This is a genomic window from Mesorhizobium sp. LSJC285A00 (assembly GCF_000503155.1).
Lineage (GTDB): Bacteria > Pseudomonadota > Alphaproteobacteria > Rhizobiales > Rhizobiaceae > Mesorhizobium.
Window position 1 is genome coordinate 1 of the sequence record NZ_AYVK01000030.1, and the last position, 57,671, is coordinate 57,671.

Sequence of the window (57,671 nt, forward strand, 5' to 3'; positions counted from 1 at the left end):
CGCGGGTCAGCGCGTCGATGGCGCGCCCGCGCCACGAGGCATGCGGCGTTACCGTCAGCGGGCCGCGGCGAAACACGGCGTCGCCGATGCCGGCGTCGGCGCTGCGTTCGAAAGGGGCGATGACGACTTCGTCGCGGCCGATCCTGACGATCTCGCCGCGGCGCGTGCCGGCATTGCCGCGCTGTTCGACGAGGTCGCCAAGCCTGGCGACTTCAGACAGGCCGCGCACCTTGTAATGCGTTGGCGAAACCTCCGAAACACGGCCGCCGCGCCGCAGCAACGTCTCGGTGTCATCGAAGCGGCGCCAGATCCGCTCCAGCGCAGCCAGCCGGTTTTCCGATGCTGTCTCCGGTTGCCGTTCAAGCGCGCGTATCGATGATTTGCTGCTCGACATGCTGCTACGACTTGGAGCCGAGCGTCTTGATGGCGTCGTCGGTCGAGGCATCTGTCTGGCGCATCAGCGCCGCCGTGTTCTCGAAGGCGCGCTGGACCATGATCAGGCGCGTCATCTCCAGCACCGGATTGACGTTGGATTCCTCGACATAGCCCTGCGCGACGCCGAGATCGGAACGGTCGGTGACCGGCTCCGGCGCACGCGCGGGCACGATGCCAGAATTGCCGTAGCGGACGAAATTCGGGCCGGGATCGAAATTGAACAGGCCGATGGCGCCGACGAGCTTGTCGCCCTGGCGCAGCGAGCCGTCGGCGCCCGCCTTGGGTGGGCCGTCGCGCGGGTCGAGCTGGATCGGCGCACCGCCGGCGTCGAGCACCGGATGGCCTTCGAGCGACATCAACTCGCCGTTCTCGTTCATCGAAAAACGTCCGTCGCGCGTCATCACGGTGCCGGCCGGGGTGTCGATGCCGAACCAGGCATCGCCCTGGACGGCGAAGTCGAACGGGTTGCCGGTCTGCGTCATCGCGCCATGCGCGCCGGACAAATAGGTCTTGCCGGAGGAGGCGAAGGACACCGATTTGGGGCCGCTGCCGGAAACGACATCCTCGAACTTCACGCCGGTGGCGCGAAAGCCGATGGTCGAGGCGTTGGCGACATTATCGGCGATGGTGTCGAGACGGCGCTCAAGCGCGATCTGCGAGGAAAGGGCGACGTAAAGGCTGTCCTGCATGGTGTTCTCAGAATCTCAGTTTCTGCATGGCCATCATCAGATCGGTCGAGATGCCAACGGTGGTCGGCTGCGCAAACAGCACACCGATCGATGTCTGGGCGGTCGAGGTCGGATGATTGATTTCCCAAAGGCTGGTGAAGCGGGTGAGGAATTTCTCGAGCTTGGCCGGGTCGGTGAAATCCGTGAGGTCGAGCTTTGCCTCGAAGGCCTGCGCCTGCTTGTCGATATCTGCGGCAGCGAAGGAATCGGGCAGGCCGATGGCGGTGCGTACCACGCTGGCCAGGGCCGTGTCGGCCAGCACGTCGTACCAGTTGGTGATGGTCGAGGCCTTGCGCTCGAAATAGAGCGCCAACCGCACGCCCTCATTGGTCTTGCCGGCGTCTTCTTCCAGGGTCTGGCGCATGTATTTGTCGACCACCGGCTGCTGCGACGGGCTGCGGGTCGTTGCCGCTTCGCCGTAGGCCTCGAAATTCAACGAGGTGGCGAGCCTGGCATAGGCCTCGTTGGAGAGCTTGTTGGCGACACTGGCGGGATCGCGGACACCGCCCTCAAGGACATCACTGACGAGATCCTTGTTGGTGGTCGCCGGATCGAGCCCGCTTGCGGACAGAGCATAGTTATAAAGGCGGCTGTCGGCCATCAGGTCGTCGACCGATTTCACCTTGGTGATGTTGGCGAGGTAGTAGCTGGTCTCGGCCTGGACGGCGTCCGCATTCGGCTTGATGAGGCCAAGACTGGACTCGGTCGTGTAGAGCTTCGGCGTGGTCTTCAGCACCGCGTCGCGCGTGGTCGTCTGATCGCCATACTGGGCAAAATCAAAGGCGCTGACGAAGTTGGCGTAGCTCTTGTCGGTCAACAGGTTGGCGGGACTCAACGGATCGGTGACGCCGCCATTGACCATGGTGCGGATCTGCTTCGTCGTCTGGGTCGATGCATCAAGCCCATAGGCAGCCATGGCGAAGGTCAGCAGGCGCTTGTCCTTCAGCAGGTCTTCGATGGACTTCACCTTGGAGATGTTGGCTGCGTAGTAGTCGGCCTCGCCCTTGATGTATTGCGCGGTCGGCTTGACGAGCAACGGTCCGGTTCCGCCGATCACAGCCTTCGGCACCGCCTGCTGGACGGCGTCGCGCGCCGTAGCCTGGTCGCCATATTGGGCAAAGTCGAAAGCCGCGACGAAAGCCGCATAGCCCTTGTTTGTCGACGTGTTTGCGGGGCTGTTCGGGTCGGTGACGCCGCCTTCCAGCATGGCCCGCACGGTCGCAGCCGGCTCGGCGTCGGCGTCCAGGCCGAACGCGGCCATCGCATAGGTGAGCAGGCGATCGTTGCCCATCAGGTCGTCGATCGATTTTACGTTGGAAATGTTGCTCAGGTAGTACGAGGTTTCGCCCTTGTAGTAGGTGAAGCCGTTCTGCGAAGGGCCGACCGAGACCTGGAGACCATAATTGTTGGTCACGCCCTGCTGTGCCGAATTGTAGCTCGTGGCATTAGCGCCAAGTGCGGCGAAATTGAAGGCCGACACGAACTCGGCATAACGCTTGTCGCTCAGTTTGTTGGCGAAGCTGTCGGAATCCGACACCCCTTCCTTCAGGGCTTTGACCATGAAGGCCTTGGCGTAAGCCATGTCGCCGAGACCGAAGGCTTTCATGGCATATTTGAACAGCCGGTCGTTCTTGACGAAATCGTCGATCGATTTCACGCTGCCGATGTTGGCGAGATAGTAGTCGGTGTCGCGCTTGGTGATCGGCTCCGCCTCGATGCGGTCGATCGCCTTGGGGATGTCCCTGGCGATGAGCTGGTAGCTGGTAAAAGTGCTCAACACGACATGCCTCCGGTCGCAGCTTCAAAAGCAAGACTATGCGGACTTGCTTGCGCGAGGCTGAATCGCCTCACCTTGCATGATTCAAGCCTCACACAAGGCACGGGGGCTATCGGTTAGGCCTGACGTGATGCGGAAGGATCTGGCGTGGGCATTCTGATCGGACTTGTGGTGACGCTCGGCTGTGTTCTCGGCGGCTTCATGGCGATGGGCGGCCATCTGCATGTGCTGATGCAGCCTTGGGAAGCGGTGGTCATCTGCGGCGCCGCGCTTGGCACCTTTCTCGTCGCCAACCCGATGAAGACGGTCAAGGACACCGGCAGGGGTATCCTCGAAGCGTTCAAGCAGGCGGTGCCGAAAGAGCGCGACTATCTGGAGACGCTGGGCGTGCTGCACAGCCTGATGCGCGAACTGCGCTCGAAGTCGCGCAGCGAGGTCGAGGCGCATATCGACAATCCGGAGGAGTCGGCAATCTTCCAGGCGTTCCCGACCGTGCTCAAGAACCACGACCTGACGAATTTCATCTGCGACTACTGCCGCATCATCATCATCGGCAATGCCCGCTCGCATGAGATCGAGGCGCTGATGGACGAGGAAATCCAGACCATCAAGTCCGACAAGATGAAGGCCTACCACGCGCTGGTGGCAGTGGGTGACGGTCTGCCTGCGCTCGGCATCGTCGCCGCCGTGCTCGGCGTGGTCAAGGCGATGGGCGCGCTCGACCAGTCGCCTGAAATCCTCGGCGGCCTGATCGGCGCCGCCCTTGTCGGAACCTTCCTCGGCATCTTCCTGTCCTATGCAGTGGTCGGGCCGGTCGCCACCAAGATCAAGACGGTGCGCGAGAAGAAGAACCGCCTATATATCATCGTCAAGCAGACGCTGCTTGCCTACATGAACGGCGCTCTGCCGCAGGTGGCGATCGAGTTCGGCCGCAAGACCATCTCGTCCTATGAGCGGCCGACGATCGATGCCGTCGAGCAAAGCACGATGAACACAGCTTCCGCCGAGAAGAAAGCGGCTTGAGCCATGCATGACGACAGACAGGACCGCACGCCGTCATGACAAGTCCTGGCAGCCCCTCGCAAGCCCGCTCGCTGATCATTGAGCGTCTGGTCGGTGACAGCGGTGAGGCCGCTCATGTCATCGGCACCGGGCGCTCGATGGGCGAGCGCGCCCTGCCGCTGCTGCAGAAGAGCCTGGCCGGCGAACTCGGCGCACCGGTCACCGTCGACCTGCGCGCGGTCGAGATCAGCCGTGTTCCCGATGCCCGCACGAATGCCGGCGATGCCTTTGCCATGGCCATCATAGCATCGCCGACGTCTTCGGATGCGATGACGCTGGTGGCAGATGCGCCGGCCATCGCCGTGATGGTGTGCGCGCTGTTCGGCGGCGATCCGGATCAGCCGGTTTCGCCGATCGAGCGCGCTCTGTCGCAGATCGAGACCGATGTTGCGACCACGGTCTTCCAGGAAGTTGCGCAGGCGTTGAACGGATCAGGCCGGCGCTCGCTCGAGCTGCGGCTGCCGGTGCCGCGGGCGCTTTCGGGCAGCGAAGCCAAGCGCCGCGTGCTGCGCGATGGCGCGGCGGTGCGCATCGTCTTCGGCATCTCGACGCCGACCGACAGCGGAACGGTCACGGTGATGATCCCGCAGCGCATCCTGCTGGCCACACGCGGTATCGCCGATGTCCACGACAGCGAAGGCACGACCTCCGACTGGCGGGCACGTTTTTCCGAAGAGGTCATGCGCTCGACGGTGACGCTCGAAGCGACCATGCCGCTGGCCCGCCTGACGCTCGGCGATCTCGCCGGTTTCGAGCCGGGCCAGGTCATCGAGTTCGAGGAAACCGCGCAGTCGCACGCCAAGCTGAGCGCGCGCGACAAGACGCTGTTTGTCTGCGAGTTCGGCAAACTCGGGCAGAACTACACCGTCCGGATCAGGCATCCTTACGATGCCGGTCAGGATTTTATCGACGGGCTCATGCCGGGCTGACGCCGGGCAAGCTCAAGCATTTGGAGACGACTGATGGCCAAGACCAAGGTGGAAGCCAATATCGACCAGCCGGACGAACAGCTCGACCGCGCCATCGAGGAATTGCGCGGTGTCCTCCAAGAGGAGGAAAAGCGCCCCGACGCCGCCTTGCGGGCTGCCACGTCCGGCGCCAATTCGAACATCATCATGAGCATCCCGGTTGATGTGCAGATCATCCTCGGCAGTACGGAAATGCCGGTGTCGGACCTGATGGCGCTGCAGAAGGGCTCGACGGTGGCGCTCAACCGGCGCATCGGCGAACCGGTCGATGTCGTGGTCAACGGCCGCAAGATCGCGCGCGGCGAAATCACCGTGCTGGAAAGCGATCCGTCGCGCTTTGGCATCAGGTTGACCGAAATCATCGCTGCCGCCAAGAGCGCCTGAGGATTAGACGACATGCGGTCTCAGCAGCGATCGGAGCTTATGCCATGACGACGCCGGTGACGCTCACGCGCCCGCAAAAGGCCGCCGCCATCCTGGTGGCGATGGGCAAGCCTTCGGCCAGCCGGCTGCTGAAATTCTTCAAGCAAGAAGAACTGAAGGCACTGATCGAAGGGGCGCGGCTGCTGCGCACCATTCCGCAAAGCGACCTCGAACGCATCGTTGCCGAATTCGAGGCCGAGTTCACCGAAGGTGCGGGCCTGCTCGATTCCGCCGACCGGATGGACACGATCCTCAATGAATCGCTGTCGCCCGAAGAGATGAGCGCCATCATGGGCGACAAGCGCTTCGAGGTTGCGCCGGAAGGGCCACCGCCGATCTGGCCGGAGCTGGAAAAGCTCGAACCGACGCGTCTGGGCACATTCCTTGCCGCCGAGCATCCCCAGACCGCGGCCATGGTGCTGTCGAAGCTTGCGCCGCAAGCCGCCGCCAACATTTTGCTGACCATGGAAAAGCCGATGCGCAGCGAGATCATCAAGCGCATGGTGACGATGGCGACCATTCCGGACGCGGCCACCAGGATCATCGAGAACCAGCTGCGCGCCAGCGTGCTGGCGCAGACCGCGACCAAGGATATCTCGGCGGGACAGGCGCGCGTCGCCAGTATGCTCAACGAGATGGACAAGCCTCAGTTGGAAGAGGTCATGCAGGATCTGGAAGAGGCCGGCACGCCGGACCTCGGCGGTGTCCGCTCCAGGTTGTTTGCCTTCGACGATCTGCCGCTTTTGACGCAGAAGGCGAGGGTGCTTCTGTTCGACGGGCTGTCGACCGAACTGATTACGCTGGCGCTGCGCGGTGCACCACCCGCATTGACGGAGTCGGTGCTGTCGGCGATCGGCGCACGGTCGCGGCGCATGATCGAGTCCGAGCTCGGACAGGGCTCGGAAGGCATTCAGCTTGCCGACATCATGACGGCGCGCAAGAACATCGCGGTGGCGACAATCCGGCTTTCGCGCGAGGGGGCTTTCGAACTGCCCTCATCGCAGCAGAGCGAAGCGGCTTAACGCCGAGCGCTGAATGGCTGAAGCGGCGGACAAAGACTCCAAAACCGAAGACGCGACCGAAAAGAAGATCCGCGACACCATCGAACAGGGCAAGCTGCCCCATTCCAGGGAGGCCGCACTTCTGGCGTCCTTCATCGCTATACTGGTGTTCACCGTCTTCTATGCCAAGGACGCGGTCGTCAATCTCGGCATGTTCCTGTCGATGTTCCTTGAGAAGCCCGAGGCGTGGCCGATGGACACCGAAACCGACGTCATCGCGCTCTACAAGACCGTGATGATGGAAATAGGCAACGCCGTCGTCAGCCTGCTTGTGCTGCTGGTGGTGGCCGGCGTCGGCGCCTCGGTGCTGCAGAACATGCCGCAAGTCGTCGGCGAGCGGATCCGGCCGCAACTGTCGCGCATCTCGATAGCCAAAGGCTGGACCAGGATGTTCGGCATTCAGGGCTGGGTCGAGTTCCTGAAATCGCTGGGCAAGCTCGGCTTCGCCAGCATCGTGCTCTACTTCACGCTATCGCAGGACTACCGCCAGCTCCTGGCCGGCATGATCACCAACCCCGTCGCTTTCGGCCTCGTCATCAAAAGCATCACCGTCGACATATTGGTGGCGATCGTCTTCGTCATGGGGCTGATCGCGGCGGTCGACGTCGTCTGGTCGCGCTTCCACTGGAAGCAGGATCTGCGGATGACCAAGCAGGAGGTCAAGGACGAGTTCAAGCAGTCCGAGGGCGACCCGATCATCAAGTCGCGGCTGCGCTCGCTGGCGCGCGACCGGGCGCGCAAGCGGATGATGACGGCCGTGCCGCGCGCGACGCTGATCATCGCCAATCCGACGCACTTTTCCATCGCGCTCAGATATGTTCGCGACGAGGATTCAGCGCCCCTGGTGCTGGCCAAGGGCCAGGACCTTGTGGCGCTCAAGATTCGCGAGATTGCCAAGGAGCACAACATCCCGATCTTCGAGGACGTGGCGCTCGCCCGCTCCATGTACAAGCAAGTTTCGGTTGATAGCGTGATCCCGTCGCAATTCTACCAGGCCGTCGCCGAACTGGTGCGGATCGTCTACTCCAAAAAGGCTGAGCGGAGACAAATTTCATGAACCGCCAACCGCACGCAAAATCCCGCGAACTCATCGTCGCCAAGGCCATCGAGCAGGTGGTCGACGAGTTGCGGCTGATCGATGTCGCCGACTACATCGCTTTCATCCGGCTCGAGCATTTCGCTTGCCTGTCGGATCTGGTGGATTCGGCGGTGGAGCTGTTCTTCCTGCCGGGCACGCTTAGGCTCGGCCATGGCGGAGAGGCACATGTCGACTGGAGCGGCAGCCCGCGCATCGTGCTCGATCTCGAGCTTCGGCCGCCGGGCGTCACCGTCTATTTCCAGCTGACGCTGAGCGAGGAGAGGTCTTCGGTCGCGGTCAACTATGTGTCGTTCGAGAAGCCCGGCGAAGACCCCGAGCACAACACCGCCTTGCTGGAGACGGTCATCGAAGAGGCGCGCATTCGCCGGACCGAGCCGCTCGCCTATCGCTGATCTTTTGTCTTATCCCAATCGCCGGACGCGGCTTTGATCACTCGATCAGACCCAGGCGCAGCGCCTTGGCCACCGCCTGGTTGCGGTTGACGGCGTTGAGCTTCTGCGTCGACTGGGTGAGATACTGGTTGGCGGTGTGGACCGACAGCTTCAGCAGCCTGGCGATCTCTTCGCTGGTGTTGCCGTTGGCGGTCAGCTTCAGGCACTCCAGTTCACGCTTGGAGATTGACCGCATCCGGCCGGCATCGTTCGGACGAATGCGGGCGACGGCGGCGAACAGCGAAAAACAGCGGGCGTGGATTTCGTAGAGCGTGTCCTCCGGCAGAGCGATCGTCGAGCCGAGGAACACCACCAGCCCGCAATGGCCGCGATCGGCGTGGACGGGAAAGGCAATGCCGTTGGTGCCCGGCGCCAGCGGCGCCGTCCGCTCCGCCCAGGCGAGGTTCTTGAAGACGGCGTCCGAGCCGGCGATGCCGTCGTCCGCCCACCAGCGCGGCGCTGTCGAGGCGCCGCTGTGGTGCACCATCTCCTCGCCATTGGCGCCGGCGATGAACTTGGTTGTCACCGCGGTGGCGGGATAGTCGGAATCGAAGCTCGGCACCAGGCGCGCCCGTTCCGGCGAGGGGCTGACGAAGTAGAGGCCGAAGGCCGACGCGTTGATGTCGACGGCGATCCAGCGGCAGCGGCGCACCGCGTCCGGGATGGTAACGGCATGGTGCGTCTCGGAACTGATGGAGAAGGCGCCGAACGGATTTCGCTGCTCGTTGAAAAGGGCTTCGGCCGCCGCTTTGATGTCAGCATGTTTCAAATGATGCCGCTCCTGATCGCCGTGGCGATGGCCATCGCGCGGTTCGAGGCCGCGAATTTCTGGATGGCGTGGGTGATGTAGCTGTTGACGGTGTTGGACGAGACCCCGAGGATCACCGCGACCTCATCGGTGGTTTTGCCTTCAGACACCCAGAACAGGCATTCGCGCTCGCGGTCGGACAGCGGGTCCTGCATGGCGGCGGCGGCGATCAATTGCGGGATGGCGGACAGCGCGTAACAGCACTTCAACTGAGCCTTCATCAGCGCCGGCTGGTCGATACTGCCGGCCTCGGCCGCCGAGAAAAGCGCAAACAGCCGCTGGCGGCCGACATTGAGCCGCAATGAATAGACTTCGGCGTGGCCAAGCACGTCGAGCAGGCGCGCCTCTTCGCCGGTGAGCAGTCCGCCGGCGTCGGGCGCCGCGGCGGCGACCAGCGGCCTCGGGCGGATGCCAGGTGCAACGGTCAGCGGTCCCTGGGCAAGGCCGGCGATCAGCCGCTTGCCGATCAGTTCGATGGCGTCGAAGATCCAGTTGGATGAGACGATGCGGGCGTCATTGCGGTCCTGGTCGTGGACGATGGCGACGAGCATGTAGCTGTCGGCGCCGATCTCGGCGGCAAGCTGCATGAAAAAGGAGGTGAGATCGCCGCGCGATTCGAGGCGCGAGCCTAACGTATCGGATTGGAGAAGCGCGGCGGAACTGCTCATTGGATGCTTTGGTTGTATGTCATGGCCGGAGTCTTTTCTTGAGCCCGGACGCTGGGGTTAGCAGCGGCCGAACTTGAAGACGCATCACGTTTACGAAGCACTCACACGGCGCGGCGGTCGCGCTGATCGCCGAATCCATTCAGGGAACGCGAAGCCGTCCGCGTCTGGTGCCGGTCATTGGCCGGAACTTGAGACTTTGGGTGGTCGCCGCGCCCCCCAAGGACCGGCTGATTCGGGTCTAATCTACCCGCAGATGAATCCGACATCAAACGCGATTTGACAAAATCAATATTATTGGACTCAAGCGACTCAGGGGCGGCTTCCGCGGCCTTTTCCGCCGCAAAAGGCCTGAAACGCCGACACGAAAAAGCCAGAGGGTGTTGCGATACTGCCGTATCGAGGGCCGATCGATTCCGATAGGGTCTCGGCAGCCGGCAGGGGTGGGCATCCCTTCGGTCATACGGCGGATGCGGCGGCGCTTGCTCGCGGCCATCAGCATCGGGGGTCATGATGAAGCAGGTTTTCCTGGCGTTCACGGTGGTGCTTGCGGTTCTTGCCGGTATGGAAGCGCCCGCCAAGGCTGAGCCGACCGTTACCTATGCGCTCGACAACGGGCTGCAGGTGGTGCTGGTGCCCGACCATCGCGTGCCGAAGGTGGTGATGAACCTGCGCTACCGCGTCGGGTCGATGAATGAACCCGCGGGACGCTCGGGCTTTGCGCATCTGTTCGAACATCTGATGTTTTCCGGCACGCCGGCCTGGCCGAACGTGTTCGGCGCGCACGCCGCGCTCGGCAACGAGATCAATGCCTGGACCACCGAAGACGGCACCGTTTATTACGTCGACGGGCTGTCGTCGTCACTGCCGATGATCCTGTCGCTGGAGGCCGACCGCATGGCCAATCTCGGCCGTTCGGTGACTCAGACCAAGCTCGATCTGCAGCGCTCGGTGGTCAAGAACGAGATGCGCCAGAACGTGCTCGACAAGGCCGGCGCATCCGGCTGGGAAGCTTTCTGGTCCGGGCTGTTCCCGAAGCCGCATCCCTATAGCCGCATGGTCATCGGCTCGGTCGCCGATCTNAGACGTGTGCTCTTCCGATCTCACCAAGGCGCTGATTGCCGACACGTTCGGCCGCGTGGCGCGCGGCGCCGATGTGGCGCGGCCCGCCGTGCCGGCACCGACTCAGGCCCGGCTCAAGCTGGTGCTCGAGGATCGTGTGCCAAGCCCCATCGTCGTGGTCGGCTTCAGTGGCCCGGTGGCGCAGTCGCCCGACAATGGTGCGCTCAGCATTGCCGCCGAACTGCTCGGCAACGGCGAATATGGATTTTTGCGCAACCGGCTGGTTTCGCAGTTGGGCATTGCCACCTATGCCAGCGCGAGCTGGACCGGCGGTCTGCTCGGTGGCCGCTTTACCTTCGAGGCGGGTGCCGCCGAAGGTGTGGCGCCGGAAGCGCTGGAAAGCGCGATGAAAACGGCGTTCGCGGATTTCCTGAAGACCCCGCTCGATCCGGTCGATGTCGAGCGTGCGCGCACCGGCATCTTGCTGGCAGCGCGGCTCGGCAGCGAAGCACTGAAGGATCGCGCCGGCGTCGTCTCCTACAATGCCGACGTGCTCGGCGATGCGCAGAGCGCGCTGGTCGACGACCCGCGGGTGAAGGACGCCAGCGTGGCGGGCGTCGAGGCAACGATGAAGCGGCTGTTGAAACCGGAAGACGCCAGCATACTGGTGCTGAAGCCCGGCCCGCGCGGTGGCTATCCCGATGCACTGATCGGGTCGTCCGGCACACCGCAGCCGTTCACCGCGCCGGAGCGAGCGGCGATCGACATTCCGAAGCATGCGGCCGGGCAAGCGCCTTCGGCAACACTGCCCGCAATGGAAACGGCGACGCTCTCGAATGGCATCAAACTCGTCCACTACACAATGCTGGAAGCGCCGATGGTCTATGTCGCCGCCAGTGCCGCCGGCGGCTGGAACAGCGTGCCGGAAGGCAAGGAGGGATTGCTGGAGCTTGCAGCAAGCATGGCGACACGCGGGGCCGCCGATCGCGGCTCGGCTGATTTCGCCAAGGCGGCCAGCGACATCGGCGCCGGCGTCGGCCACCAGGCCGGAACGCTGACCACGATGATGACGCTTGGCGTGCCGCCGGAAAAGCTCGACCAGGGTATTGGCCTGCTCGCCGACGCGGTGCTGAAGCCTCGTTTCGACAAGACCGAATGGACTGTGCTGATGGCGCAGACAGTCGACTGGCTAAACGGCCGCGAGGCGGATCTGCCCGGCGTTGCCGGCCGCATGGCAAAGGCGACGCTGATCCCGCAGGTGCCGGGCAAGGCAGCGGTGGACTGGTCGGCATTGGCGCTGGCCTCGATCTCGCTCGACGAGGCGAGGGACGCATTCAAGGCGGAGTTCACGCCGAAGGCGGTGACCTTCTACAGCGTCGGCCCGATGCCGGTCGCGACCGTCGCCGCCAGCCTTGAAAAAGCATTCGGCGCGTGGACAAGCGACACCGCCGGCTATGCCGTCGAGCCGTCGCCGGCGGCGCATTTCAACGGGGGACAGAAAGTGCTGCTGGTGCCCGAACCCGGCGCCAGCCAGTCGGCGCTGTTCGTGGCGCGGCCGGCGCCCGGCACCGACGAGAGCGAGCGCGCTGAATCGACCGCGGTCTCCAACCTGCTTGGCGCCGATTTCTCCAGCCGGCTGAATTCGGTGATCCGCGAGGAGAAGGGCTACTCCTATGGCGTGTCGAGCTATCTGATGAGCCCGATGAAGGCCGGCTCGGGATTGGTCGTGGCAACCACCGTCGAGCGCGCCAACACCGGGCCGGCGATTACCGAAATCCTGAAAGGATTTGCCGGCCTGACCACCTTGCCGGTGGCGCAGGACGAGGTCGACCGCACGGTGACCGTCTATCGCCGGGCGCTGGCTGGATCGGCCGAGACGTCGGCTGGTCTGTTCTCCTCGCTGATTGGCGCGGTCGGCAGCGGATCGACGCTGGAGGACCAGCAAACCCGCATGGCGGCGCGCACAAAGCTGACGCTCGATGCGGTTCAGAAACAGGCGCTGGCCCTGGCATCGCTCGATCCGTCGCTGATCGTGGTGGCGGGCGACCCCGATGTGGTGATGCCGCAGCTTGCCGCGATCGGCCTCAAGGACGTCGAGATCGTCAAGCGTGACGAGGCTGGCGAAGAGACGGCGATGCGGGCGCTCGATCTTCTCGGGGGCAATCGGCAGGCGCCGCTGTCTGCCTCGCCGTGGCGGGTTGGCGATGGCGGCACGACACGGGCGGTGCACGCCTGCGCCGGCGACAGGGATTGCGGCGCGCAGATCCACGCCGATTGACGGGCTAAACGCGCAGCCGCCGGCCGCGTTGTAATTTTGGGATAACTTTGTTTCGGGGGAAACGATGAGCGATTCATTTCGGGAAGTCACATCCGTCTCGTGGTTCGGGCGGATCAAGCGCGCGGTCGGCGGGGTCATCTTCGGCCTTATCCTGATCGTGCTGATGGTGATCGGGCTGTTCTGGAACGAAGGCCGCGCCGTGCAGACGGCGCGCTCGCTGGCCGAAGGTTCTGGAGCGGTGGTTTCGGTCGGCGCCGACAGCGTCGATACCGCCAATGACGGCAAGCTGGTTCATGTCAGCGGACTGGTGACGGCGGACAGCGGCCTGGCGGATCCGGATTTCGGCATTGCGGCGCAAGGGCTGCGGCTGTCGCGCAGCGTCGAGATGTATCAGTGGAAGGAAGAGTCCAAGTCGGAGACGACGAAGAAGCTCGGCGGTGGCGAAGAGACGGTGACCACCTACAGCTATTCCAAGGTGTGGGACGACAGCCAGATCGACTCCTCCGATTTCAAGAAGCCGGACGGCCACCAGAATCCGCCGATGGAAATCCACGGCCGGACCTTCCAGATTCCTGAGGGCAAGCTTGTCGCCTTCGATCTCGATACGGCAGTGCTGGACCGTATCGAGGGTGACAAGGACTATTCGCTCTCAGCCGACCAGTCGGCGGCGATAAAGGCTGCCTATACCGGAACGAAACCGCTCAGCATCGTCGATGGCAAGATTTTTCTCGGCAATGACAACACGACGCCCGCTTTGGGTGACTATCGCATCGGCTACGAGCTGGCGCCGCTGGGCGTGATCAGTATCATCGCGCGCCAGGCCGGCAGCCGCTTCGAGCCCTACCAGACGCAAGCCGGCGATGCGCTGCTGATGGTCGATACCGGCAACGTCCCGGCCGAAAAGATGTTCGCCGACGCGGTCAGCGCCAACACGCTGATCACCTGGCTGCTGCGCGGCGCCGGCTTGCTGTTGCTGACCATAGGCTTTGCGCTGTTCCTCAGCCCGATCGGGGTGATCCTCGACGTCATACCCTTCCTCGGCAGCATGGCGCGGATGGGCACTGGCATCATCGCCTTCGTCCTGGCGATCCTGGTCGGCACGGTGACGATTGCGATTGCCTGGTTCTGGTACCGACCGTTGCTGGCGCTCGCCATCCTGGCGGCAGGCGTGATTGCGGCGGTGATTGTCTACCGCATCGGCCGGTCGCGAAGGCCAGCCGTTCCGGTGGTTGCGCCCAACCCGGCGGCGGCCGCCTAGATAGAGGTCGGGGCGGCCGGAGCCGCCCCATATCTCTTTGGCGCAATTCCGGCCGGAAAACCGCCTCACACTTATCCTGGAATTGCTTTCCTATTTGTCCTCGAAGCCGGTGAGCACGCCGACGGCGTTGATGCCGATCTCCTCGACGGCGTAGCCGCCTTCCATCACGAACAGCGTCGGCAGGCCGAGCTTGGCGATGCGATGGCCGATCTTCGGATAGTCCGGGCTTTTCAGCTTGAACTGGCTGATCGGGTCCTTCTCGAAGGTGTCGACGCCGAGCGACACGATGACGATATCGGGGGCGTAGGCGGCGAGCTTGGCGCAGGCATCCTCCAGCGAGGCGTTCCAGGCGTCCCAATTGGTGCCGAAGGGCATGGGATAATTGACGTTGAAACCTTCGCCGGCGCTGGCGCCGCGTTCATCGGCATGGCCGAGGAAGAACGGATACTCCACCATGGGATCGCCATGCAGGTTGAGAACCTGCACGTCGGCGCGTTCATAGAAGATCTCCTGCGTGCCATTGCCGTGGTGATAGTCGACGTCGAGGATCGAGACGCGTTTTGCGCCCTGATCGAGGAACCACTGCGCGGCGACCGCGGCATTGTTGATGTAGCAGTAGCCGCCCATGAACCCGGCACCGGCGTGATGGCCGGGCGGGCGGCAGAGCGCGAAGGCCGACCGCTCGCCACCCTTGACCAAGGCCGCCGCCGTCAGCGCCACGTCGTAGGACGATTTGATCGCGGTCCATGTGCCTTCGACGAAGGTGGCGCCGGCGTCGAAGGAATAGTAGCCGAGCAAGGCGTCGACGCGCTTGGGTGGCACGTCGCCGCGCAGGCCGCGCGTCGGCCAGGTGAAGGGCATCGCCGTGCCCTCGAAGCCGGCGGCCTTCCACGCCGGCCAGACGGTCGGCAGGAAGTCGATATAGTCGGCCTTGTGGATGCGCTTGGCGGCTGTGAGATCGTGCTCGACCGGTCCGATGATCGGCCCCAGCTTCTCGCTCTCGACCCGCGCCTTGATGAACTCGGCCCGCGACGGCTTTTCGAAACCCGGCACGATTGCCGACGTGACCAGTTCCATCTGGCCGGCATGGCCGGCATGAAGCGGCGAATAGACAGTCTTCATGAATTTCCTCTCGAAATAGCGAAATCAGTCAAGGTTGAGATAGGGGGTGACCAAAGCGAGCCACATTCTTTCCACATCGTCCTCGATGAGGTCGTATGTCTTGCGATCCCGCTTCAACCCCACAAGCCGGCAGGCGTGCCCGACATCCATCATCAGCACGCCGAGCCGGCTGGCGATCTTGTCTTCAAGGGCCGGGTTCACATGCTGCAGCCACGCGGCGTAAAGCGCGATGATCTGCTCGTCATATTCGTCCTGGATCGGCCTGAGGTCGGCATTGCCGGATATCGCCTCGATCACCGGCATCAGGGTGGCGTTTTCGAGATATATTCTGGAGGTATCGATGAAGAGCTTGCGCACCTCCTGCCGAAACTCGTCGCGGTTGGTGGGTGGGGTGACCTCGATGCGCCTGGCGATCACCTCGGGAAACGACGACAGCCAGCGCCGGGCGAGGTCGAGGAGAATGGCTTCCTTGTTGGGAAAGTACTGGTAGACCGAACCGACCGACAGGCCCGCGCGCCGGGCAATGGCGAGCGTCGTCGGCGTCTTGGTTCCTTGCTCCCGCGTCAGGATCAGCGCAGCGTCGAGTATCCTGTCGACCACCTTGCTCGACCGTTCCTGCCGCGGCTGCTTGCGCGGTTCGAGCGCCATCCTGGTTTCGCGGCTGAGACTGCGCTTCACGGATTGATGCCTTCGTTCCCTGCCGGTTTCAACACAGGTCCCGGTCTCAACATTGGCGTGGTGTGTTGTCCACAATACATTCGAAATTCGGCACGTTGACAAACGCGAATAATTAGTCGCATTCTTTTATCCACGCTGTTTTGAGAGATCACAAGGGGAATTTCGAAGCAGCGCACTGGCATCAGTTTTCGTCCGATAACGCCGCTCCAGCGGAGTGGCAGCTTGTCGGACAAGAGGGTTGTCGGTCTCAGCCAGTCGTCAAAAGCGCGGAGTCGCGATGTCTGTCACGGGTGCGGGTCAAAATGCTGATCTGATCGTCATCAATGGTCGCGTGCGGACCATGGACGATGACAATCCCGCCGCCGAGGCGATTGCCGTCAAGGACGGCGCCATCATCGCCATCGGCAACCACGCCGCCATCGAAAAACTCAAGGGAACGACCACAGAGGTGATCGACGCCAAGGGCGGTTCGGTCCTGCCCGGTTTCATCGAAGCCCACATGCATCTGTTCTCGGGAGGGGCTGAGCTCGCGCATCTTCAACTCGGCGGTATCCATGGCTTCGAGGCGCTTCAAAGCGCCATCCGCGACTACGCCACGACGTGGCCCGAGGCGAAGATGCTTGTGGGACAGGGCGTCGACTACACCGTGCTCGGCGACGAGCGGGTGACACGCCATCATCTCGACGCCATCCTGCCCGACCGCCCCTTCTGCATGGCGGCACCCGACCACCATACGATGTGGGCCAACACCAAGGCGCTGGAGATGGCCGGCATCCTGAAGGGACGCACGCTCGGTCCGGGCAACGAGATCGTGATGGGTGACGACGGCCTGGCCGCGGGCGAATTGCGCGAGGGCGAGGCCTTCGGTCCGGTGCTCGACCTTGCCGGCGAAAGCCGGGTGCGGTTGGGGCTGTCGACCGGCGGCGAGCCGGACCCAATGCCGTCGGCCGCCGAGCGGGCCGCTGACCGTGACATCATGCGGCGCGGACTTGCCTGGTGCGCGCGCCACGGCATCACCTCGATCCAGAACATGGACGGCAATCTCTACCAACTCGAACTGCTTTCCGAGATCGAGGCCGAGGAAGGCCTGCCCTGCCGCGTCAAGATCCCGTTCCACTACAAGAATTTCATGACGCTCGACATGCTCGAGAAGGCGTCCGTCATGGCCGAGCGCTACGACAGCGAGTGGCTGTCATCGGGCATGGTCAAGGTGTTCTATGACGGCGTGCTCGATTCCTGGACCGCGGTTATGGTCGAACCCTATGCGGATCGTCCCGACTGGGTCGGCGAGCCGCTGTTCACGCCGCAGCAATTTATCGATCTCGCCGTGGCTATCGACAAACGCGGGCTGCAGATCGCCGTGCACTCGATCGGTGACGGCGCCGTGCGCGCAGTGCTCGACGGTTACGAGGCGGCGCAGAAGGTCAATGGCAAGCGCGACAGCCGGCACAGGGTTGAGCACATCGAGGTCACCACAGCAGCCGACGTGCCGCGTTTTGCCGAACTCGGCGTCATCGCCTCGATGCAGCCGTCGCATCCGCCCGGCGCCATGGATTTTCCGCTGGAGCCGACGGTGTCACGCATCGGGCCGGCCCGCTGGCCGCTGAGCTATGCCTGGCGCACCCTGAAAAGCGCCGGCGCCCATGTCGTGTTCGCCTCGGACTGGCCGGTGGCGGCGATCGACCCGATCCTGAGCATTCAGGCGGCAGTGCAGCGCAAACCATGGGCAGAAGGCGATCCTGACCAGAGTTTCTCGCTGCAAGAAGCGATTGCCGCCTACACGGTCGAGGGCGCCTATGCCGAATTCGCCGAACATCGCAAAGGCGTTCTGAAACCCGGCTATATGGCGGATCTGGTGGTTTTGTCGGCCGATATCGAGAAGACGGCGCCGGCCGATCTGCACAAGCTGCGGCCGGTGACGACGGTCTGCGGTGGCAAGGTCACCTACCAGGCCTGACAATGGCATGCGGCTTGCACAGCTTGCCGCTTGCAAGACGAAATGACCGACTGAACTGTGGTTCAATGCCGGACTTGCCAACCTACCGGCCGTGTGGTCACATCGAACAGGGGAAAAACTCCGCCAGCAAGAGCGGGGTCAACAGTGAGGCGTATCGTGCCGGAAAAACCGGATCGGAATGCAATTGAAGTCGTAAACGTCAGTAAAATTTTCGGATCGGGTGAGGGGCAGGTCGCTGCCCTCGATACGGTCTCGGTATCCATCCGCGAGAATGAGTTTTTTACACTGCTGGGACCATCCGGCTGCGGCAAGACCACGTTGCTGCGGCTGATTGCCGGCTTCGACTTTCCAACCGCCGGCGAAATCCTCCTCTACGGCCAGGACATCGCGCCGTTGCCGCCCTTCAAGCGACCGGTCAACACCGTCTTCCAATCCTACGCGCTGTTCCCGCATATGACGGTCGCCGACAATATCGGCTTTGGCCTGGAAATGCTGGGCAAGCCGAAGGCCGAGACCAAAGCGCGCGTCGCCGAGATGCTGAAACTGGTGAAGATGGAGGCGCTGGCGGGCCGCCGCACCAGCCAGATCTCCGGCGGCCAGCAGCAGCGCGTGGCGCTCGCCCGGGCGCTGGCGCCGCAGCCCAAGGTGCTCCTGCTCGACGAACCGCTCTCGGCCCTGGACTACAAGCTGCGCAAGGAAATGCAGATCGAATTGAAGCGGCTGCAGCACGAGACGGGCATCACCTTCATTTTCGTCACCCACGACCAGGAGGAAGCGCTGACCATGTCGGATCGCATCGCGGTGATGTCGTCGGGCAAAATCCTGCAGGTCGGCTCGCCGCGCGACATCTACGACCGGCCGGCCGAGCGTTTCGTCGCCGACTTCATCGGCGAGTCGAACTTCCTCAAGGCGGATGTGGTTAGCGCGACTGGTGGCCGGGCGACGGTGAAGCTGCCGTCTGGTGTGGAAATCCCAGCCTCGCTGCCGGAAGGCTTCAGCCCCAGCGGCAAGGTCACCATCGTCGTGCGTCCAGAGCATGCGCAGTTGGGCACGGCCAGCCCGAGCGCTTCGCTGTCCGGTACCGTCGAAAACATCGTCTATCTCGGCACCGACACGCACTTCCATCTGCGCCTTGCCGGTGGCGAGCCGTTCATCGTGCGGCGTCAGAACAGCCGCGGCGCCGGTGACGGCTTCGTGCAGGGCGGCCAGATCGGCATCACGATCGGCAACGACGCCGCGCAAGTGCTGAAGGACTGATCATGGCGACCGCGGAACAAGTCGCCAAGGCAGCGGAGCGACGCGATGTGCGCGACCGGTGGCTGCTGTCAGCGCCAGCCTTGCTGGTGATCTTCCTCGCCGCGACCGGCCCCTTGCTGATCGTGCTGATCTACTCGTTCCTGACGCCTGGCCCCTATGGCGATGTGAAGTGGCAGTTTTCGCCCGATGCCTGGCTGTCGGTGTTCATGGAACGCGACATTTTCGACGATACGCTTTCGCTTGCGGCAGCGCATGTCACCATCTTCTGGCGCTCGATCAAGCTGGCGGTGATAACGACGATCGCCACTTTGGCATTGGGGTTTCCAACCGCCTATTTCATGGCGACGCGGAGCGAGAAAACCAGGGATCTCTGGCTGTTCCTGATCACCATTCCGTTCTGGACCAACCTTCTGATCCGCACCTTCGCCGTGCTGCAGATCATCCGCAACGAAGGCATCATCAACACCATCCTTATCAAGCTTGGTATCGTCTCAGCGCCGGTGCAGATCCTCTTCACCGACACGGCGATTCTTATCGGCATGGCCTATGTCTATCTGCCGCTGATGGTGCTGCCGATCTATGCCAGCATGGAGAAGCTTGATTTTCGCCTCGTCGAGGCGGGCTACGACCTCTACGCGACCCGATTCAAGGTATTGCGGAAGATCATTTTCCCGCTGGTCAAACCCGGCGTCATTGCCGGCTCCATCCTGGTCTTCATTCCAGCCCTTGGCGCCTATGTGACGCCGAGCGTGCTTGGCGGCGGCAAGAACATGATGCTGTCCAACCTGATCGAATTGCAGTTCGGCCAAGGCCGCAACTGGCCGCTCGGCTCGGCGCTGTCGATCACGGTGATGATCATCGTCATGGCGGCGCTGCTTGCCTATGTGCGCAATGCCGGCAAGTCGGGGGCGCGGCATGGCTAAGAACTTTTCCATCAAGCACCAGACCGGCTTCACGGTGATCGCTGCGACCTGTTTTATCGTGCTCTATCTGCCGATCATCGTGCTGGTCGCCTATGCCTTCAACGCGGCGAACTCGACGTCGGAATGGGGCGGCTTTTCGATGCGCTGGTTCCAGTCGGCTTGGCAGAACGTGCAAGTTATCGACGCGACGCTACGCTCGTTCCAGATCGGCGCCGTCGCTGCGGTGCTGTCGACAATCTTTGCCACCATGGCCGCGCTCGCCACCACGCGCACCGCGTCCTATCCGGGCCTCACCTTCAAATATGCGGCGATCAACCAGCCGCTGATGGTGCCCGAGATCGTCACCGGCGTGGCGCTGCTGATCTTCTTCTCGCGCATCAAGATCTTCACCGGCTATTCCGGCATTGGCTATCTGATCGCCGCGCACACGGCGTTCTGCATCCCGTTCGCCTATCTGCCGATCCGGGCGCGGCTGGAAAACATGGACCTGACGCTGGAGCGCGCGGCCGCCGATCTGTACGCGACGCCTTGGAAGACCTTCCGCCGCATCACGCTGCCGCTTTTGTGGCCCGGCATACTGGCCGGACTGATGCTGGCCTTCGTCATCTCGCTCGATGACGTCGTCATCACCGAGTTTGTCAAATCGGGCGGCCAGGATACGCTGCCCACCTACATGCTCGGCCAGATCCGCCGCGGCATCACGCCTGAGATCAACGCGATATCGACCGCCTTCCTGCTGCTTTCGGTCGCGATCGTCACGTTGTTTTTCTTCGTCAGCAGGAAAAGAGACTGAACCGACAAATGGGAGCTAAAACCATGAACTGGAAAACAACGACAGCCGCCATCGGGTTGGCGCTGCTCGCAACGACGAGCCTGGCCCGCGCCGATGGCGAGCTGAACATTTACAATTGGGGCAACTATACCAGCCCCGATGTGATCAAAAAGTTCGAAGCCAAATACAACGTCAAGGTGACGATCACCGATTACGATTCCAACGATACGGCGCTCGCCAAGGTACGCCAGGGCGGCACCGGCTTCGACATCGCCGTTCCGTCGCAAACCTACGTGCCGATCTGGATCAAGGAGGGCCTCGTGCAGGAGACCGATCCGGGCAAGATGGAGAACTTCAAGAACGTGGCGCCGGAATGGGCCAATCCAGACTTCGACCCCGGCCGCAAATATTCCGTGCCGTGGGCGCTGGGCACCGTTGGCGTCGTCGTCAACACCGATGCCTACAAGGGACCAGCCGACAGCTGGGGCATCATCTTCAACACGCCGGACGAGCTGAAGGGCAAGACCAATGTCGTTCCCGAGATGAATGACGTTATCTTCGCGGCGATCAAATATGTCGGCGGCCAGCAGTGCACCGACGACAAGACGGTGCTTAAGAAGGTGCGCGACACGCTTGTCGCGGCCAAGCCGAACTGGATCGCCATGGAATACAACACCATCGAAAAGATGGGCGCCGGCGACTTCAAGGCGACCAGCGACTGGAACGGTTCGGCGCTGCGTCAGCGGCTGGCCAATCCGGCCATCCATTACAATTATCCGAAGGAAGGCTACGGCCTGTGGAGCGATAACGTCGTCGTTCTCAAGGAAGCCAAAAATGTCGAGAACGCCAAGCTGTTCCAGAACTTCATCATGGATCCGGAAAACGCGGCCGGCCTCTCGGCCTTCCATCGCTACGCAAACGCAATTACCGGCTCGGACAAGTACATGCCGGCCGATATGAAGGATGCCCCGGAAGTCGTCATTCCGGAGGCTGCGAAGGCACAAGGCGAATTCCAGAAGATGTGCGCGCCTGAGATCCAGGACATCTACACCAAGATCTGGACCGAACTGCAGAAATAACCGCAGTCTGACAGACTCGGCGGCATGCGCCGCCGGGTCTTTTCTTTTCCGGAATGGCTTTCATGGACTCCTATCGCAACAGCGATCCGCGGCCGTCGATCATGCAGGGCTCGCCGCCTCAAATGGTGCTGCCGAAGCTCGACTGGGACCGGCCGCCATGGAATCGCTGGGCCTTTCAACACATCCGCGAATTCCTGCCGACCATCGAGGTCTGGCGCGGTAATGGCCATCGCCATCGTCTTGAGCGCGCAGGGACCGATCTCGACGCGCTGCCGGTGGAAGACAGCAAGGGCCGTCCGACGACGCTCGTTGGCCTGCTCGACGAGACCTACACGGACGGCTTCCTGGTGCTCAAAGACGGCAAGGTAGCCTATGAGCGCTATTTCAACGGCATGGCCGAGCGCACGCTGCATCTGTCGCAGTCGATGGCGAAGTCGGTAACAGGCACCGTGTTCGGTATTCTGGTTGGGCGCGGCTTGATCGACCCGGCCAAACCGGTGACCGCCTATCTGCCGGAGCTCGGCGCGACCGGCTGGGACGGCGCCAGCGTGCAGCATGTGCTGGATATGACCACCGGCGTGCGGTTTTCCGAGGAATACACCGACCGTTACTCCGACATCGGCCAGGTTGATGTCGCCACGGGCTGGAAGCCGGTGCCGCCGGACAGCGATCCGGATTTCCAATGGCCGCCGCATCTGTTCGAGTTGATCCTGCAGCTGAAGGACAAGGTGCGGCCGCATGGCGCCGCGTTCGAGTACCGCTCGATCGAGACCGACGTGCTTGCCTTCATCATGGAGCGGGTCACCGGTAAACGGCTGGCGCAGCTGGTGTCCGAGGAGCTGTGGCAAAAGCTCGGCGTCGACGAAAGCGCTTGCTTCACGGTCGACAGCGCCGGCTATGCGCTGGCCGATGGCGGCTTCAACGCGACGCTGCGCGATTACGCCCGCTTCGGCCAGCTGATCCTCGACAAGGGCCGCGGCATCGTGCCGGCCGACTGGATCGAGGCGACGCGCAACGGCAGGCATGGGCCGGACTTCAATCCGAGCCTGCCCGAAGGCAGCTATCGCAACCAGTTCTGGATCGAAGACCCGCGCTCACGCGCGCTGATGTGCCGGGGCGTGTTCGGGCAGATGATCCATATCGACTGGGACACCGGCATGGTCGTGGTCAAGCTTTCGACCTATCCGGATTTCAGCAATGTCGCCTATTCGGTGGCAACGCTGAAGGCGGTGCACACCATCGCCATGGCGCTTGGTTGACCCACAACAAATCACCCTCTGAGGAAACGTTCATGACCGGCAAGACCGCGTTCGAGACCCGCTACGGCTTCGCCCGCAATGAGGTGCTGCTCTCCAACTGGCGCGAAAGCCCGTTCAACCGCTGGTCGTTCCAGAACCTTGGCGAGCTGGTGCCTACCGCCCCCGTGGCGGCGACGCCGGGAAGCGTCGAAGCGCCGGTGCGGGACCTGAGCGGCCTGCTCGGCGAAAAGGTTTCGATCGCCGGCGCGCCGGAGACGGTGGCCAAATTCCTGGCGCGTTCGAGCAGCGATGCGCTGGCGGTGATGAAGGGTGGCCAGTTCATCGGCGACTGGTTCGCGCCCAATATGGATTTCGGCGCCCGTCACATCATCTTCTCGATCAGCAAATCGGTCACCGCCATCATCGCCGGAATACTGGAAGGCGAGGGCGTGTTCGACCTGGAAGCGCCGGTGACCCAGTACATTCCGGAAGCCGCCGGTTCGGCCTATGCCGATGCAAGTTGCCGGCATGTGCTCGACATGAGCGTCAGCCTCGACTTCGAGGAGGCCTATCTCGATCCCGAAAGCGCCTTTGCCCGGTACCGTCGCGCTACGCTGTGGAATCCGGGCGGCGGCACTGAAAGCTTGCGCGAATTCATTCTGACCTTGCAGCGGCTCGAAGAACCGCACGGCAAAACCTTCCGCTACCGTTCGCCCAATTCCGATCTGCTCGGCCTGCTGCTCGAACGAGCTTCCGGCCAGCGCTTCCCGGACCTGATGCGCGAGAAACTGTGGCTACCGCTGGGTGCTGTCAGCGAGGCTTCGATCGGCCTCGACATGGAAGGTACGGCGCGCACCGCCGGCGGCATTTCGGTGACGCCGCGCGACCTGGCGCGTATCGGCGAGATGATGCGGCAGGGCGGCACGGCCAATGGCCGGCGCATCGTGCCGGAAGGCTGGGTGCGCGATACGACCGTTGCCGGCGGCAGCGCGGAGGCCTGGCAGCGCGGCACGATGGTGCATCTGTTCCCGAAGGGCCGCTATCGCAACAAGTGGTACCAAACGGGTGCGGCAAACGGTGCTTTCTGCGGCATCGGCATCCACGGCCAATGGCTCTACGTCGATCCGAAGATGGAAGTGGTGTTTGCAAAAATGGGGTCGCAGCCGGTGCCTGAAGATTATCCGCTCGAACGCGAGATCGTTGCCTTTTTCGAGGCGCTGAGCGGGATGGTCTGAGGACGAGCCAAAGCAAGGCGCTTTCCTGTGGACCTCTTTGACGCTTGAGAACACTGCGGTTGGCGTGACGGACATCAGCGCCTATGGTCGCCCCTCTTTGCGACAGGGACCAGCATGGCAGCAGACAGCAAACGCATCGCATCCATCATCGCGGCAGAGATCGGGGCGCGGCCGGAGCAGGCATCAGCAGCTATAGGGCTGCTCGATGAGGGCGCGACGGTGCCGTTTGTGGCGCGCTACCGCAAGGAGGTCACCGGCGGGCTCGACGACACCCAATTGCGCGACCTTGCCGAGCGATTGGCCTATCTGCGCGAACTCGATGCGCGCCGCGATACCATTCTCGGTTCGATCCGCGAGCAGGGCAAGCTGACCGAAGAACTTGAGGCCAAAATTGTGGCTGCCGCCACCAAGGCTGAACTGGAAGACATCTACCTGCCCTACAAGCCCAAGCGGCGCACCAAGGCCGAGATCGCCCGGGAGCGCGGGCTGGGGCCATTGGCGGAGGCTATTTTGGCCAACCGGTCGTTGGTGCCCGCCGAGGCGGCGCTGGCTTATGTGACCGAGGATGTGACCGACGCCAAGGCCGCACTGGAAGGCGCACGCGACATCCTGTCGGAACAGTTCGCGGAAAATGCCGATCTGGTCGGCAAGCTTCGCACCTACATGAAGGAGCGCGCTTTCATGCGTGCCCGTGTCGTCGACGGTAAGCAGGAGGCCGGGGCGAAATTCTCCGACTATTTCGAGCATGTCGAGCGCTGGGCCAATGTTCCGAGCCACCGTGCGCTGGCCATGCTGCGCGGCCGCAACGAAGAGGTGTTGTCGCTCGACATCGAGGTCGATGCCGACGATGCCTCGCCGGTGAAGCCGGTCGAGCGGATGATCGCCAATGCCTACGCCATCGGCGGCAGCCTGCCGGGCGACCGCTGGCTGATGGAAGTCGCCGGCTGGACCTGGCGGATCAAGCTTTCGCTGCACCTGACGCTCGATTTGATGCGCGACCTGCGCGAGCGGGCGGAGGAAGAGGCGATCCATGTCTTTGCACGCAACCTCAAGGATTTGCTGCTGGCAGCGCCCGCCGGATCGCGGCCGACCATGGGGCTCGATCCCGGCATCCGCACCGGCGTCAAGGTCGCGGTGGTAGATGGCACCGGCAAGGTGCTGGCGACGACGACGGTCTATCCATTTCCGCCGCGGAACGATGTGCGCGGCACACAGGCGGAGCTCGCCAAGCTCATCCGCCTGCACAAGGTCGAGCTGATCTCGATCGGCAACGGCACCGGCAGCCGCGAGACTGAAAAGCTGGTCGCCGACATGCTGTCCGATATGCCTTCGGATGGCGGGCCGAAGCCGCTCAAGGTGATCGTCAGCGAAGCCGGCGCCTCGGTCTATTCGGCCTCGGCGACAGCGGCGGCTGAGTTTCCCGGGCTCGACGTGTCGCTGCGCGGTGCGGTGTCGATCGCCAGGCGCCTGCAGGACCCGCTCGCCGAACTGGTCAAGATCGAGCCAAAATCGATCGGCGTTGGCCAGTACCAGCATGATGTCGACCAGTACCGGCTTGGCCGCTCGCTGGAGGCGGTGGTAGAGGACGCGGTCAATGCCGTCGGCGTCGATCTCAACACTGCCTCGGCGCCGCTTTTGGCCCGCGTGTCAGGCCTGGGCGCGTCGCTTGCCGATGCCATTGTCGCGCATCGCGATGTGACCGGGCCGTTCGCCAGCCGCAAGGAGCTGCTCAAGGTAGCGCGGCTCGGACCGCGCGCGTTCGAACAGTCCGCAGGCTTCCTGCGCATTGCCAATGGCAGCGAGCCGCTCGACGCCTCGTCGGTCCATCCGGAAGCCTACGGCGTGGCCAAGAAGATCGTAGCCGTCTGCGGTCGCGATGTGCGCTCGCTGATGGGAGACAGTGCCGCGCTCAAGGCGCTCGATCCGCGCGTCTTCGTCGACGAACGGTTCGGCCTGCCGACGGTGCGCGACATCATTGCGGAGCTGGAAAAGCCCGGCCGCGACCCGCGCCCCGGCTTCAAGACGGCGACCTTTGCCGACGGCGTCGACGATATCAAGGATCTGAAGCCCGGCATGCTTCTCGAAGGCACCGTCACCAATGTCGCGGCCTTCGGCGCCTTCGTCGATATCGGCGTGCACCAGGACGGGCTGGTGCATGTCTCGCAACTGGCCGATCGTTTCATCAAGGACGCGCATGAGGTGGTGAAGGCGGGCGATGTGGTGAAGGTGCGGGTCGTCGATGTCGACATCAAGCGCAAGCGCATCGCGCTGTCCATGCGCAAGGACGGCGGCGAGGGCGGGACGCCGAAGGGGCCGCGCGACAATGGCGGCGGCAAGCCGGCGCAACCTTCGCCGATGCCGCAGCGTCAGCCGGAAGGACCGGCACAGCAAGGCGCGTTTGGCGCAGCACTGGCCGATGCCTTGAAGCGGAAGTAGCCTCGAATGGTTCCTTGCAATCGCATCCTTGTGTGGAGATACGCGCGATATGGCAAGTTTCGAGAAAGTGAGTGTCCAAGAGTTGGGGCGTCTTTGGGACGAGGGCATGGCGAGTGGCAGTTCGGTCGATGGAGACCAGGCTTTCGCCCGGATCAAAAGCAAGCTCGATGCGAAAGTTGCCGAACGCAAGTCGCAAAAACGCTGCGCTTCCAGCCGGAAACCGAGTCGATGAAGCGGAAGTAGCTACCAGGCCAGAACGGCCGGTTCCTTCTCAACCTGGCCCAGCAGCCAGTCGCGAAAGCTGACGACGGGCGGGTGGCCGCGCTTGTCGTTCGGGACGACGAGGTAGTAGGCGCTGCGGCTTTGCATCGGCTGTCCCGGCGCCTGCACGAGCTGACCGCGCTGCAATTCGCCGGCGATAAGAACTTGCGGCAGGAGCGCGACGCCAAGCCCCGCCATGCAGGCTTGGGCAACGGTGCCGAATTGCTCGAACTGCATGCCGGGTCCGATCGGTGCGCTCAAGCCCTGTCCCTCGAACCATTCGCCCCAGGCCCCGGGACGCGTCGCCATGTGCAGCAGCGGCAGGCGGCTGATGTCGGCCGCCGTGGTGATATCGCGGCTGGCAAGGAAGTCTGGCGAGACCACCGGCATTACGGTCTCACGCATCAGAAGCGTGGAGTCGGCGTCCGGCCAGTCGGGCTGGCCATGATGGATGGCGGCGTCGAGCCGCTCGCGGGCGAAGTCGAAGCGGCCGATGCGGGTGACAAAGTTGATGGTGATGTCAGGGTTTTCTGCGACGAAATCCGGGATCAGCGGCATCAGCCAGCGCGTGCCGAAGGTCGGCAGTATGGCGAGGTTCAGCATGCCGCTATGCCGATTGCTCATCAATCCGAGCGCGGCGTCGCGCAATTGCCCGAGTGCCGCCCGCACGGCTTCGGCATAGATTTCGCCCGCCGTGGACAGCCGAACATTGCGGCTGTCGCGCTCGAACAGCCGGCGGCCGAACTGTTCCTCCAGAAGTGCTATCTGGCGGCTGACGGCCCCTTGGGTCAAATCGAGTTCCTGGGCGGCAGCGGTGAAGGAGCCAAGGCGGGCCACGGCCTCGAAGGCGGCAAGGGCGCTGGTGCTGGGTAAAAGCCGGCGTTGGACGTTCATGATCCATTACTAAACCTCATTGATCTGTGATGCAATTTTGTTTGATTTTTCCGAAGCGGAGGTGGATAAGCCCGAGCACTTCAAGATTTTGGGAGAGAGCGAAGCCATGGCCGCCGACAAGAACGCGTTCGTCTGGGAAGACCCCTTCCTGATCGAGAACCAGCTTTCCGAGGATGAGCGCATGGTGCGCGATGGCGCGGCCGCCTTTGCCGCCGACAAGCTCGCGCCGCGCATCGAGGAGGCCTATCTCGAGGAAAAGACCGATGCCGGCATCTTTCGCGAGATGGGCGAGGCCGGCCTGCTCGGCATCACCATCCCTGAGGAATATGGCGGGCTCGGCGCCAATTACGTCACCTACGGGTTGGTGGCGCGCGAGGTCGAGCGGGTCGATTCCGGCTACCGCTCGATGATGTCGGTGCAATCGTCGCTGGTGATGTACCCCATCCATGCCTATGGCACGGAAGAGCAGCGCAAGAGATACCTGCCGAAGCTGGCTTCGGGCGAATGGATCGGCTGTTTCGGCCTGACCGAGCCGGATGCCGGTTCCGATCCGGGCGGCATGAAGACGCGGGCCGAGAAGACGGCGAACGGCTACAAGATTTCCGGCTCGAAAATGTGGATATCCAACGCGCCGATCGCCGACGTGTTCGTGGTCTGGGCGAAGCTGAAGGGCGACAACGGCAAGGACGAAATCCGCGGTTTCGTGCTGGAGAAGGGCATGAAGGGGCTGTCGGCGCCGAAGATCGGCGGCAAGCTCAGCCTTAGGGCCTCGATCACCGGCGAGGTGGTGATGGAAGGCGTCGAGGTTGGCGAAGACGCGCTGCTGCCCAACGCCAGGGGCCTCGGCGGCCCATTCGGCTGCCTCAACCGGGCCCGCTACGGCATTTCCTGGGGCGCGATGGGCGCCGCCGAGGATTGCTGGCACCGGGCCCGGCAGTATGGACTCGACCGCAAGCAGTTCGGCAAGCCGCTCGCCGGCACGCAGCTGTTCCAGAAAAAGCTCGCCGACATGCAGACCGAGATCGCGCTCGGCCTGCAGGGCTCGCTGCGCGTCGGGCGGCTGATGGATGAAGGCAAGATGGCCCCAGAAATGATCTCCATCGTCAAGCGCAACAATTGCGGCAAGGCGCTTGACATCGCCCGCCAGGCCCGCGACATGCATGGCGGCAACGGCATCCAGATCGGCTACCACGTCATGCGCCACGCGCAGAACCTGGAGACGGTCAACACCTATGAAGGCACGCATGACGTGCATGCGCTGATCCTTGGCAGGGCTCAGACGGGGATACAGGCGTTTTTCTGAGCCCTCTGCTTCGTCCGGCACTGCGGGGCAGGATCTTTTCAGGGCAGGATGTGAACAGGATCGTTCTGCACGTTGCATTCTTCGGCTGATGTCCCGGCATGGATCCCGGGGTCTGCGCCGCGTCGCTTCGCTCCTTGCTTCGCCCCAGGATGACGAAGGCGCGAAGGGCTTCGCTAACCCCGACGTCTAAGGCAGGCACGGGCGGTGACCCCGCCGCTAAGCACGGTTCCGCGGTCGTTAGCTGCTTAATTTAGGTGCAGCGCAACATCTCTGCTTGGAGAATGGCCAATAGATGTGTCAGGGTTCGGCTGAAGAAACGCCGATCTCCGGGGCCCCATGGCAATACTGGCAGCCGTCTACCACCTGACCCATTACAAATATGACCGGCCGGTGGTTCTCGGGCCCCAGGTCATCAGGCTGCAGCCGGCACCGCATTCCCGCACCAAGGTGCTCAGCCATTCGCTGAAGGTCGGGCCGGCGAACCACTTCGTCAATCTGCAGCAGGACCCCTACGGCAATTTCCTCGCCCGCTTCGTCTTCCCGGAACCGGTGACGGAATTGAAGATCGAGGTCGATCTCGTCGCCGACATGACGGTCTACAATCCGTTCGATTTCTTCGTCGAGCCATCGGCCGAGACCTTCCCGTTCGAGTACCCCGAAGACATCAGGGACGATCTCGCCATCTACCGCACGCCGGAGCCGGCGGGGCCGCTGCTGTCTACTTTCCTCGCAACCATCGACCGTAGCGCCACCAACACCGTCAATTTCGTCGTCGACCTCAATGCGCGGCTGCAGCGGGAGATCGCTTATATCGTGCGGATGGAAACCGGCGTGTTCTCGCCGGAGGAAACGCTGGCCGCGAAAAAGGGATCGTGCCGGGATTCGAGCTGGCTGCTGGTGCAAATCCTCAGGAATCTCGGCCTCGCAGCGCGTTTCGTCTCCGGCTATCTGATCCAGCTGAAGCCCGATCTGGTCGCGCTCGATGGCCCCGCCGGAACCGCCGTCGACTTCACCGACCTGCACGCCTGGTGCGAGGTCTATCTGCCGGGCGCCGGCTGGATCGGCTTCGATCCGACGTCGGGCCTGCTCACCGGCGAAAGCCATGTGCCGCTGGCGGCCACGCCGCATTTCCGCAACGCCGCACCCATTTCCGGCATGGCGAGCTTCGCCAATGTCGAATTCGGCTTCGACATGCGTGTCGACCGCATCGCCGAACATCCGCGCATCACCAAGCCATTCTCGGACGAAAGCTGGCAGGCGCTGGATGCGCTGGGCAACAAGGTCGACGCCGCACTTCAAGCGGGCGACGTCAGGCTGACCATGGGCGGCGAGCCGACCTTTGTCTCCATCGACGATTTCGAGTCCGCCGAGTGGAACACCGCCGCCGTCGGCCCGACCAAGCGCGAAAAGGCCGATGCGCTGATCCGTAAATTGCGCGAACGCTTCGCGCCGGGCGGCTTCCTCCACTACGGCCAGGGCAAATGGTATCCGGGCGAAAGCCTGCCGCGCTGGACCTTTTCGCTCTATTGGCGCACCGACGGCCAGCCGGTGTGGAGCGATCCGTCGCTGATCGCACGCGAAAAGAGCGACGCAAAGGTGGGGCCGCAGCAGGCCGAGAGCTTGCTGACGGCAATCGCCGGCGAACTCGGCATCGACAAGGCGATGGTCAGCGAGGCCTATGAGGACCCGGCCGAATGGCTGCTGAAAGAAGGCAAGCTGCCCGACAATGTCGATCCGTCCAACTCCAAGCTGGAAGACCCGGAAGAGCGCAGCCGCATGGCGAAAGTGTTCGAGCGCGGGCTGACCAAGCCGTCGGGCTACGTGCTGCCGGTGCAGCGCTGGAACAGCCAGGCTTCGGACCCGCGCTGGCGCTCGGAGAAGTGGAAGACCCGGCGCGGGCGGCTGTTCCTGGTGCTGGGCGATTCCCCTGTCGGTTACCGCCTGCCGCTGGGCACGCTGCCCTATGTGCCGCCGGCGCAGTTCCCCTATATTGTGCCGGTCGATCCGTCGCTGCCGCGTGGACCGCTGCCGGCGCGGGAAGCCATACTGCCAGAACCGGCTCCGGCCGAACTGGAAGGCGCCGACGAGATGGCGCGGCGCCAGCAGGCGGTATCGTTCACTGCGACGACCGGCCAGCAAGACCGGGTGGAGCAGGAGATCACCGAGATCGGCGGCGCGGTGCGTACAGCACTTTCGGTCGAGCCGCGCGACGGGCGGCTTTGCGTGTTCATGCCGCCGGTCGAGGCGCTGGAAGATTATCTCGAACTGGTCGCAGCCGCAGAAAACGCGGCCAAGTCGATCCGCCTTCCCGTGCATATCGAAGGCTATGGACCGCCGCACGATCCGCGCCTCAACGTTATCAGGGTGGCACCCGATCCCGGCGTCATCGAGGTCAACATCCATCCGGCTGCCAACTGGCAGGACTGCGTGGCGACGACGACGGCGATCTACGAGGAAGCACGGCAGACGCGGCTTGGCGCCGACAAGTTCATGATCGACGGCCGCCACACCGGTACCGGCGGGGGCAACCATGTCGTCGTCGGCGGCGCGACGCCCAATGACAGCCCGTTCCTGCGCCGGCCCGATCTGTTGAAGAGCCTGGTGCTACAATGGCAGCGGCGCCCGTCGCTGTCCTATCTATTTTCCGGCCTGTTCATCGGCCCGACCAGCCAGGCGCCGCGCTTCGACGAGGCGCGGCACGACTCGCTTTACGAACTCGAGATCGCGATGGCGCAGGTGCCGCATCCGGGCCAGGGCAACACACCGCTGCCTTGGCTGGTCGACCGACTGTTTCGCAACCTGTTGACCGATGTCACCGGCAATACGCACCGCTCGGAAATCTGCATCGACAAGCTGTTTTCGCCCGATGGCCCGACCGGCCGGCTTGGGCTTGTCGAGTTCCGCGGTTTCGAGATGCCGCCCAATGCGCGCATGTCGCTGGCGCAGCAATTGCTGGTGCGCGCCATCATCGCCCGTGCGTGGAACAACCCGCTTGATGGCCGCTTCGTGCGCTGGGGCACCTCGCTCCATGACCGGTTCATGCTGCCGCATTATGTCTGGGCGGATTTCCTCGACATGCTCGACGACCTCAAGCTCAACGGTTTCGAATTCCGGCCGGAATGGTTCGATGCCCAGCTGGAGTTCCGCTTTCCGTTCTGCGGCGAAGTCCAGCATGCCGGCATCAAGCTGGAACTGCGGCAGGCGCTGGAGCCGTGGCATGTCATGGGCGAGCAAGGCGCAATCGGCGGCACTGTGCGTTTCGTCGACTCCTCGGTCGAACGGCTGCAGGTCAGGACCGAAGGCCTCAACCCGGAACGCCATGCCATTGTCTGCAATGGCCGAATCGTGCCGATGAAGGTCACCGACAATCGCGAGGTCGCGGTAGCCGGTGTGCGCTTCAAGGCCTGGCAGCCTTCGTCGGGCCTGCACCCGGCGCTGCCGGTCAACACGCCGCTCGTCTTCGATATCTACGACCGTTGGTCGGGGCGGGCGGTGGGCGGCTGCGTCTACCATGTCGCGCATCCAGGTGGGCGCAGCTACGACACTTTCCCGGTCAACGGCAATGAGGCTGAGGCGAGGCGTCTCGCCCGCTTCGAGCCGCGCGGCCATACGCCGTCGGCCTATGTGCTGCGCAATGAAGAAGCCTCTGAAGACTTCCCCATGACCCTTGACCTCAGGCGGCCAGCAAGACTCTGATCAGCGATGGCAAAGGGGAATCAGAAAAAGGTCCGCGGCAAGCCGCTGAGGCACAGTCTGCTGGAGCACTACCAGCCGATTGACGGCGTCGTCGACGAGATGGTCGATGCTTCGGGCCGTCCGCGTCCGGCCTGGGCACCCTTCATCGAGGCGTTGGAGGAACTAGGCCCGGAAAAGCTCGGCCAGCGCTTTGCCCGCGCCGACCAGTATCTGCGCGACGCCGGGGTTTATTACCGCGTCTATGACAAGGCCGGCGCCAATGAGCGCGAATGGCCGCTGGCGCATATCCCGCTGCTGATCGAAGACAAGGAATGGGCCGGGATCAGCGCCGGTCTCGTCCAGCGCGCCGACCTTTTCGAGGAGATAGTCGCTGATATCTATGGCCCGAACCGGCTGATCGAGAAGGGAATCCTGCCGGCAGGCCTGATTGCGGGGAGCCCCGAATTTTTGCGCCCCGTCGTCGGCACCATGCCGGCCAGCGGTCATTTCCTGCATTTTTGCGCCTTCGAGCTCGGCCGTGGGCCGGATGGAAGCTGGTGGGTGCTGGGCGACCGCACGCAGGCGCCGTCGGGCGCCGGCTTTGCGCTGGAAAACCGCGTCGCCACGACGCGGGCTTTGTCCGACGTCTATGGCGAGATGCATGTGCATCGCCTGGCCGGTTTCTTCCGTCGCTTTCGCGATGCTCTGATCGGCATGGCGAAGGAGAATGACGGCCGCGTCGCCATTCTGACGCCGGGGCCGCTCAACGAGACGTATTACGAGCACGCCTATATCGCCCGCTATCTCGGCATCATGCTGCTCGAGGGCGAGGATCTGACCGTCGCCGGCGGAAAGCTGATGGTGCGCACGGTTTCGGGGCTGATGCCGATCAGCGTGCTGTGGCGGCGGCTCGACGCCGCCTTTGCCGATCCGCTGGAGCTGAGGTCGGACTCGCATATCGGCACGCCGGGGCTGGTCGAGGCGATCCGCCGCGGCACCGTGTCTACGGTCAATGCGCTGGGGTCGGGCTTGATGGAAACCCGGGCGCTGCTCGCCTTCCTGCCGAAGATTTCGCGCGCATTGCGCGGCGAAGAACTTCTGTTGCCAAGCGTCGCCACCTGGTGGTGCGGGCAAGCAACCGAACGGGCCCATGTGCTTGCCAATATCGATCGCATGGTGATCGGTCCGGCGCTGTCGACGCGGCTGGCCTTCGAGGATGACGGCCAGACCAGGCTCGGTTCGGCACTGACGCCGGAGGAACGCATCGCGCTGATCGCGCGCATCGAGAGCGATGGCAGCGGTTTCGTCGGCCAGGAAGCGGTGACGCTGTCGACGACGCCGGTCTATGTCGGCGGCTGGCTGGAACCGCGACCGGCAAGCCTGCGCGTTTATCTGGCGCGCACGCCCGATGGCTGGACGGTGATGCCGGGCGGTTTCGCCCGTGTCGGCCTTTCGCTCGACCCGACGGCCATCGCCATGCAGCGCGGCGGCCAGGCGGCCGACGTCTGGGTGGTCAGCGACCGGTCGGTCGAGCGCGAGACGCTGCTGCCGCAGGAGCATGACAGCTTCGTCCGCACCATGCCGGGGAGCCTGCCCAGCCGCGCGGCGGAAAACCTGACCTGGCTCGGCCGCTATATCGAGCGCTCGGAGGATACGGTTCGCATCCTGCGCGCCTATCATGTGCGGCTGGCCGAGACGTCCGATCCTGACATGCTGCTGCTCGCCGATATCAGGGACTATCTCGAACCGTTCGGCGTCGATCTCGAAGCGGCCATTCCGCCCGGATTGATCGGCACGCTGGACAGCGCCGTCTACAGCGCCGGACAGATCCGCGACCGCTTTTCGCCCGATGGCTGGCTGGCGCTGAAGGACCTGTCGAAGACCATTCATCAGTTCGCCACCACGGTGGCGCCGGGTGACGACGCGACACGGGCCATGACGGTCATGCTGCGCAAGCTCGCCGGTTTCTCCGGCCTGTTGCACGAGAATATGTACCGTTTCACCGGCTGGCGTTTCCTCGAGATCGGCCGGCGGATCGAGCGCGGCATCCAGATCGCCCGTACGCTAGCCCGACTGACAAGGTCCGGTGCGTCGGACGGCTCGCTCGATATGATGCTGGAGATCGGCGACAGCGTCATGACCCACCGCCGGCAATATCCGGTGCGGGCCGGACGGCGCACGGTGATCGACCTCTTGGCGCTCGACCCACTCAACCCGCGCTCGATCCTGTTCCAGCTCGAACGGCTGAAGGCGGAGATCGGCCTGTTGCCATCGGTTGGGCCGGAGGGGCATATGTCGGTCGCGGCCAAGGAAATCCTGCAGCTCAACACGGCAATTGCCGTCATGGAGCCATCGGAGATGTCGGCGGAGGTGCTGGACGATCTCGCAACTGAGATCGGCAACCTCTATAGCAGCCTGGCTAAAGCGTATTTTGGTTAACATGCTGTACGATATCAGGCTTCATCTCAGCTACGATTATGACGCCGCGGCCGGCGGCAGCCGGCATCAGGTGCGTGTATTGCCGCCGACCATTGCCGGCGTGCAGCGCGTGATCGCGGCCTCGCTTTCGTTTGTGCCGACCCCATCGGAGCGCACGGATTTTGCCGATTTCTTCGGCAACAATGTCACCGCGATCGCCTTTCGCGACGTCCATGACGGGCTCGACATCAGAATGAGCGCGCGCGTGTCGGTGTCACGGCCGGAGCCTGGGCTCGACGTGTCGCCCGATCTGCAGCGCCTGCAGGAAGAACTCGGCGCCGTACGGTCACTGGCGCCGGATGCACCGCATCACTTTCTCGCCGCCAGCGATCATGCCGGCATCGATGCGGCGATCACCGCCTATGCCCGCGACAGCGCCGGCGGCTCGACGGTCGGCATGGCCATCGATCTGTGCAACCGCATCCACCGCGATTTCACCTATGACGGGGAAGCGACCACGGTGCGTACCGGGGCCAGCGATGCCTTCCGTTTGAAGCGGGGCGTGTGCCAGGACTTCTCCCACATCATGATCGCCGGCCTGCGCGGGCTAGGTATTCCTGCGGGTTATGTCAGCGGCTTCCTGCGCACCATTCCCCCGAAAGGGAAGCCGCGGCTCGAAGGCGCCGATGCCATGCATGCCTGGGTCAAGGTGTGGTGTGGGCGCGATGCCGGCTGGCAGGAATTCGACCCGACCAATGGCATGCGGGCCAGCAACGACCACATCACCGTTGGCTATGGCCGCGACTATTCCGACGTGGCTCCGATCGTCGGCGTGCTGAAAACCACCGGCGGCCAGGTCGGCGACCAGGCCGTCGACGTCATCCCGGTCGCGCTCGAGAAGGCCTGACAGCCTCGAAGCACAGCTTCTCAACAACGGCGATGCCCGTTATGCTCGGTTGAAACTTCGGGGAGGATCGGTCGGCAGGCATGCTGATGCGGAGTTCGGTATTGACGGCAATCAGTGTCATCATCCCGGCGCACAATGCGGCGGCAACCATAGCGGCCACGCTGGCCTCGCTTCGTTCCGAAGCCGAGGTTATCGGCGAGGTGCTGCTGGTCGACGATTCCTCCTCGGACGGGACGGCAGAAGCCGCGCTGAATGCCGCCACGCAATTCTCGTTGCCGTTGCGCGTGCTCATGAGCAACTGCCGGGACGCGGGCGGCTCCCGCAATGTGGCGCTGGCGCAGGCGCAATGCTCCTGGATCTACCTGATCGACGCCGACGACTTGCATCTGGAGGGCGGGCTGCGGTCGATGCTGGTCCGGGCGGGGGCGCAGCCGGCCGCCGACATGGTGATCGGCGCCTACCGTCGGCGCACCGATGGCGAGAACCGGAACCTCAAGCTTCCAGCCGGCTACATAGAAGATGGTATAGCCAATGCCTCGGCCTATCTGGAAGGTCACATTCGCTCGATCGCCGTGGGCAGTGCGCTGGTTTCCCGGCGCGTCGTCGGCGACACGCGCTTCCCGACCGGGCTTGCCTATGACGAGGACACGCTGTTCTGGTCCAGGCTGATGGGCAGGGCGTCGCTTGCCCTGATCGTGCATCCCGTCATGATCTACCACGTTTCGGCAGTGCGTTCCGATGATCGCTTCATCACCAGACCGGTGCGCCGCTTTCTCGACTGGCGGCTGGCGCTGCGCGAGCTGACTGACTGTGGCATCCCACTGTCGTCGCTAAAAACCAGGGAGGGGCTGGTCGCCCTCAAGATCGCCAGGGTTCACTATGCGCGCGGCGATCTGGAGACGGCGGCGCGGTTCCTGAGGATCGCGGCGGCGGCGCCGAAGGTGCGGTCGAACACCTGGCGTTGCAGGCGCTACCAGCTGAAGCTGGCGCTGCGGCGCTGGTTTTCCTCTCCGCGCGTCCAGTTGCAACGTGCCTGAATCAGCCCCGCCGCAGCGTGCCGTCATTGTCATCGGCTATCGCGCGCCGGCTCAAATCGTCGAGGCGGTGACATCCCTGCTNCCCGCCGCAGCGTGCCGTCATTGTCATCGGCTATCGCGCGCCGGCTCAAATCGTCGAGGCGGTGACATCCCTGCTTGATCAGAATGCGCCGCTCGAGATCATGGTGGTCAACTCGGGCGGAGGCGAGGTCCTGGCGCTGCTGACCGGCGCCGGGGTCAAGGTGCCAGTGATCGAGGTCGGTCGAAGGCTGTTTGTCGGCGCAGCCCGCAATCTCGGCATTGCGGCCACCAAAGCGCCTTTCGTTGCCTTTCTTGCCGATGATTGCCTCGCCTGTTCGGGCTGGGCCGAGGCACGGATGCAGCGGCATCTGGCTGGCGACCGCGCCGTGGCGAGCGCGATGGTGAATAGCCATCCGCGCAATCTGATCGCCTGTGCGGCTCATCTGATCATGTTCATGCGACGGCTTCCCGGTCTGCCGTCGGATCGTGCGCTGCGTTACGGCGTGTCGTTCGATCGGCGGCTGTTCGATGAATATGGCTTGTTCGATGAAACCATGCCTGCTGCCGAAAACACCGAATTTCTGGGGCGGCTGCCGCAGGAACTGCAGCCGGTCTGGGAGCCTAAGGTGCAAACCGTTCATCGCAACGAAACCCGGCTGTCCAGATTGCTTGCCGATCAGTACAGGCGCGGCTGTCGCCGCGGCGATTACCTCGCAGCGTCCGCCCTGAACACTCCGTTTCGGTGTTTTCGCGACACGTTTCGCGATCGGCGGAATGCCCGCAAGCTGGCGAAGATCGGGCTTTCCGATCGGGATCGAACTTTCGCGATGATGTCGATGCCAATTGTCTGGCTTGCCCTGCTGGTCAAATCCGTGGGTGTCTATATTGGCGTGCGAAATCGCGTGAAAGCGGCAACAAGAAAATGATAACGAGCCAAATCAAGCCTCGACGCTGGCGACGGAGCCGACTGTTCTGGACGCGCCAGAGAACGGTCGCAGTTTTCAGCTATCGTTATGACGCGCATCTGGTTGCCGATCTGATCACCAATATCGATCCGGTCGTTGACGGCTGGATTGCCTATGACGATCGCGGGGCGACCGGCGTGTTCAGCAGCGAGCCGCAGCGGCGGCGGATCTTGCTCGACGCAGCGCATGAAGCTGCCGCCGACTGGATCCTGGCTATTGATCCCGATGAGCGGCTGGAACGCGGTACCGCGGAGCGGATCGGACAGCTGACGGGGGATTACAGGCGCATGGCCTGGGGGTTCCGGCTCCGCGAATTGTATTCGCCGACCGAGTACCGGGTCGACGGGCTGTGGGCCGAAAAGTTCCAGTATCGTCTGTTCAGAGCCTACGATCCGGCGAAGTACCGACCAGAGGACCTGCACGGGCTCTGGTATCCTCCCGATCTTGGTTTCAAGGCCCGCAACAGCGGGCTCAACCTCTATCATTTAAAGATGATGGAGCCGAAGCGGCGGATCGCCCGCCGCAATCTCTACCACCACCTTGATCCAAAGGGGCTCCTGCAGGATGTGGGCTATGACTACCTTGCCGATGAGGCAGGGGCCGTGTTCGAACAGATTCCGCCCGGGCGCGACTACCATCCGCCTCACGTCGACGATGGCGGCCTCTGGATGGCCGTGCCGGCTGATGCCACCATTGGTGGACCCGACCACATTCCATAGCAACGGGGTGGAACCAGCAGTCGGCTTGGCGCTTATCTACGAGAAAAATTTCGTGGAGCGGGCATGCTTGAAAAATCTGGGACGCCATCCGGCCGGTCGGCTGCCGGACAGGGGGACGATGGAGCGCCGAAGAACGGCGCGCAGACCGCTGCCGAACAGGCCTCGCTCACCTATATCAGCGACAGCGAGCCGGGGATCCGGCGCCTGAAGGCGGGCGAAGGCTTTTCCTACAAGGGCGCGAAAGGACAGGCCGTCGGCGCGGCAGCCATTGCCCGCATCAAGGCGCTGGCCATTCCGCCGGCATGGACGGATGTGTGGATCTCGCCCGATCCCGCCGGCCACATCCAGGCGACCGGCCGCGACCAGCGCGGGCGCAAACAGTACCGCTACCATCCGCTGTGGGCCGCCGAGCGCGACGGCGCCAAATACTCCAGCCTTGTCGCCTTTGCCGAAAGCCTGCCGGAGTTGCGCCGCCGGATCGATGCCGATCTGCGCCGCCGCGGCCTGCCGGCCGAGCGCGTCGTGGCGGCAATTGTCTGGCTGCTCGACAACACGATGATCCGGGTCGGCAATGCCGCCTATGCCCGCGACAACAAGAGCTTTGGGCTGACGACGCTGCGCGACCGCCACGTCGACATCAAGGGATCCAGCCTGCGCTTTGCCTTCAAGGGCAAGTCCGGCAAGGAATGGAAGTTGAAGCTGGTCGACCGCCGCATCGCCCGGGTCGTGCGCGGCGCGCAGGATATTCCGGGGCAGCAACTGTTCCAATATCTCGACGAGGACGGCGAGAGGCATGGAGTGCGTTCCGACGATGTCAACCGCTATATCCGCGACGCGATCGGCGCCAATTTCAGCTCCAAGCATTTCCGCACCTGGGGCGGCACCATCCATGCCGCGTCGCTGTTTGCGCGGACGGAGCTTCCCGAAAGCCAGGCGCAGACCAAGCGTGTGATGAACGCGGTCATCGACAAGGTGGCCGAGCGGCTCGGCAACACACGCGCCGTCTGCCGCAAATGCTACATCCATCCACAGGTTTTCGAAGCCTGGGTGGAAGGGCGGCTGCTTAGCGAAATGACCGAGGCCAACAAGCGCAAGCGAGCGATCGACGGTCTCGATGATGAAGAGGCTCTTGTGCTGAGATGGTTGAAGGCAAGCGAAGGCTGACAAAAATGGCGTAACTTTTTTGTCGACGCCATGTCGGCACAGGCCCTACTGTTTCGTCCTTTGAGACAGAAAAGGACGTCCCATGCTCTACGCTATCCTCTGCTATGCCTCCGAAGATGTCGTCTCCTCCTGGAGCAAGGCACAGGATGACGAGGTCATGGCAAAGCTCATGCATGTGCAGGAAAAATATGCTCAAGCCGGCCGGCTTGGGCCGGTGGCGCGGCTTTTGCCCACCACCGCCGCGACGACGCTGCGCAAGGTCAAGGGCGAATCGGTCGTCATCGACGGCCCGTTTGCCGAGACCAAGGAACAGTTCCTCGGCTTCTACACGCTGGAATGCGCCGATCTCGACGAAGCCGTCGACTTCGCGCGCGAGCTTTCCGAGGTCAATCCCAGCGGCGGATCCTATGAGATCCGACCGGTTTCCGTCTTCAACCCAACCAGAGTAGCCACATGACAGACCTCGCCTGGATAAGCTCGGCGATCAGCGCTGCCCGCCCGCAGGCTATGGGTGCGCTGCTGCGCTATTTCCGCAATCTCGATACGGCGGAGGAAGCTTTCCAGGACGCGTGCCTGAGGGCACTCAAGAACTGGCCGCAGAACGGGCCGCCGCGCGATCCTGCGGCCTGGCTAATCTTTGTCGGCCGCAACACCGGCATCGACGCGGTGCGCAAGCGCGCCAAGCAGGCGCCGATGCCGGAAGAGGACCAGATCTCGGACTTGGAAGATGCCGAGAGCGATATCGCCGAACGGCTGGACGGCGCGCACTACCGCGATGACATATTGCGGCTCTTGTTCATCTGCTGCCATCCGGATCTGCCGCCTACGCAGCAGATCGCGGTGGCGCTGCGCATCGTCTCCGGTCTCACCGTCAAGCAGATCGCGCGTGCGTTCCTGGTCGGCGAAAGCGCCATGGAACAGCGCATCACGCGCGCCAAGGCGCGCATTGCCGATGCCGGCGTGCCGTTCGAGACGCCCGGAGCGGTCGAGCGCTCGGAGCGGCTCNGAGCGGCTCGCCGCCGTTGCCGCCATGGTCTATCTGATCTTCAACGAAGGTTATTCCACCAACAGCGGCGAGGCGCCGGCGCGTGCGCCGCTTTGCGAGGAAGCGATCCGGCTGGCGCGCCTGTTGCTGCGGCTGTTCCAGACCGAGCCGGAGATCATGGGTCTGACGGCATTGCTTTTGCTGCAGCATGCGCGCGCGCCGGCCCGCTTCGACGAGAATGGCGAGATCGTGCTGCTCGACGACCAGGACCGCTCGCTGTGGAGCCGCAAGATGATCGACGAAGGCCTGGCGCTGGTCGACAAGGCCCTGCGCCACCAGAAGCCCGGACCCTACCAGGTGCAGGCGGCGATCGCCGCCCTTCATGCGCGGGCGGCAACCCCCGAGGAGACCGACTGGACAGAGATCGACCTGCTCTACAGCCTGCTGGAGGCGATGCAACCTTCGCCGGTGGTGACGCTGAACCGTGCCGTTGCGGTCGCCAAGGTGCGCGGGCCGGAAGCTGCCCTTGCCATGATCGAGCCGCTAGGCGAGAGGCTGTCCGGCTATTTCCACTTCTTCGGCCTCAAGGGCGGTCTGTTGATGCAGCTCGGCCGTGGCGAAGAGGCGCGTGTCGCCTTCGATCGCGCCATTGCGTTGGCCAACACGGCAGCGGAAGCCGCCCATATCCGCATGCATATCGACCGGCTGATGCGAGACGGAGCCGTGAAGGCGCCGGCGAAGACAGCGCACTAAGCCTGTTCCTCCTCTGGCTCAATCGTGCAATCCCGGCTTGGACCATGCCGGGGTGGCGATTTTCCCCTGAAACGAGTAATGGCACGCCATGACAGCGCCTGCGGCATGCGGGCGACAATGGCGCCAAGGCTCGACCGCCGCCCTATGACGGCGAGCGGATCTGAAAGGGATAAAAATGACGATCGCGAAGGAAACGGCCGAACTTCTGGCGAAACTGGGTGTGGCCAAGGACGCGCTGACCGGCGGCGACCTCGTCGTGCGCAGCCCGGTGACGGGTGAACAGATCGCGGCGCTGAAGACGATTTCGCCGGCCGATGCGGCCAAGACCATCGATGCCGCGCACACGGCGTTCCAGGCCTGGCGGATGGTGCCGGGTCCCCGACGCGGCGAACTGGTGCGGCTGCTCGGCGAGGAGTTGCGCGCGCACAAAACCGAGCTTGGCCGGCTGGTGTCGATCGAGGTCGGCAAGATCCCGTCGGAAGGCCTCGGCGAAGTTCAGGAAATGATCGACATCTGCGATTTCGCCGTCGGCCTTTCCCGCCAGCTCTACGGTCTAACCATCGCCACCGAGCGTCCGGGACATCGCATGATGGAGACCTGGCATCCGCTCGGCGTCGTCGGCGTCATTTCGGCCTTCAACTTCCCGGTCGCGGTGTGGTCGTGGAACGCGGCGCTCGCGCTGGTCTGCGGCGACGCCGTGGTGTGGAAGCCCTCGGAAAAGACGCCGCTGACGGCGCTCGCCTGCGAGGCGATTTTTGCCGGCGCGGTCAAGCGCTTCGGCGCAGATGCGCCGCAGGGCCTGGCACCGGTGCTGATTGGCGACCGCTCCGTCGGCGAGATCCTGGTCGACCACCCGAAGGTGGCGCTGGTTTCGGCCACCGGCTCGACCCGCATGGGCCGGGATGTCGGCCCGCGTCTGGCCAAGCGCTTTGCCCGCGCCGTGCTCGAACTCGGCGGCAACAATGCCGGCATCGTCTGCCCGACCGCCGATCTCGACATGGCGCTGCGCGCCATCGCCTTTGGCGCCATGGGCACCGCCGGCCAGCGCTGCACGACGCTGCGGCGCCTGTTCGTGCATGACAGCGTCTATGACGCGCTGCTGCCGCGGCTGAAGAAGGCCTATGAGAGCGTCTCGGTCGGCAATCCGCTGGAGACGTCTTCGCTCGTCGGGCCGCTGATCGACAAGGCGGCCTTCGACGCCATGCAGAAGGCGCTCAAGGAAGCCACCGCTCACGGCGGCAAACTGACCGGCGGTTCGCGGGTCGAGAATGGCCATCCCGATGCCTATTACGTGCATCCGGCGCTGGTCGAAATGCCGAAGCAGGTGGCTCCCGTCACCGAAGAAACCTTCGCGCCGATCCTCTACGTGATGAAATATTCCGATTTCGATGCCGTGCTCGACGAGCACAATGCGGTCGGCGCCGGACTATCGTCGTCGATCTTCACCCGCGACCTGCAGGAATCCGAGCGCTTCCTCGGCGTCGATGGTTCGGATTGCGGCATCGCCAACGTCAACATCGGCACGTCGGGCGCCGAGATCGGCGGCGCCTTCGGCGGCGAGAAGGAAACCGGCGGCGGCCGCGAGAGCGGCTCCGATGCCTGGAAGGCCTATATGCGCCGCGCCACCAACACGGTGAACTATTCCAAGGCGCTGCCGCTGGCGCAGGGCGTGTCATTCGACATCGATTGAGATGCTGCGCCCGGCTTTTGACCAGTTGATCCACCCGAACCCGTCGGGCGGATCGCTGCCGCTCGCGCGGATCGTTCCGCTTTCAGGCTTCGCCCCCGCTGTCCAGATGTCCGTATCCCGACGGCGGAAAGGCCACCTCGACCATGCGCCCGGACGGGTCCTCGCGGTCGGCACGATCGGCTGCGCAACAGCGTCTGCGCCGAACGTTCAGCCAGCGTGCGGCGACGCCGGTCGGCAGGCCTCGAACGCGGCATCGATGACGGCAAGTTTGGCGGCCTGCACGGTCATGTATTCCTGGTAGAAGCTGTTCGAGACCCACATTACGGAATGCCCGCGCCGGCCCAGCCAGCCGACGCTGCCGAGCTTTTCGGCGTCGCGCAATTTGCGCGCAAGATGGGTGCGCGAGAGTTTTAGCCAACTGGCGAATTCGCCGATCGAAACCACGCTGGTCGGGATCCGGTCGAGGGCGGCATTGTCGGGATCGATGCCGGACATCAGCCAATCCATGACGATGCCGCCATTGTTGAGCCATATGAACAGCGAAAACGTCTGCTTGGGCTCACGCACAGGGTTGGAGGAGAGCAGGCCTTCCGCCACCAGCGGCTGCAGCCTGGAAATCATGCCGTGCTGCTCGAGAAAGGCGGCGAGGCGGCTGCCGCTGTCGAGACCGTCGAGCGTGCGCAGATGCGCAACCACCCAGCCGTCGAATTCCTTCAGCGTCGCTGCCGTCACCTGAAACGGGTGGGCTCGTCCGTCACCGGTGTGCGGCAGGTATTCGATGATGTGATAGTGCAGCATCTCCTTGATGAAGGCTTCGGCCGTGTTGCGGCTAGCGACGGAATAGTGAAGCACGGCATCGATGAAGCGGGCCAGTGTCAGTTCCGTGCGGGGATCGCGCGGGTCGCGGGCGAAATGCAGGGCTAGGCCGGTGTGAGCCAGCAACCAGCGCTGTTGCGTGGCGAACACGGCGGCCAGGCGTGGGCTCGTTTCATAGATATGCAGCAGCGCCTTCGACTGCGCCTCGACATGACGGTGCAGCGCCGGATGGCCGGCAATATATTCGAAATTCAGCGCCATCCTCCTCGTCCTCCGGCCAGCCCCCCGGCAGCGAAGACGTGCAATCACATTTCCAGCCTTAGCCGCCCGTGTCCAGCCATGCCAACCCGGACAAAAGGCCTAGAGCGAGCCTGGGCTATCGTTCCGGCTATTACGGCCGCAACCGCGAGGTGATGGAGAGCCATCGCGTCCTAGCCACGAACACCACATCGTGGCAAACTTCTTGTTAACCACATGCTCGGTGAAAATATCGGATTAACCTCAGATGCCACTATCGAGGTTATGTTCCGTACCTTAGCGTTCAATATGAGTTCAAGGGATGTGTGGATTCGGGGGTTATTTCGGGTCAATCCGGGATGCGGAAGCTTTGCTCACGCACATGGTAGCCGCAATTGCCCATCGTGGGCCGGATGAGCAAGGGAAATTCGTAGCACCCGATGCCGGGCTCGGGCATGCGCGGCTGTCGGTGATCGGCATCGGCGATGGCCAGCAACCGATGTCCGACGAGGCCGGCAATTTGACGATTGCGTTCAACGGCGAGATTTTCAACTACATAGAACTGCGCGAAGGGCTGATCGCCAAGGGCCGGCACTTTCGGACGTCGAGCGACACAGAGGTCATCCTTCAGCTCTATGAGGAGATGGGCGAAGACTGCTTGTCTCTCCTGAACGGTGATTTCGCCTTGGCGATATGGGACAATCGGCAGCGACGAATGGTGCTTGCACGAGACCGGATGGGTGTCCGGCCGCTGTTCTACACAAGTAAGGACGGGGTGCTTTACTTTGCCTCGGAGATCAAAGCCCTGCTGAAGGTCCCGGGCGTCTCCGCTGAAATTGATCCGATTGCGCTGGATCAGATCTTTACGCTGTGGGCGCCGATCGCTCCGCGCACGGCGTTCCGCAATATCCACGAGTTGGAACCGGCAAGTGTGATGATCGCGACGCAGGGGCAGGTCACGGTCAAACGGTACTGGCACCTGGACTATCCGCATCGTGATGAGCCGTCGAAGATCACGAACGAGGACCACGCGGCAGAGGAATTGCAAGCCCTTCTGACCGATGCGGTGAGGCTTCGCATGCGGGCCGACGTGCCGGTCGGCTCCTATCTTTCCGGAGGGCTCGATTCCTCGCTTGTTTCGGCGCTTGCCGCCGGCATGACTCCTCGGAGACTGGAGACATTTTCCGTAACCTTCGACAGCGCCGAGCATGACGAAAGCGCCTTTCAGATCGAAATGGCCTCGGCGCTCGGCACGCGCCACCACGCCATAGAATGCGGCGCCCGCGATATCGCCGGGGTCTTTCCTGAGGTCGTCCGCTTTGCCGAGCGGCCGATCATCCGCACGGCGCCAGCGCCACTCTACAAATTGTCCGCCCTGGTTCGCCAGGCCGGCCTGAAGGTGGTGCTGACGGGTGAAGGCGCCGACGAGGTCTTCGCCGGCTACGACGTCTTCAAGGAGGCGCGTGTCCGCCGGTTCTGCGGGCGGCAGCCCACATCGCGCATAAGGCCGCAGCTGTTCCGCCGGCTTTACCCGTATCTGCCGGGCCTGCAACAGCAATCGGTGGAGTATCTGGCTGCCTTCTTCGGCACCAGCAACGCTGCCCTCGACGATCCGCTGTTCTCGCATCGGCCACGCTTCAAGACCACGGCGGCGGCGAAAATCTTCTTTTCCGGCGACCTGCGCGCGACGTTGAAGGGTTATGACGCAGCTGAAGAGCTGACCAGCCGCCTACCCGAGGCGTTTTCCCTATGGCATCCGCTGCATCAGGCGCAATATCTCGAAACCCGCTTCCTCCTGCCCGGCTACATCCTCTCCAGCCAAGGCGATCGGATGGCCATGGCGCACGGCATCGAAGGGCGGTTTCCTTTCCTGGATCATCGCGTGGTAGAGTTCGCGGCAAGACTTCCGCCGGAGATGAAACTGAAAGGCTTGATGGAGAAGCACATATTGCGCAAGGTGGCCAGGCACCACCTTCCGGCGGCGATCGGTAAACGCACCAAGCAACCTTACCGCGCCCCGGAGGCCCGCTCCTTCGTCGGGGCGGAGGAACTAGACTATGTTCGTGACTGCCTGGGCGAGGCGAGCATTACCGCCGGCGGCCTGTTCAACGCCAAGGCGGTGGCCAAGCTCCACGAGAAATGCCGCATGGAGACCGCGACCGGATTTCGCGACAACGCCGCCTTCGTCGGCATTCTGTCGACGCAGCTGTGGCAGAAGAATTTCGCCGGCCAAGCGGTCGGCGCGGCAAGAGCGGCCTGAGACGGCGAGGAAAAGGAAAGACATGATGACGGCAATCAAGGACAGGGTCAGAAGCTTTATCGTCGACAACTTCCTGTTCGGCGACACCTCCTACAAACTGTCGGATTCAGCCTCGCTGATCGAGAACGACATTATCGACTCGACTGCGGTGCTTGAGCTGGTGGCCTTCATCGAGGACAATTTCGGCATCGCGATGGTGGATGCCGACATCGTTCCGGCCAACCTGGACTCGCTTGACCGCATCTCGTCCTTCATCGAGGCGAGAGCACAAACACTGGCAGCGTAAGCGCCAACGGCGAGGAACGTCCAGTGCGGATCGAGCATTTTCTGGTGGCGAAGGCTGCTGCCCACCCGGCCAAGACGGCATTGGTCACCAGGGGCAAAAAGCTGAGCTACGAAGAACTCGACGACCTTTCGAGCCGGCTGGCCACCGCTCTCTTCATGAATGGGATCAGGCGCGACGACCGCGTCCTGATCTTCATGGACAATTGCTGGGAGGCCGCCGTATCGATCTTTGCCGCACTCAAGGCAGGTGCGACCTTCAGTCCGATCAACCCCTCCACAAAGGCCGACAAGCTCGGTTACATCATCGCCGATTGCGACGCCAGGGCGGTCCTGACGCAGGCGAAGCTGATGCCCGTGGTCACCGAAGCCTGCGCATCGCAAGGCAAGACCGGCATCTTCGTGGCTTCCACTCCTGGGGCCGATGGGCAATGCCCGGCAGGGGCCGCGTCCCTGACTGACTGCCTGACGTTCGACGGCGCGGAGGTAGACCATCGCGGCATCGACGTCGACCTTGCGATGCTGATCTACACGTCAGGTTCGACCGGCCGGCCCAAGGGTGTGATGATGACGCATCGCAATTGCGACGCTGCCGCGGGGTCGATCGCCACCTATCTGCGCAACGCGCCGGACGACATCATCCTGAACGTCCTCCCGCTTGCCTTCGACTATGGCCTCTACCAGTTGCTGATGGCAGTCAGGCTCGGGGCCACGCTGGTGCTCGAGAAGTCCTTCGCCTTCCCGCACGAGATCTTCGAACGCATCCGCAAAGAGGGCGTCACCGGCCTTCCGCTGGTGCCTACCATGGCGGCGATGATCCTGCAGATGCGTGATCTGGCGCCGGGTTTCTTGCCCAGCCTCCGCTATATTTCCAACACCGCGGCCGCCTTGCCGCCAGCCCACATAGAACGCCTGCGCTCGCTGCTGCCCGGCGTCCGGATCTATTCGATGTATGGACTGACCGAATGCAAGCGCTGCACCTATTTGCCACCCGAGGAACTTGACCGCCGGCCAGGGTCGGTCGGCATAGCCATCCCCAACACGGAAGCCTTTGTCGTCGACGACCTTGGACAACGCGTGCCGGCGGGCGTGGCGGGTGAGCTCGTCATCCGCGGTCCGCACGTCATGCAGGGCTATTGGCGCAACCAGGCCGCGACGGAACGAGCGCTCCGGCCGGGGCCTAACCCTTGGGAAAAGGTGCTCTATACGGGCGACCTGTTCCAGACCGACGAGGACGGCTTTCTCTATTTTGTCGGGCGTAAGGACGACATCATCAAGACGCGTGGCGAGAAGGTCGCCCCCAAGGAAGTGGAGGCCGTGCTCCACGCCCATCCAGGTATCGCGGAAGCGGTGGTCGTCGGCGTGCCGGATCCGGTGCTGGGGCATGCGATCGGCGCGCTCGTCGTGCGGTCCGACCCGGCGCTTGGCGGAAAGGACATCATTCGTCACTGCGCGCGCCACCTGGAGGATTTCATGGTCCCCAAAGTCATAGAGTTCCGCAGCGAATTGCCGAAGACGGAGTCGGGCAAGGTCAGCCGCCGGCTCGCGGCTGAGATGATGGCGGCCGAGCAATGAACATCGGCTCAACCCAGGATGCGCCGGCCTTCACGCAAGCCCTGGCCATCGATTCCGCCGCCGAAACGGACAGGATCGTGGCGGCCCTGCGCGAGCAGTTGCGCGGCATTCGCAAGCGCGGCCTCGTGCTCGGTCTTTCGGGCGGTATAGATTCCAGCGTTTCGGCTGCGTTGGCCGCGCGGGCCGTCGGCCACCAGAATGTGCTGTGCGTCCTCATGCCGGAAAGCGATTCCGACCCTGAAAGCCTGCGGCTCGGCCATCTGGTCGCCGACACTTTCGGCGTCGAGGCCGTTGTGGAGGATATCGGGCCGACCCTGCGGGCAATGGGCTGCTATGAACGCCGCGACGCCTTCATCCGCGAATTGGTCCCGGACTATGGCAAGGGCTGGGCCTCGAAGATCGTGATCGCGAACGTGCTCGAAGGCGAGGGCTACAACATCTCGTCGCTGGTGGTGCAGGACCCGCAAGGCAAGCAGACGAAATTGCGGATGCCGGTGGCGGTCTATCTCGGCATCGTTGCCGCCACCAACATGAAGCAGCGCACCCGCAAGCAGCTCGAATATTATCATGCCGACCGGCTGAACTTCGCCGTGCTCGGCACACCGAACCGGCTGGAATACGACCAGGGGTTCTTCGTCAAGAACGGCGACGGCGCCGCCGACGTCAAGCCGATCGCGCATCTCTACAAGACGCAGGTCTATGCGCTAGCCGCCTATCTCGGCATTCCGGAAGAGGTCCGCAACCGGCCGCCGACCACCGACACCTACTCGCTGGCGCAGACGCAGGAAGAATTCTACTTTTCCCTGCCTTACGATCGGATGGATCTGTGTCTCTACGGCCTCAACAACGGCGTGTCCGCCGAGGTGGTAGGGCAAGCGGCGGGATTGACCGCCTCACAGATCGAACGCGTCTGGGCCGACATCGCCGCCAAGCGAAAGGCAACGCGCTATCTGCACCTGCGCCCGCAGCTCGTTGACGGCGTGGACGAAGTCGGCTCCTGACCTATGCATATCGAGCAAAAGTGATCCGGTCTTGCGATACGACATGCATGAAAGAAATACTAAGCTCTTGTCTTTACGCAATTCCGGACGGAAAGCCGCGCACCCTTTCCTGGAATTGCTGTAGGCGGAACGCTTCAGGTGAAGCGGCCGCCGATCAACTGGCTCCACTGCTCGCCCGCAAGCCCGTTCAGAAAGACCTGCGCGTTCTTCATGGCATCGAGAAGCTCGGGATCGCGTGAATGCACGACGGTCGAGGCGACCGGTATGAAGGCTATGCGTCTTACAAGCATGGCGTCCAGAAGCGCGGGCTGGACGCGGCCGCGCAAGCCGGAGACACCGCGCCGGGCGGCATGCTCGACCAGGCAATCGATCACCGGCCCGGCCTGGCCGGGAAGAGCGAGGACCTGCAGCACGCGGCCGATCCCGTCCGGTCGCGCGTAATAGGCGAAAGCGCCGACATTGGCGCCGTTCGGCGATGCCACCGACACGTAGACAAGCTCTCCGAAATCCGGCTTTTGCGCCGCATCGCCCAGAATATGGTTGAGCTGACCTTCCGCCCACTGCGGACGTAGCGGAAATTGGGCGCAAAGCGGCTCCAGCAGCCCCGCAAAGCTGCCGCTGTCGATCTCGGAGGCCCGAAATGCCCCCCGGCTCGATGCGTTGGCGACGACGCCGGTCCAGCGTCGTTGACTGCCCTTCATTTTGCGAAGGTAGAGCCGGTCGACGATCCGGGCGAGCGGGTTGAACATCCAGGCAAGCTTCATGTGATTGGCAAAAAGGCTGAGCATGAAGGTCGCCGGCCGCATCACGCGAACCCAGTCAAGGCTGTATTGCGGCAGCACAACGCCGCGAAGCCGCGTCCACAGTTTCACGGACGTATCATTGGCGGTTTCGCTGAAGGAGATGTCCTGCGGACCATCGAGGAAGGCCTTCAACAGGCGGGCACCGGCCATCGGATCGGTCTCGTGATCCTCGACCATCAGCGAGCTGCAGATGGCAGCGTAGAGCTGCCGGCCGTTGAATTTCATTGGCAGCGCATGAACGCCGACGAACCCGGAAACCTGGCCGGCGTCATTGACATGGACAAGCGAACGGAGCCCGCTGCCCCAGTCGGGTGCGTCCAGATAAAACCGCCTCATGTAATCGACGAGGGAGGCCGGCGCTGGCCCCCGCTTCTTGCGCAGCATGCGTTGAAACATGCCCGCGACGGCCGCAAGGTCGGCCTGATCGAGGGCGCGGACGACGCTCACGCCGGGCTCCCGGTTCCGGGAACCCGGCCACCATGTTTGCGCGCCATGGCGACACGGGGCTGGCCGTCGGCCGTCACGGCAAAGGTTGGGGTTTCGTAGGATTTCGTTCTCGATAAAAGGGTTGCTATCTGCCGATCTTGACCTTCGCCGAACTCAAATAGCAGCCATCCGCCTGGCTTGAGGAAAGCTGCGGCATCCCGGACCAGCCTTTGGAGGATCGAAATACCGTAAGGGCCGCCGTCGAAAGCTTCCCGAGGTTCGTTCTCCAACAGATGCGCGCTTTCGCTATCGAGACGGGATGAGGAAATATAGGGCGGGTTGCACACAACCATGTCGGCAGCGCCGCGGAGGCCGTCACCCTCGATCGCGGCAAATAGGTCGCCTTGCCGGACCTTGATCCTGTCCTGCAGGGCGAGGCGCACAACATTGCGGCGGGCAAGCGAAACCGTGCTGTCGGTCAGGTCCGCCGCCCATGCCCGAGCCCGAGGACATTCGCTGACGATGCCCACGGCAAGATTGCCGCTGCCGCAGCACATGTCGATCAGGATCGTTTCGTGCGCCTGTTCGCCAAGAATGGCCGCGGCCGTCCGGCCAAGCAGTTCCGTTTCGGCTCGCGGCACCAGGACGTCAGGCGCGAGTTCCAGCTCAACCCGCATGAAGCGGTGCAATCGCGGCCAATTGCGATCGTTTGCACGGCCGGCAGGAAGGCTGTGATGCTGCGGCAAGGAAAATCCCTATCCTGAGGATAAAACGCGGGTTCCCTGTTGTTACCAACTCCGGGTAAATTGATGTTAAAGATCATGATTGGATTGGGAGTAACCGGCCTATGTTGGCGGCGTCCTGTCCCATCAATGGCGGATTCCTGTGCCGCCGCAAGCCGATCCATGCGCTAATTCAGAGCAACGCCTCGTACCGGTCTCCGATCTTTTCAATTTCGAAATCCGCCGCCCTGCTTTTCAGGATCGCGGCGGTTGTCGGCTGGTCGAGCATTCCGGCCATCGCCACTGCCAGGGCCGCGGCATCGCCGACCGGCACCAGGGCGCCGAAGCGGCCGTCATCAAGTATTTCGCGCGGGCCGTGCGGCGCGTCCGTGGAGACCACCGGAATCCCCGCTGCCATGGCCTCGACCAGAACATTGCCGAAGCCCTCGCTGGTCGATGATAGGACGAACAAGTCAGCTACGGCGTAGCAGGCCGCCGGATCATTGACATAGCCCGCAAACAGAACGTCTGCGCCGATACCGGATTCTTCGGCATAGGCGCGCAGCTCGTCGGCCAGCGGACCCTCGCCGAAGATGACAAGCCGGGCCCGGCGGCCGGCGCGCAGCACAGCGAAGGCCCGCAGCAACGTCCAATGATCCTTAACGGGCACCAGGCGTCCGGCGGTGATGATGATGGGGCCGTCGCCCATCGCCGCGAGCTCTGCCTGCCAGGCGTAGGAGCGTTGCTGGGATGCCGCAGCCGGCGGCAGCGGGTTGTTGATGACCACGACCTTGGATTTCGGGAAGCCTCGGGCCACAAGATCGCCGCCGACACCCTCAGAAACCGCGATGGCCCTGGTGGCGCGGGCCGCAACCAGGGCCGAAAGCCAGACCGCCATTTTCGCGCCAAGGCTGCCGGAAGGCAGTGAGGCGGCGGCGTGGAAACTCGGGAAGAACCGCGCCCTGCTTCGCGCGAGGGAAAGCGCCAGCGCCACGACCAGATTGGCGAATTCCGGGGCGCTGTAGATCGCGTCGGGAGAAAGGCGGCCAAGCAGGCCCGCGCTTCGCACGATGCCTTTCAATGTCGCCCACTTGCCATAACCCTCGCCGCGAATGGGGAGGCCGAAATCGACCAGATGCACGGCAGGCGAAAGCAGGGCGGCATTGGGCCCCTGCGCGTTCCAGGTAAAAAGCGTGACGTTGTGGCCGCGCGATGCCAGCTCGTTCGCTATCAGGACGAACACACGCTCGGCGCCGCCGCCCCTGAGGCTGGCAATGTGAAAGACAATCCGCTTCGCCATTTCAGGCGCGGCTGGCAATGACGTCCGGGCGGTTCGGCGGAAGACGCATGTCGCGCACGATACCCAGGGTAATGGCGAGCAACATGCCAAGGATCATGCCGCCAATGGCCCCCAGGCCGATCATCACGACCGTGCGCGGGGGCCATGAACGGCCCTTTGGCGGCACTGCGGTGGAAATCACCTGCACATTGGTGCTGTCGATCTGTTCGCGCTCGGTTATCTGGCGTGCCCGCGACAGGAAGCTTTCATAGATAGCCGTCTTCGACGCGGCGTCACGTTCAAGTTCACGCAAGGCGACCTCGGAATCGCTATCCGAGAACACGTTGCCCTTCAAGTCATTCATCTTGGCATTGAGGGAGGCCGACGAGGTTTTGGCGGCATCGAGATTGACCTTCGCCAGGCGCAGGGTGCGCGCGTATTCGGCGCTGAGTTGCGCGCTGACCGTGTTGTACTCCGTCTTCAGCCTGACGATCGACGGATGACGGGGGCCAAAGGTCATCGACTGCGAATCGATCTGCTGGCGCAGGCCGTTGGCCGTTGCGCGCAGCGCCACAAGCGCCTCCGACGTGGCGGGACCGGAATTGGTGCCGTTTGCGCCGGCGGCAAGCAGGGCGTCGTAACTTGCCTGCGCGGCGATGACGCGCGATTGCGTCTCCACGATCTGGCCGTTGAGCTGGGTCATGGTTTGCGAGGAAACAAGCTGCCCATTGCTGGTGGCCAGATTGTGGCTGCGCCTATAGGCCTCGACCTTCTCTTCGGCCGCCTGCACATCGCTCTTGAGCTGGCCCAGCCGCCCGTCCAGCGCCGCCGCGGCACGGCTGGCGCCGGAAGCCTCGGCGCTGGCCAGCTCTTCCTGGAAAGTCTTGACGATATCCTGCGAAATCAGGATCGCCTTGGCGGGGGTTTCCGCCGATACCATCAAGGTCGTGACAAACGACTTTTCATCCGCGATGCTGCCAACCCGTTCCGCCAGGTTCTTCAGGGCGGTAAGCTTTGGATCGGGTTTGGCGCCGTCCGTCCCTGTGCGGCTACGGTCCGCGTCGAAGAACTCCGGGTCACTGGCCAGGTCAAGATCGTCTACAACACGTGAAAGCACGCTGCCCGAGGTCAAGATGCGCTCTTTGCTGCGCGCGCTGAGCAGCTGTCCATCGACCTGGGCCGATTGCGGGTAAAGATCGTTCGGAACAACCTGAAGATTGGCGGGATTGATGAGGATGTCCGTGGTCACGGTGTAGCGCTGCTTGCTCAGCAGAGCGTAGGCACCGCCGATGATCCCGCCGGCTATTGCCAGCAGGCATACCAGAGCGAGGCCGGCGCGCAGCCAGACAAACAGACGCCCGAAATCGAGTTCGAGAAAGGTTCCGATCTTGTTGAGCGTCACCGTCGTGACGGGCTCGGCTACAGGCGGCGCCACGGGTGCAGGCGACACAGGGGCCGACGTTACAGGGGCCGACGTTACAGGGGCCGACGTTACAGCGGGTGCCGCCGCATGTGCCATGATCGGCGCGGTTTGTTGCGGCTTTGGCCTGCTGGCGCGCCGCGCATTTTCGATCCGTTCATAGGGGCTAATGCCGGCGGCGGCCGCGGCTGGAGGAGGACCGGAAGCGGCGGACATCATGCTAACCCTTTAATATTCAATACGCACAGCCTGCTTTACGGAAACATCGTTAACATTTCATTTTCCAGGCGTGTCAGGCGCGTTCCGGAACAGCGATCTATCCACCCTTGGTCGGTATTCTGCCACGCCCGTCGTAGCCTGGCAAAGCGTGCAGGCGTTTCAAATGGAAATACAAGAGGTCGTCGCGAGGGCACCCGCAAGGAGCGGGCTTGGCGTCATGTCGCTGTTGATGCTGGTTGGCCTTGAAGGGGCGTGCCGGTTTGGCGCCCATCCGGCTTTCGATAAGCGAGCAACAAGATGACGAGCAGCATGATATCCGGCGCCTTCGAAGAAAGGGCATTGTTTGACAATGCCGCGAGGATGGACGCGGCCGCTGCGATATGGGCGGCCCGAGGCGTATTGCGCAGGAGCTTGAAAAGGAACCGGAAGAAAGCAAACGCGAAGAGCAGGGCGATCGGCAGGCCGAACAAAAGCGTAAGAACGACCGGCGTGCTTTCGATGAAGGGGAGGTTGAGCTTTTCGTTGACGATCTTCAACAACTCGTTGGGATTCATGCCAAGCAGGATGTCCCTCCATTCAACGAACTTGAATACATCGTAGATCTTGACGCGCGCGTCGTAATTTTGATCAAAGAGCGTGTTGCTGAAGCGGTTCAGCAGCCCCGCCGAAAAGAGTATCGCAATCAGTATGGCGCCACCGGCCAGCGTCAGCATCAGCACCAGGAGTTTGGCCTGGCGTTGATGTCTGGGTGACAAGTCCGGCCAAGGCAGGAACACGAGCAGGAACAGGATCTCGCCGCAAGCGAGCAGCAGGGCGGTGCGCGCGCCCGAAGCGGCCGTGCCGATGAAGAGAATGAAGATGCAAAGCGCGCACACCCAGATACGCCACCGCGTCAATGCAACGAAACCTATGGCGGTGGTGCAAAGCGCGCCCAGCGCCAGCGGATGGGCCGACAGTCCGATCGGCCGAAAGTCCAGCTCAACGAGGGGATAGGGCAGGAATCGATGCTGGGTGACGGCCTCGATCGTTCCGATGATGGCGCTGAGGACGATCATGCCGACGATGACATTGCCAAGCGCCCTGCGCACATGGTCACCCAAGGCAAGCATGATCATCGCCGCGGCACAAGAGACCAGATAGGAATCGATTATGAAGCCGGCCGAGCCGGCACGGCCTATCACGAAGAGATAAGGCACCAGCCACAACAGCAGCAGCGAATATAACAATGTCGCCTTGAACAGCCTGACTTCATCGCCTTCGAGCCGAATTGGCCGGGTCGTGGCGATGACGACAAGCAGCAGAAAGATGGCATAGGTCCCGATATGCAGCTTTTCGGGAAACGACCCCCCCTCCGTCGAATAGGACATCACCATATTCATCAACTGCGGAGAGATGGTCGAGCGGAGCAGGAAAGCGAAGGCCGCGAGGAGAAAGAACAGGAGTGTGAGGGCGTCTTGGCGGCTGGCCTGCGCGGTCACGAACTGTTGCTCTGTGGGGGTGACACTCACGATTATCCGACCAGCGTTGCGGCTTGCGATTGAGATGGCAGGGGACGAACGCGCCCCCGGGTACATTTTCCTGCACGAACGTAAAGGAATATGGATAACCCGATCTTAACAGTGGCGATGCCGGGCATGGGCCGCCACATGTCAGCTTTGCCGAAAAGCCGGACACCGCTCATTGAAATCTCACCAAAGTGCGCCGCGTGGGAACGAATGCACGCAATGCACTTGCGCGACATGCATCGGCAGCCGGATTTACGCTATTCGTGAACTCGGTAACCCACACTTAATTGGCCGGTCGTATTGATGGCGATGCTTTGCACGGCGCCCGACGCGCTGCCTGTGGACGGCACAATGGCATCAGGCACCGGCAAAGCGCAGGAGATCAAGGTGAAGAAGTTCTATTCGATTCAGTATCTTCGCGCCTGCGCCGCCTTGCTGGTTCTGTTCGCACACGCCTTTTCCTATCAGATTGGCGTGGACAATCTGATTATTGTGACGGCGGGCCGCCTGGGCGTCGTTCTGTTCTTTGTCATCAGCGGTTTCATAATGGTCCATATTACGGGAGATGGTCCGTTTTCCGCTGCCACCTTCCTGAAACGCCGAGCAATCCGGATCATCCCCCTTTACTGGCTTTTCACCAGCCTCGCCGCGGTTCTGGCGGCGCTCGCGCCAAGTCTCTTCCAGAAGACCGTCTTTACGTGGCCCCACTATCTTCAGTCGCTCCTCTTCATTGTTCACGAAGCGCCTGGACGGGATAGCGCCAGTCCAATCCTCTCACTCGGCTGGACGCTCAATTACGAGGTATTTTTCTATATCGCTTTTGCGGTGTTCGCATTCCTGTCCGTGACCTCGCGCGTATTTGTGCTGACGGTCTTTTTCATTGCGATGTGGATAGCCGGGCTGTGGCTGGCTCCCACCAACCCTGTTATCCAGTTCTATCTCAACCCTTCTCCGGTGGCATTCGTCATCGGTATGTGGATAGGGCGGCGCTATTTGGACGGTGATTTCACTTCCGACATACGCCATGCTTGGATATTCGGCGTAATGACCGCTGCGGGCGGGGTGCTTTCATTCGTCGATGACGGTACGCCGCTCTTGGGTCAGATCAGCTTCGCGGGACAAGCAATGTGGGCGGCGGGCCTACTTCATCTCAGCCTCATTCTGGAGCCGAAACTCAAGCACTGGAGCCTTCTCGAGCAGTTGGGCGACGCTTCCTACGCGCTTTATCTGTCGCATATCTTCGTGATCGGCGCTGTGGCGTACCTGGCCAGACGCACCGTCGGATACGAGCATCCGACAACGGTATTGTTGGTGTCGGTGGTCAGCATCGTGGCAGCCTGCCTCGTCAGTCTGGTGATTTACCAGATGATCGAGAAGCCGATTCTTCAGACCCTGAACGGCAAAAGGAAGACGAGAAACACACCGCTTCCTCATATTGCCACGGAGAACAAATAAGCAGGCCAAGCAACGGGACGGTCACGGCTTTCAGCGCTTCAGTCAGCCCGCGCTGTCCACGACCTCGACATTGCCGGCGCGGTTAAGCGTATGAATGCCCGTGCGTGCCCATGCCGGACCCGCGCCG

Annotated in this window: 47 protein-coding genes and 2 pseudogenes (1 of these 49 running past the window's edge); 33 read left to right on the forward strand and 16 right to left on the reverse strand. The window is 63.1% G+C overall.

The window, feature by feature from the left end; translation table 11 throughout:
• From fliI to X726_RS146665, 3 genes and pseudogenes are all read right to left on the reverse strand, one after another.
• Positions 1-394 (reverse strand): annotated as a pseudogene (gene fliI, locus X726_RS0135860) (flagellum-specific ATP synthase FliI); the annotation flags it as partial.
• 4 nt (positions 395-398) lie between these two features.
• Positions 399-1,124: a flagellar basal-body rod protein FlgF gene (flgF, locus tag X726_RS146670; RefSeq protein ID WP_023671749.1), complete on the reverse strand. Its 726-nt coding sequence runs from the start codon at positions 1,122-1,124 to the stop codon at positions 399-401.
• A gap of 7 nt (positions 1,125-1,131) precedes the next feature.
• Positions 1,132-2,943, reverse strand: coding sequence for a DUF1217 domain-containing protein (locus X726_RS146665; RefSeq protein ID WP_031215222.1), 1,812 nt, complete (start codon positions 2,941-2,943; stop codon positions 1,132-1,134).
• 144 nt (positions 2,944-3,087) lie between these two features.
• Between X726_RS146665 and motA the strand changes: the two genes are divergently transcribed.
• Genes motA through X726_RS146635 form a run of 6 tightly spaced genes read left to right on the forward strand, consistent with a single transcriptional unit; the run spans position 3,088 to position 7,945 of the window.
• Positions 3,088-3,963: a flagellar motor stator protein MotA gene (gene motA, locus X726_RS146660; protein ID WP_023671751.1), complete on the forward strand. Its 876-nt coding sequence runs from the start codon at positions 3,088-3,090 to the stop codon at positions 3,961-3,963.
• Between the two features lie 35 nt (positions 3,964-3,998).
• Positions 3,999-4,931: a FliM/FliN family flagellar motor switch protein gene (locus X726_RS146655; RefSeq protein ID WP_023671752.1), complete on the forward strand. Its 933-nt coding sequence runs from the start codon at positions 3,999-4,001 to the stop codon at positions 4,929-4,931.
• 33 nt (positions 4,932-4,964) lie between these two features.
• Positions 4,965-5,354, forward strand: coding sequence for a flagellar motor switch protein FliN (gene fliN / locus X726_RS146650; RefSeq protein ID WP_023671753.1), 390 nt, complete (start codon positions 4,965-4,967; stop codon positions 5,352-5,354).
• Positions 5,355-5,398: 44 nt separating this feature from the next.
• Positions 5,399-6,415: a flagellar motor switch protein FliG gene (locus X726_RS146645; protein ID WP_023671754.1), complete on the forward strand. Its 1,017-nt coding sequence runs from the start codon at positions 5,399-5,401 to the stop codon at positions 6,413-6,415.
• 13 nt (positions 6,416-6,428) lie between these two features.
• On the forward strand, positions 6,429-7,511 hold the full coding sequence (gene flhB, locus X726_RS146640; protein WP_023671755.1) for a flagellar biosynthesis protein FlhB: 1,083 nt from the start codon (positions 6,429-6,431) through the stop codon (positions 7,509-7,511).
• Positions 7,508-7,945: a hypothetical protein gene (locus X726_RS146635; RefSeq protein ID WP_023671756.1), complete on the forward strand. Its 438-nt coding sequence runs from the start codon at positions 7,508-7,510 to the stop codon at positions 7,943-7,945. Before flhB ends, X726_RS146635 begins: the two co-directional genes overlap by 4 nt.
• A gap of 37 nt (positions 7,946-7,982) precedes the next feature.
• On the opposite strand, the gene X726_RS146630 is transcribed toward X726_RS146635, so the two are convergent.
• From X726_RS146630 to X726_RS1000000171845, 3 genes are all read right to left on the reverse strand, one after another.
• Positions 7,983-8,753 carry a helix-turn-helix transcriptional regulator gene (locus X726_RS146630; RefSeq protein ID WP_023671757.1) on the reverse strand — a complete coding sequence of 257 codons (771 nt, stop codon included), beginning with the start codon at positions 8,751-8,753 and terminating at the stop codon, positions 7,983-7,985.
• The gene (locus tag X726_RS146625; protein ID WP_023671758.1) at positions 8,750-9,460 is read right to left on the reverse strand and encodes a helix-turn-helix transcriptional regulator; all 711 of its coding nucleotides are present in this window, start codon (positions 9,458-9,460) and stop codon (positions 8,750-8,752) included. The genes X726_RS146630 and X726_RS146625 overlap by 4 nt, the downstream gene beginning before the upstream one ends.
• A 492-nt stretch (positions 9,461-9,952) precedes the next feature.
• Positions 9,953-10,195, reverse strand: coding sequence for a hypothetical protein (locus X726_RS1000000171845; protein WP_031215223.1), 243 nt, complete (start codon positions 10,193-10,195; stop codon positions 9,953-9,955).
• A gap of 349 nt (positions 10,196-10,544) precedes the next feature.
• Here X726_RS1000000171845 and X726_RS146620 point away from each other — a divergent pair, with 349 nt between their 5' ends.
• A complete protein-coding gene (locus X726_RS146620) occupies positions 10,545-12,797 on the forward strand; it encodes an insulinase family protein (RefSeq protein ID WP_023671759.1) in 2,253 nt (750 codons plus the stop codon).
• A gap of 64 nt (positions 12,798-12,861) precedes the next feature.
• Positions 12,862-14,055 carry a TMEM43 family protein gene (locus tag X726_RS146615; RefSeq protein WP_023671760.1) on the forward strand — a complete coding sequence of 398 codons (1,194 nt, stop codon included), beginning with the start codon at positions 12,862-12,864 and terminating at the stop codon, positions 14,053-14,055.
• Positions 14,056-14,145: 90 nt separating this feature from the next.
• On the opposite strand, the gene X726_RS146610 is transcribed toward X726_RS146615, so the two are convergent.
• Positions 14,146-15,177 (reverse strand): histone deacetylase family protein, encoded by a 1,032-nt coding sequence (locus X726_RS146610; protein ID WP_023671761.1) that lies wholly within the window; start codon positions 15,175-15,177, stop codon positions 14,146-14,148.
• 24 nt (positions 15,178-15,201) lie between these two features.
• Positions 15,202-15,855, reverse strand: coding sequence for a TetR/AcrR family transcriptional regulator (locus X726_RS146605; RefSeq protein ID WP_023686329.1), 654 nt, complete (start codon positions 15,853-15,855; stop codon positions 15,202-15,204).
• 277 nt (positions 15,856-16,132) lie between these two features.
• Here X726_RS146605 and X726_RS146600 point away from each other — a divergent pair, with 277 nt between their 5' ends.
• From X726_RS146600 to X726_RS1000000168170, 9 genes are all read left to right on the forward strand, one after another.
• Positions 16,133-17,812 (forward strand): amidohydrolase, encoded by a 1,680-nt coding sequence (locus X726_RS146600; RefSeq protein WP_023671763.1) that lies wholly within the window; start codon positions 16,133-16,135, stop codon positions 17,810-17,812.
• 156 nt (positions 17,813-17,968) lie between these two features.
• Positions 17,969-19,069, forward strand: a complete 1,101-nt coding sequence (locus tag X726_RS146595) for an ABC transporter ATP-binding protein (RefSeq protein ID WP_031215226.1) — start codon at positions 17,969-17,971, stop codon at positions 19,067-19,069.
• Positions 19,070-19,071: 2 nt separating this feature from the next.
• A complete protein-coding gene (locus X726_RS146590; protein WP_023671765.1) occupies positions 19,072-19,992 on the forward strand; it encodes an ABC transporter permease in 921 nt (306 codons plus the stop codon).
• On the forward strand, positions 19,985-20,785 hold the full coding sequence (locus X726_RS146585) for an ABC transporter permease (protein ID WP_023671766.1): 801 nt from the start codon (positions 19,985-19,987) through the stop codon (positions 20,783-20,785). Before X726_RS146590 ends, X726_RS146585 begins: the two co-directional genes overlap by 8 nt.
• Before the next feature lie 23 nt (positions 20,786-20,808).
• A complete protein-coding gene (locus X726_RS146580; RefSeq protein ID WP_023671767.1) occupies positions 20,809-21,843 on the forward strand; it encodes an extracellular solute-binding protein in 1,035 nt (344 codons plus the stop codon).
• 62 nt (positions 21,844-21,905) lie between these two features.
• Positions 21,906-23,102: a serine hydrolase gene (locus tag X726_RS146575; RefSeq protein ID WP_031215228.1), complete on the forward strand. Its 1,197-nt coding sequence runs from the start codon at positions 21,906-21,908 to the stop codon at positions 23,100-23,102.
• Positions 23,103-23,134: 32 nt separating this feature from the next.
• The gene (locus X726_RS146570; protein WP_023671769.1) at positions 23,135-24,316 is read left to right on the forward strand and encodes a serine hydrolase; all 1,182 of its coding nucleotides are present in this window, start codon (positions 23,135-23,137) and stop codon (positions 24,314-24,316) included.
• Between the two features lie 114 nt (positions 24,317-24,430).
• Positions 24,431-26,752 carry a Tex family protein gene (locus X726_RS146565; RefSeq protein WP_023671770.1) on the forward strand — a complete coding sequence of 774 codons (2,322 nt, stop codon included), beginning with the start codon at positions 24,431-24,433 and terminating at the stop codon, positions 26,750-26,752.
• A 49-nt stretch (positions 26,753-26,801) separates the two neighbouring features.
• On the forward strand, positions 26,802-26,984 hold the full coding sequence (locus X726_RS1000000168170; protein WP_023671771.1) for a hypothetical protein: 183 nt from the start codon (positions 26,802-26,804) through the stop codon (positions 26,982-26,984).
• A gap of 11 nt (positions 26,985-26,995) precedes the next feature.
• Here the strand turns inward: X726_RS1000000168170 and X726_RS146560 are convergent, their stop codons facing one another.
• Positions 26,996-27,907 carry a LysR family transcriptional regulator gene (locus tag X726_RS146560; protein ID WP_023671772.1) on the reverse strand — a complete coding sequence of 304 codons (912 nt, stop codon included), beginning with the start codon at positions 27,905-27,907 and terminating at the stop codon, positions 26,996-26,998.
• Positions 27,908-28,013: 106 nt separating this feature from the next.
• On the opposite strand from X726_RS146560, the gene X726_RS146555 reads away from it, so the two are divergent.
• The 11 genes and pseudogenes from X726_RS146555 (at position 28,014) to X726_RS146510 (ending at position 43,544) form a co-directional block, all read left to right on the forward strand.
• The gene (locus X726_RS146555) at positions 28,014-29,210 is read left to right on the forward strand and encodes an acyl-CoA dehydrogenase (protein WP_027049851.1); all 1,197 of its coding nucleotides are present in this window, start codon (positions 28,014-28,016) and stop codon (positions 29,208-29,210) included.
• Positions 29,211-29,546: 336 nt separating this feature from the next.
• A complete protein-coding gene (locus X726_RS146550; RefSeq protein ID WP_023671774.1) occupies positions 29,547-32,906 on the forward strand; it encodes a transglutaminase family protein in 3,360 nt (1,119 codons plus the stop codon).
• Positions 32,907-32,912: 6 nt separating this feature from the next.
• Positions 32,913-35,324 carry a circularly permuted type 2 ATP-grasp protein gene (locus X726_RS146545; RefSeq protein ID WP_023671775.1) on the forward strand — a complete coding sequence of 804 codons (2,412 nt, stop codon included), beginning with the start codon at positions 32,913-32,915 and terminating at the stop codon, positions 35,322-35,324.
• Position 35,325: 1 nt separating this feature from the next.
• Positions 35,326-36,210 (forward strand): transglutaminase family protein, encoded by an 885-nt coding sequence (locus X726_RS146540; RefSeq protein WP_023671776.1) that lies wholly within the window; start codon positions 35,326-35,328, stop codon positions 36,208-36,210.
• A 101-nt stretch (positions 36,211-36,311) separates the two neighbouring features.
• Positions 36,312-37,247: a glycosyltransferase family 2 protein gene (locus X726_RS146535; protein WP_023725135.1), complete on the forward strand. Its 936-nt coding sequence runs from the start codon at positions 36,312-36,314 to the stop codon at positions 37,245-37,247.
• Between the two features lie 107 nt (positions 37,248-37,354).
• Entirely contained in the window at positions 37,355-38,194 is an 840-nt protein-coding gene (locus tag X726_RS146530; protein ID WP_280940462.1) for a glycosyltransferase family A protein, read from the forward strand.
• The gene (locus tag X726_RS146525) at positions 38,191-38,952 is read left to right on the forward strand and encodes a hypothetical protein (RefSeq protein ID WP_023671779.1); all 762 of its coding nucleotides are present in this window, start codon (positions 38,191-38,193) and stop codon (positions 38,950-38,952) included. Before X726_RS146530 ends, X726_RS146525 begins: the two co-directional genes overlap by 4 nt.
• A gap of 63 nt (positions 38,953-39,015) precedes the next feature.
• On the forward strand, positions 39,016-40,116 hold the full coding sequence (locus tag X726_RS146520; protein ID WP_023671780.1) for a DNA topoisomerase IB: 1,101 nt from the start codon (positions 39,016-39,018) through the stop codon (positions 40,114-40,116).
• 82 nt (positions 40,117-40,198) lie between these two features.
• Positions 40,199-40,573, forward strand: coding sequence for a YciI family protein (locus tag X726_RS146515; protein ID WP_023671781.1), 375 nt, complete (start codon positions 40,199-40,201; stop codon positions 40,571-40,573).
• Positions 40,570-41,854, forward strand: a pseudogene (locus X726_RS01000000167260) (RNA polymerase sigma factor). The gene X726_RS146515 and the pseudogene X726_RS01000000167260 overlap by 4 nt, the downstream one beginning before the upstream one ends.
• A gap of 175 nt (positions 41,855-42,029) precedes the next feature.
• Entirely contained in the window at positions 42,030-43,544 is a 1,515-nt protein-coding gene (locus tag X726_RS146510) for an aldehyde dehydrogenase family protein (protein WP_023671784.1), read from the forward strand.
• Positions 43,545-43,751: 207 nt separating this feature from the next.
• Here X726_RS146510 and X726_RS146505 read toward each other — a convergent pair whose 3' ends face one another.
• Entirely contained in the window at positions 43,752-44,621 is an 870-nt protein-coding gene (locus X726_RS146505; protein ID WP_023671785.1) for a hypothetical protein, read from the reverse strand.
• Positions 44,622-44,919: 298 nt separating this feature from the next.
• Between X726_RS146505 and asnB the strand changes: the two genes are divergently transcribed.
• From asnB to nadE, 4 genes are read left to right on the forward strand one after another with little or no spacing between them, the layout of a single operon-like run.
• Positions 44,920-46,857 carry an asparagine synthase (glutamine-hydrolyzing) gene (gene asnB, locus X726_RS146500; protein ID WP_031215229.1) on the forward strand — a complete coding sequence of 646 codons (1,938 nt, stop codon included), beginning with the start codon at positions 44,920-44,922 and terminating at the stop codon, positions 46,855-46,857.
• Between the two features lie 22 nt (positions 46,858-46,879).
• The gene (locus X726_RS146495) at positions 46,880-47,143 is read left to right on the forward strand and encodes an acyl carrier protein (protein ID WP_023671787.1); all 264 of its coding nucleotides are present in this window, start codon (positions 46,880-46,882) and stop codon (positions 47,141-47,143) included.
• Between the two features lie 23 nt (positions 47,144-47,166).
• Positions 47,167-48,714, forward strand: coding sequence for an AMP-binding protein (locus X726_RS146490; protein ID WP_023671788.1), 1,548 nt, complete (start codon positions 47,167-47,169; stop codon positions 48,712-48,714).
• Positions 48,711-49,715: an NAD(+) synthase gene (nadE, locus tag X726_RS146485; protein WP_023671789.1), complete on the forward strand. Its 1,005-nt coding sequence runs from the start codon at positions 48,711-48,713 to the stop codon at positions 49,713-49,715. The genes X726_RS146490 and nadE overlap by 4 nt, the downstream gene beginning before the upstream one ends.
• A gap of 134 nt (positions 49,716-49,849) precedes the next feature.
• Here the strand turns inward: nadE and X726_RS146480 are convergent, their stop codons facing one another.
• The 5 genes from X726_RS146480 to X726_RS146460 form a co-directional block, all read right to left on the reverse strand.
• Positions 49,850-50,965: a hypothetical protein gene (locus X726_RS146480; RefSeq protein ID WP_023671790.1), complete on the reverse strand. Its 1,116-nt coding sequence runs from the start codon at positions 50,963-50,965 to the stop codon at positions 49,850-49,852.
• Positions 50,962-51,621 carry a HemK/PrmC family methyltransferase gene (locus tag X726_RS146475; protein ID WP_023747185.1) on the reverse strand — a complete coding sequence of 220 codons (660 nt, stop codon included), beginning with the start codon at positions 51,619-51,621 and terminating at the stop codon, positions 50,962-50,964. The genes X726_RS146480 and X726_RS146475 overlap by 4 nt, the downstream gene beginning before the upstream one ends.
• A 238-nt stretch (positions 51,622-51,859) precedes the next feature.
• Positions 51,860-52,966, reverse strand: coding sequence for a glycosyltransferase (locus tag X726_RS146470; RefSeq protein ID WP_023671792.1), 1,107 nt, complete (start codon positions 52,964-52,966; stop codon positions 51,860-51,862).
• A 1-nt stretch (position 52,967) separates the two neighbouring features.
• Positions 52,968-54,581, reverse strand: a complete 1,614-nt coding sequence (locus X726_RS146465) for a GumC family protein (RefSeq protein ID WP_031196492.1) — start codon at positions 54,579-54,581, stop codon at positions 52,968-52,970.
• Positions 54,582-54,799: 218 nt separating this feature from the next.
• Positions 54,800-56,158, reverse strand: coding sequence for a VpsF family polysaccharide biosynthesis protein (locus tag X726_RS146460; RefSeq protein ID WP_210164060.1), 1,359 nt, complete (start codon positions 56,156-56,158; stop codon positions 54,800-54,802).
• Positions 56,159-56,440: 282 nt separating this feature from the next.
• On the opposite strand from X726_RS146460, the gene X726_RS09450 reads away from it, so the two are divergent.
• Positions 56,441-57,544 (forward strand): acyltransferase, encoded by a 1,104-nt coding sequence (locus X726_RS09450; protein WP_196814062.1) that lies wholly within the window; start codon positions 56,441-56,443, stop codon positions 57,542-57,544.
• 42 nt (positions 57,545-57,586) lie between these two features.
• Here X726_RS09450 and X726_RS0135885 read toward each other — a convergent pair whose 3' ends face one another.
• Positions 57,587-57,671 carry the 3' end of a hypothetical protein gene (locus tag X726_RS0135885; RefSeq protein ID WP_023671796.1) on the reverse strand. The gene runs 956 nt beyond the window's last position, so the window shows 85 of its 1,041 coding nt (coding positions 957-1,041); its start codon lies beyond the right edge, outside the window; its stop codon occupies positions 57,587-57,589.

Bases quoted from the DNA above. Each gene is read 5' to 3' on its own strand.
- flgF (WP_023671749.1), bottom strand. From the start codon at position 1,124: ATGCAGGACAGCCTTTACGTCGCCCTTTCCTCGCAGATCGCGCTTGAG.
- X726_RS146655 (WP_023671752.1), top strand. From the start codon at position 3,999: ATGACAAGTCCTGGCAGCCCCTCGCAAGCCCGCTCGCTGATCATTGAG.
- fliN (WP_023671753.1), top strand. From the start codon at position 4,965: ATGGCCAAGACCAAGGTGGAAGCCAATATCGACCAGCCGGACGAACAG.
- X726_RS146645 (WP_023671754.1), top strand. From the start codon at position 5,399: ATGACGACGCCGGTGACGCTCACGCGCCCGCAAAAGGCCGCCGCCATC.
- flhB (WP_023671755.1), top strand. From the start codon at position 6,429: ATGGCTGAAGCGGCGGACAAAGACTCCAAAACCGAAGACGCGACCGAA.
- X726_RS146635 (WP_023671756.1), top strand. From the start codon at position 7,508: ATGAACCGCCAACCGCACGCAAAATCCCGCGAACTCATCGTCGCCAAG.
- X726_RS146625 (WP_023671758.1), bottom strand. From the start codon at position 9,460: ATGAGCAGTTCCGCCGCGCTTCTCCAATCCGATACGTTAGGCTCGCGC.
- X726_RS1000000171845 (WP_031215223.1), bottom strand. From the start codon at position 10,195: ATGTTCGAACAGATGCGCAAAGCCCGAGCGTCCCGCGGGTTCATTCAT.
- X726_RS146615 (WP_023671760.1), top strand. From the start codon at position 12,862: ATGAGCGATTCATTTCGGGAAGTCACATCCGTCTCGTGGTTCGGGCGG.
- X726_RS146610 (WP_023671761.1), bottom strand. From the start codon at position 15,177: ATGAAGACTGTCTATTCGCCGCTTCATGCCGGCCATGCCGGCCAGATG.
- X726_RS146600 (WP_023671763.1), top strand. From the start codon at position 16,133: ATGTCTGTCACGGGTGCGGGTCAAAATGCTGATCTGATCGTCATCAAT.
- X726_RS146590 (WP_023671765.1), top strand. From the start codon at position 19,072: ATGGCGACCGCGGAACAAGTCGCCAAGGCAGCGGAGCGACGCGATGTG.
- X726_RS146585 (WP_023671766.1), top strand. From the start codon at position 19,985: ATGGCTAAGAACTTTTCCATCAAGCACCAGACCGGCTTCACGGTGATC.
- X726_RS146580 (WP_023671767.1), top strand. From the start codon at position 20,809: ATGAACTGGAAAACAACGACAGCCGCCATCGGGTTGGCGCTGCTCGCA.
- X726_RS146575 (WP_031215228.1), top strand. From the start codon at position 21,906: ATGGACTCCTATCGCAACAGCGATCCGCGGCCGTCGATCATGCAGGGC.
- X726_RS146570 (WP_023671769.1), top strand. From the start codon at position 23,135: ATGACCGGCAAGACCGCGTTCGAGACCCGCTACGGCTTCGCCCGCAAT.
- X726_RS146565 (WP_023671770.1), top strand. From the start codon at position 24,431: ATGGCAGCAGACAGCAAACGCATCGCATCCATCATCGCGGCAGAGATC.
- X726_RS1000000168170 (WP_023671771.1), top strand. From the start codon at position 26,802: ATGGCAAGTTTCGAGAAAGTGAGTGTCCAAGAGTTGGGGCGTCTTTGG.
- X726_RS146560 (WP_023671772.1), bottom strand. From the start codon at position 27,907: ATGAACGTCCAACGCCGGCTTTTACCCAGCACCAGCGCCCTTGCCGCC.
- X726_RS146555 (WP_027049851.1), top strand. From the start codon at position 28,014: ATGGCCGCCGACAAGAACGCGTTCGTCTGGGAAGACCCCTTCCTGATC.
- X726_RS146550 (WP_023671774.1), top strand. From the start codon at position 29,547: ATGGCAATACTGGCAGCCGTCTACCACCTGACCCATTACAAATATGAC.
- X726_RS146545 (WP_023671775.1), top strand. From the start codon at position 32,913: ATGGCAAAGGGGAATCAGAAAAAGGTCCGCGGCAAGCCGCTGAGGCAC.
- X726_RS146540 (WP_023671776.1), top strand. From the start codon at position 35,326: ATGCTGTACGATATCAGGCTTCATCTCAGCTACGATTATGACGCCGCG.
- X726_RS146525 (WP_023671779.1), top strand. From the start codon at position 38,191: ATGATAACGAGCCAAATCAAGCCTCGACGCTGGCGACGGAGCCGACTG.
- X726_RS146520 (WP_023671780.1), top strand. From the start codon at position 39,016: ATGCTTGAAAAATCTGGGACGCCATCCGGCCGGTCGGCTGCCGGACAG.
- X726_RS146515 (WP_023671781.1), top strand. From the start codon at position 40,199: ATGCTCTACGCTATCCTCTGCTATGCCTCCGAAGATGTCGTCTCCTCC.
- X726_RS146510 (WP_023671784.1), top strand. From the start codon at position 42,030: ATGACGATCGCGAAGGAAACGGCCGAACTTCTGGCGAAACTGGGTGTG.
- X726_RS146505 (WP_023671785.1), bottom strand. From the start codon at position 44,621: ATGGCGCTGAATTTCGAATATATTGCCGGCCATCCGGCGCTGCACCGT.
- asnB (WP_031215229.1), top strand. From the start codon at position 44,920: ATGTGTGGATTCGGGGGTTATTTCGGGTCAATCCGGGATGCGGAAGCT.
- X726_RS146495 (WP_023671787.1), top strand. From the start codon at position 46,880: ATGATGACGGCAATCAAGGACAGGGTCAGAAGCTTTATCGTCGACAAC.
- nadE (WP_023671789.1), top strand. From the start codon at position 48,711: ATGAACATCGGCTCAACCCAGGATGCGCCGGCCTTCACGCAAGCCCTG.
- X726_RS146475 (WP_023747185.1), bottom strand. From the start codon at position 51,621: ATGCGGGTTGAGCTGGAACTCGCGCCTGACGTCCTGGTGCCGCGAGCC.
- X726_RS146470 (WP_023671792.1), bottom strand. From the start codon at position 52,966: ATGGCGAAGCGGATTGTCTTTCACATTGCCAGCCTCAGGGGCGGCGGC.
- X726_RS146465 (WP_031196492.1), bottom strand. From the start codon at position 54,581: ATGTCCGCCGCTTCCGGTCCTCCTCCAGCCGCGGCCGCCGCCGGCATT.
- X726_RS146460 (WP_210164060.1), bottom strand. From the start codon at position 56,158: ATGTACCCGGGGGCGCGTTCGTCCCCTGCCATCTCAATCGCAAGCCGC.
- X726_RS09450 (WP_196814062.1), top strand. From the start codon at position 56,441: ATGGCATCAGGCACCGGCAAAGCGCAGGAGATCAAGGTGAAGAAGTTC.